This window comes from Fredinandcohnia onubensis, assembly GCF_002734215.1.
Classification (GTDB): domain Bacteria; phylum Bacillota; class Bacilli; order Bacillales; family Bacillaceae_L; genus Ferdinandcohnia; species Ferdinandcohnia onubensis.
The window spans coordinates 88,256-136,394 of the sequence record NZ_NSEB01000018.1 but is presented as its reverse complement, the minus strand read 5'-3'; the positions used below and the strand labels follow the sequence as shown (position 1 = coordinate 136,394).

Here is a 48,139-nt window from a genome sequence, read left to right as displayed (position 1 = left end):
CCTGTGAGAGTAGGACGTCGCTAGGCAAGACAAAAAAGATCAACCATTTTGGTTGGTCTTTTTTTATTTTTAAAAAATGAAGGTTATGTCGAAGTTTACTGGATCTTTTTCATATCTTATTAAAATTGTTTCTACAAAAATTAGCTTTTAAATCAAGATATTGAGGGTGAGTGATACGTTCATTCACCTAAGATGGGACCTGTCCCTTTGGCCCTATTTCGTTTCAGGTTTATTTTTTGTTTGCTTTTTAGAATCTTGTTTGTTTTTTATATGCCCCTTTGCATCCACTTTTGAATCCCTTAACATGATTTTTCACCCCCAAATTTGAAGTTCACCTTTAGATGTTGTTATGTTTCCACTTCAGAAAACCTTTATACTCAGCTTCTTTATTGAATAACTGTATAAAAACAGTTCCTCTTCAAAAAATAAGGGAACAAAATTTATAAGGTGGTGTTCATATTGGCTGAAGAGAAAAGTAATAAGAAAAAGAAAGGTTGTCTTGGCTGTCTCGGGTTACTAATTCTTATTATCATTATTGGCTCTTGTGCTGCCATTTTAGGTGGGGATGAGGAAGATCAAGCTCCTCCTGCACCACAAGAGGAGCAAAATCAAACGGATGATATGGCAGCGGAGAAAGAAGAACAAGTAGAGGAAAATAAAAAAGATGTTGCAGAAAAAGGGGATCAACCTAAAGAAGAACAGCCAGTTAAAGAAGAAAAAGCACCTGAAGATTTAAGTGGCTTTGTTGAATACGCAGTTAAGAAGGAAGCAGGCGAAACTTCGAATCACGATGATAAAGAGCTAAAAAATCGAGTGTATAAGGTCTCTGTTAATGGAGATGTCGTGTGGGCACAGGTTGTTGCTGACGATAACTTTACAAAAAATACAATTCGCAAAAGTATTCAACGAGATAGTACCGATATCTTAGAAGAGATTTATACAAACAGGGATGACGTTTCTGAAGTTACACTCGAATGGGTGTTTCCATTACAAGATGCTTATGGAAATGCTAAGATTGGACCGATTGTAACAATTATCTTATCGAAGTCCACCTCAGATAAAATAAATTGGGAAAACTTTTCTTCCTCCAACCTTCCAAAAGTTGCTGATACCTATATCGAATACCCGGCGATAAAAGATTAATATAGAGTTATTTGAGGATTGCTTAGTTAGAGAGGGATAAAGTTCGTTAGTAATACAAACACGGGACACTGGCAGTTCAGTGTCCCGTTTTCCAAAAAAATGGTGGGACAATGTCCCTCTGACCCACTTAGACTCCTGGGAACCAGCCAGGGGTGTTGGTGATTGCATTCCATAGTGGATCTGGAATGACTAGTTCTTTTTGTTTGGTTTTGTCTATTTTTGTGACGATCTCGTTTTCTTTATCTTCTGCTACTTTTTGTACCCAGTCAGGGTCAATGATTAGTTCTCTACCTAATGCAAGTAAAGGGACACCTGTTTTAAAGGCTTTGCGAGCATCATCAGCTGTATAAATGGATCCAACTCCTATTAATGGAATACGATTATTAATTCTTTCTAGCAAGTATTCGATACGAGTTTTGTATGTGTCTTCAACACCTCTTCTTGCTGTTGAAAAGAATTCTCCCAATGAAACATGTAAATAAGTTAAGCCTTTATTCGCTAATTTATCAACTAGTTTTAGTGTATCACCCATTGTAATTCCAGGTGTTTCAGGTTCTTCTGGTGAAAAACGATAGCCAACAATAAATTCAGGAGTCGCATGTTCTTTAACAACTTTTTGCACTTCATCCACAATCGCTAGTGGGAAGGTCATACGTTTTTCTAGATTGCCTCCATATTGGTCCTCACGACGATTTGAATGAGGAGAGAAGAACTGTTGAATTAGATAGCCGTTAGCTCCATGTATTTCAACCCCATCATAGCCAGCTTCAATGGCACGACGAGTTGTTTCTCCGAATGCTTTTATGATTTCTTCAACTTCATTTTCAGTTAATGGTCTTGGTTTTACATCAGGTTCCTCGGTTGATGCTCCTCCTCTTACGGCAGGAACATCACTTGCGCTTACAATATCTCCATTTGGAACTAATTCAGGAGGACACATTCTTCCGCCATGAAAGATTTGTAAGATAGCTTTCGCACCTTGTTCTTTAATGGCTTTGGCTAATTGAGATAAGCTCGGAATCATCTCATCTTTGTCACCAGCAAATTCACCATGGAATCCTTTTCCATTTGGTGTAACATATGTACAAGCCGTAATCACCATGCTCACTCCACTAGAACGGCGTGCATAGTAACTCACTTCTGCGTCTGAAACAGTTCCATCTGGATTAGATGAGAAGTTAGTCATTGGTGCCATGACCAGTCTGTTTTTTAATTCAACCCCATTAGGGAGAGTGAAAGTTGATAGCATAAATTGATTGTCTGCATTCATTGTTTGTAACCTCCTTAACAGTTGATTGTTATGTGAAAAGCAGTACCATTATATACTTAGCTAATCAGTGGTACTTTATTAGCGTGCAAAATAATGATACATTCTATAGGAAACAATTTAAAGCATTCTGCTTATATGAGATAGGGAGAGGTAATCAATGGCTGGAATTGGTGCCACTTTTTAAGATGCGTATATAAAAAACAAGCTGGACATATAGATGCCAGCTCGTTTTTTGAAATGCCCCTGCCAAGGAATTTTATTTTACCATATACAGGGGGCATATTTGAAAGAAAATACTACTTAAAAATCTGGTCAATTGTGTGTATTTCTTCTGGTGTTAAGACGACTTCTAATGTTTTTAGGTTTTCTAACACTTGCTCGGAACGTTTAGCACCAGGGATGACAGCACCAATCTCGTCATTTGTTAGATACCAAGCTAACACGAGATGGGCCTAGTGACGATAAACCTGTCTTTCTGCCCATTATTGCCAAAGGCAATTCTTTATGATGTCCTATTTCGAAGGCGTATACAGCACATTTACTTGTTTGACCTCAAGCTTAGCGCCTTGACCAAAAATTCGACTACTTTCTCGACTTTTGCTGTCTACAAATTCTAAAGGAACAGGTTCTCCTTGTATTGGATCAAAATAGAAATCCTCTTCGGTTGACAGCTTTACTAAGCCTTTCCCGTTCTCGAATGCGTCCATTAACGTAAACAATCCTAATCCAGCTACCAATTGGTTAGGTTTTACAAGTTCTTCTTTCCCTCCATGGTCTAATATCATATATTTCCGATCAATGTGATGGCCGATTTTATCAACTTGGAAGACCTTACTATTGTCTACATACCAACTGATCGTTCCTTTGTCTTTATCATAGGAAATTCTAAGACGATGAACATCTTCTGGATTACGTTTCATAACTGGAATCTTATAAGAAAATGCTGCATAATTCCCCAATGTGCCTCTACCTAGTGGAAGACGCTCATAAAAGGCATAAATTTGATTATTTGTAATGAAAAAATCAAAGACCATAAATGACTCCATATCCATAGTATTAAATGCAAAGCTTGCTAAACGAATATCATTAGGAGCTTCAATTGCATCTCCAAAAGGTTGATATTGAGTACCGAATGTTCTTCCGGAAATCCAAGTTTCAAATGAAAGTACCTTCCCGGAAATAGCGTCGAAGCCAGGAAATCCCGTTGAGGATGTATGGTTCATATAGGCTAACCATTTCACATGATCGATTGCCCCAGGAAGACCACCGTTTTTGTGTTCTTGAGCTAAGGTGTTTGTAAATGCGGGTTCGCCAGAAGTAGGATTAATACCACTTGAAACAACTTTTAGTCCCTTATTGGAGGTAGTTACAATTCCATCATTCCCAACATAATCACCTGCCGAGAAATAAAACCAATTTTCTGGGGCAAAACCTTTAGAGAAATCGTCCCATTTGATCATTGTGGTCCCGGGTGCTAACGGTTCTACCGTAGATGAAGAAGCACTAACAACTGAAACTGCACTGAATGTTAAAAGAAGAGATAATACAACAATCTTAACCTTTTTCAATCCCATCCTAAAACCTCCTCAAAATTCATTAGTAGTACTGCAACAGCGAACATCCCATTCTCTAAAAGAAACATTCAATAAAAGTATATTAAAGGAAATAAAAATACTGTTAGTAAATAAAACGACAAATTCTTTTTACTTAGTGAATATCCCAGTTGGGACAAGGGACCTGTCCCTCTGTCCCAAGTTATGGTAAGATGGACAAGCTAATTTGTACGTAATAAAGGGAGATGATGATTGGATGAAGCAGGAGTTTATTGAAGTTATTAATGGGCGGGAGAACAATTTGAAAAATATTCATGTTCAGATTCCGAAGGGGAAAATTACGATTTTTACAGGGGTGTCTGGTTCTGGGAAGTCATCGATTGTTTTTGATACGATTGCACAGGAAGCAGGTCGTCAGCTAAATGAGACGTTTAGTAGTTTCGCCCGTCAGTTTCTGCCGAAATACGGCCGACCTGAGGCTGATGAAATTAATAATCTTTCCACTGCGATTATAGTGGATCAGAAACGACTTGGTGGTAATGCAAGATCAACACTTGGGACGGTTACTGACATTCAGCCTCTGTTAAGACTTCTTTTTTCACGTTTTGCACAACCAAGCATTGGTTGGAGTAATGCATATTCCTTTAATGATCCACTTGGAATGTGCCCACATTGTGAGGGGATTGGTAGAACAATTACATTAAACCTCGATGCTGCGTTAGATATGGAGAAATCCTTAAATGAAGGTGCCATTTTACTTCCGGGGTTTGGTCCAGGCACATGGCAATGGAAAGCATATGCTGAATCCGGTTTCTTCGACAATGATAAAAAAATAAAAGATTATACAAAAGAAGAATATGAAAAGCTAGTTTATGCCGGTGAAGAAAAAATCGTCGTTAATTATATGAATGGCGAAATCAACACAACGTATGAAGGCCTGGTCGTTAAATTTATGAGACAAAATGTGAATAGAGATAAAGATACATCGAAAGCTGCAGAAAAAAAGCTCAAAGAATTTACCACAACGGGCACATGTCCTAACTGCCAAGGGACACGGTACAATGAGAAGGTCTTAGCTTCAACATTCAAAGGCTATTCGATTTATGACCTGACATCGATGCAACTTGATGAATTAATGAATGTTCTTCAACGTTTTGATGAAACAAGTGCGAAACCAATTGTGGATGGGATACTAGAACGAGTTAAAAATCTTTGTGACATTGGATTAAGTTATTTGACCTTAACAAGGGAAACGCCAACTTTATCTGGTGGTGAGTCGCAGCGGGTTAAAATGGTGAAATATTTATCTAGTAACTTAACTGGATTAATGTACATATTTGATGAGCCAAGCACTGGACTTCATCCTCGCGATGTCTACCGATTAAATGAATTACTTGTTAGATTACGTGATAAGGGCAATACGGTATTAGTGGTAGAGCATGACCCTGATGTTATCCAAATTGCAGACCATGTCATCGATGTTGGTCCGAATGCGGGTACTGGTGGAGGAAATATTATGTATAGTGGAAGTTACCAGGGTCTAATGTCTTCTGATACATTAACGGCTCAGTTTCTAAACAAGAAACTGGAAATTAAAAAGAACCCAAGACCTGTTAATGAATTCTTGGAAAGTAGAAAAAGTAGCCTCCACAATTTGAAAAATGTGAGTATTCGCGTCCCAATCGGTGTTTTTACTGTTGTTACGGGCGTAGCAGGTTCTGGTAAAAGTACGCTTGTAAACGAGGTTTTTGCAAAGGATTTTCCAGATTCCATTCGAATAGACCAAAGCCAAGTTCATGGTAATATTCGATCCAATCCGGCAACCTTCTCCGGTATCATGAATTCGATTCGGAAAGCTTTTTCGGAAGCGAATAATGTGGAAAGTGGACTTTTTAGCTATAATTCAAAAGGAGCCTGTGAAACATGTGGGGGCACTGGTACGGTAGAGCTTAACTTATCTTTCATGGATAAAATGGAAATGGAATGCAGCGAATGTCACGGAGACCGTTACAAACAGGAAGTCCTCCAATACCTGTACAAAGGAAAAAATATTGTAGAGGTTATGGATATGTCTGTCGCAGAAGCTGTGGAGTTTTTTGAAGCAAAAGATATTAAGAGACAACTGACAAGCATGGCGACAGTTGGGCTTGGATATTTGTCTTTAGGTCAACCACTAAACACATTATCAGGTGGGGAAAGTCAAAGACTAAAACTCGCAAAAGAGATAAATAAGAAGGGGAATATCTATATTCTAGATGAACCGACAACTGGATTGCATCTATCCGATGTATCCAATATTCTAGTGATTATTGAAAAATTAGTTGAAAAGGGTAATACAGTCATTGTCATAGAACATAACCTAGACGTCATCCGAAACAGTGATTGGATTATTGATTTAGGTCCAGACGGAGGTACTGGTGGTGGAGAAATTTTATTTGAAGGCCCACCAGCAGGACTAATGAATTGTGAACAATCTATAACAGCAAAGTATATTTAAAGGAAGAAAAAGTGTCTAAACCCTAATGTATATTTCATTATTAGGAGTTCAGGCGCTTTTTTTCAGTTAAGGGCGAAGGGACATACCGTTGTCTAACTGACTTTGTTTAGAACATGCTTCTTGTAAAATCATTTATGGGTATTTAATGGAAATTTGTAGAATTAGTTTGAATAAATGTGCAGTCTACTCATACTCATAAATTGAGGTGATCAAATGGATTATAATAATTTTAAATCAATTAAAGATTATGGCTTTGAAGGTTATATTCCGGTTACTGAATTGATGCAAAATCATTCGATTGTTCCACATAATAAAGGGGTTTATATGGTGCTCTATACCCCTGATCATTCACCAGAGTTTTTGAGAAAAGGTACAGGTGGTTATTTTAAAGGGAAAGACCCTAATGTCCCAGTAGGAAAGTTAAATGAAAGTTGGGTAAAGGATACGAAAGTAATCTATATCGGGAAAGCCGGTGGCGAAAAAAGCTCTGCTACTCTGAATTCAAGAATAAAGCAATTATTAAAATTCGGTAGTGGAAGAAATGCGAGCCACTACGGCGGAAGGAGTATTTGGCAAATTGAGGATATCAATCATTTGATTGTTTGTTGGAAGGAACTACCTGTCGAGGATCCTAATGATGTAAAAAATCAATTGATTAAGGGTTTTAAAAAGATACATAGAAAGAGACCATTCGCAAATATGGTAGATTGATTTAAATTTGTGTGTAAAGTTCAATTTTATATGGATTAGTAAAGTGAGTGAACAGGGAGGATTGTTGTTAATCCTCTCTTTTATTTTGTACAGACGAGGTATTCAGTGGATGTAATAAATGAAACTAAATCATGTTTCATTCGTAAATAAGGTATAAGAAAAAATGAACTTTGGCCAATTAAAATCCCATTAGGCGGTGGTATGGTGGAAAATCATGTAGATGACATTAAAACAAATATAGAGAAACTAAGGAGTACCATAAGTAAAGAACTTTCAAAAAAGCTTGATTTAAATAAATGTGAACGAGTGGTTGATAAACTGGGGTCTTTTTCGGAAGGTTGCGTAGAATGCCAGCAACATCTACTGGATTTAAAGAATCATTTTAATAAAATGGTTGCGAAAATTAATGAAATTGATAAGGACAGTAATCATCATAAACAAATGATCAAAGGAATTGTTTCACATCTCCAGAAGGAGCATAAATTGGTGCCAGAAGGATTTTACCTATCATTATATATGTCTATTGGTATGAGTATAGGTGTAGTGTTTGGATTAACAATAATTGATAATTTTGCGTTAGGTATATCGTTTGGTATGAGTATGGGAATTGCGCTTGGTGCTGGTTTGGATGCAGATGCTAAGAAAAAAGGTAACTCAATATAGCCTTTAGGACACTCACAAATGTGAGTGTTTTTTGGTTTGTTTCGGCGTTAATTAATAAAAAATTTGAACTTCCTTAAAAGTTATTGGAAAATTTTATGATATACTAGCTTAGTAGAGGAGGCAGTGTCATGAAAAAACAGCGATTACGCATTGTGATGACAATCATAGTATTTTTCTCGTTGGTTGCTTGTAGTAACTCAACGGATGAGGCAAATGCAAAACCAGAAAATAAATCATCAGAAACTAGCACAAATCAAAAAACAGAGGAAAAACCAGCTACCGATGAGGAGTCAGGTGAAACAGATAAATCTGAAAGTCCTGAAAATACTCAGATTAAAAACAAAGAAGAGACATCAAAAGAACCATCTACGACTGAAAATGATGAGACATCAAAGTCTAGTAACAACAATGAAATAACAAAAGGTATGAAGAATGCATATCTCAAAGAATTAAATAAAATGGAAGAAACAGATAGAAACGCCGAAGATACAGCAACAATGGCAGAATTGGAAGAACAAGAGGCGGCACGGTATAAAAAGTGGGATGAGAAATTGAACGAGATATATGGAATGTTAAATGAACAGCTTGACTCTGAACAGATGAATCAATTACGAGAAGAACAGCGGAATTGGATTATACACAGAGATGAAACCGCAAAAGAATCATCACTGAAATATAAAGGTGGCTCGACGGAAACCTTAGAATATGTAGCTACCCAAGCAACTATGACACGGGAAAGATGCTATGCATTGGTTGCTAAGTATATGAATTGATAGTTTAACATTTAAGATAAAAACGAGTTGGCGATGAATGCCAACTCGTTTTTTTATATGGAATGCTCAGAACATGTCCCTTGACTCAAGCGGGATAAATGGACCTGTCTTACTTGCCTTTTCATAGCCGCTATGTTTAACTAGTATCTAGTTACTTAATAATCTAACAATTCGACTAGGGGAGCATGTTTGTGCTGAGAGATAGAGATATCGACCCTTTGAACCTGATCTAGGTAACACTAGCGTAGGGAAGTGGAGTTGGCACGTTTATGTGTAAACTAAACGATATATATTGCCGAACCCATTTCTAGTCACTAGTAATGGGTTTTTTTATCTCCCCCGAAGTCAGATAGGAGAAAGGGGAAAATGGATATGAGTAGTCTTTTTACTGATCGTTTATGGAATCGAGTGGAGCCTATTTGGAATTCGTATTTGGAGCATCCTTTCGTGAAAGGGATTGGCGAGGGTTGGTTGGAAAAGGATAAGTTTAAGCATTATATGAAGCAGGATTATGTGTACCTGATTGAGTATTGCCGACTATTTGCGCTAGGGAGTGCAAAGGCTCCGGATTTAGAAACGATGTCCATATTTGCAAACCTTTTACATGGCACGTTGGAGATGGAGATGGATCTACACCGTCAATATGCCGCAAAGTTTGAGATATCTCCAGAAGAGCTTGAGGCGACTAGACCTGCATCAACTACAACATCTTACACAAGCTACATGTTGAATGTAGCGCAACTTGGTGGTGTAGAAAATGTTGTCGCTGCAGTCCTAGCCTGTGCATGGAGCTATAACTTTATTGGAAAAGAGCTCGTCAAATGGCCAGGAGCAGTTGCTCATGAATTCTATGGGGAATGGGTGAAAATGTATTCATCCGATGAATTTTCAGCGTTGGCCGAAGATTGTAAAACGCTAATCAATGAAATCGCAAGCGGAAAACCTGAGCGAGATTTAGCAGTACTTGAAGAAATCGTCGTCAAAACGAGTATGTTTGAATATATGTTCTGGGATATGGCCGAAAATCTTGAGGAGTGGCCGATTAATCTATAGGACAAGTGGATAGGTTCCGTGCACAAGTTCAGTCACGGAACCTTTTTTCGTAATAAAATTTCCACTACTAATCGTAGTTTTCTATTTTCCAATGGAATAATCTTGGAAAGTCCCCCAATTTTCATGTCTAGCAAACTGAGGATAGGCAGAAGTGAAGGTAACTATGATGGGAGCGTGGTCAAGAGTAGGGTAAGCATTGAATAAAAATCGATCACCGTATCGAATAGCTGTTAAGGCAAGTGGCAATTCACGTCTGAAGATTTCATTTCGCTTCGCTGCTACTTGTTGGTTATATTCTCCTTGATCAATATATAAATAAACCTGGTAATGGAAGTGACTTCCATCTGTTCTCCATTCACCTAATACTTCATCTCTCATCGAATTGATTTTATCCCAGGCATAATGGTAGCCTATTGTTAAAAATAATTCGGCAGTTTTATCAGAGTGTGTTAGTGTGTAATATCTTGGAATAATGGGTGCCGCAGCAGTAACGCCATCTCTGTATTCGACCGATAGTTTGTCGGGATTGAATGTGCTCAAACAATCATCTCCTGTCGTTTTTAATAAAGGTTAGAAAATGAAACTCCTTATCACTATAAAATGTATGTATATACATAAATTAGGCATTCATGAACAATATTTCTCCTTCTTTAAAAACAAAAAGACCTCCAATGTTTGAAGGTCTTCAAATGCTAAATCGGTCTTCTATTACTGCCCTTTACTGTTAGAGGTATAATCAGTTTTTAACCAGGCGATAGGGCTCATATTTACTTTGTTCACACCTGCATATTTTGTAAGTGTTGTAACAACGCTGTCTAATGGGACCACGTTATACGTATAAGGGAGTTTCTCGTCATAGTTATACTCAAAGATAAATGGATCAGTTGGTGGGTTCATTTTACTCATATTTTCACTTCCAACAATATGAGAAGACCATGCCCAATTTCCAATCGTAGATTTATCATGCCATGTAAATCCTTTTGTAAAAAGATTTTCCCCATTATTGTCCCAACTGCTTCCTGTATACGTTCCATATTGATTGGAAATTTTTGAGTGTACAATTAAGTTTCTATTATAAGCTGCTTGGAATAACTCAGCCCATTGGGCATCCATATTTTTAGTATCTAATCCCTGAATTTCCGCACCTGTGATTGGCTCGTTAATATCATTGAATACAGATGTATCTGCTGCAATTGAGGCACCATTTCTAGCATTTAATGCTCGTGAAAGTGTATCTGTACCGAATTCAGCAATTGCGGTAACATTCTCTAAAATCGCTTGATGAGAGGAATTATCCAAATACAAGTTGTACGCATGACCAGAACCTTGGCGAATCATAGGGATTCTCTGTCCAACATTGGTATACGTATTATAAGCGAGTGTTAAACGTATTCTTTGATTGCCGTCCTTTATCTCATTACCACTACTAGACACATAATTCACATAGTCTTTATCACCTGAACCCGATAAATGTACCTTACTGTGATACGCAGCATAGGCCATGATTTGTTCTTTAGTGGCACCTTCATTACGCATGTTGTAATACACGCTATCGGAATTCAATTCATTTGAAGCATATTTCTCTTCCATAAACTGAATCGTTTGGTAAATATCACTATCTGTTGAAGGATTTTCATCCGCAGGTAATCCGAATTCAGACCAGGAAATCGTGATGTTGGAGCCACCGTTCTCTGTATCAATTAATCCATCCGCTGCAATCGGAAATTTACAATGGTCAATCCATACATTATTGGCGCCATTAATTTTAATATAAGTCCAGCCTACTTCCTTGTGTTTTCCTGTATCATCCCATTGCCACATGCCATCAAAGTTCAGATTACGAATGACGATATCGTTCGTTGACCGTTGTAATTTAAACTCGACAGATCGAATCGTTTTTCCTTTTTTTGAAAAAATCGTGAGTCCGTCAACATTATCAATATTAAGTTGTGAAACACCAGAAGCTGCTATTTTTGGATTGGTAAATCCGTTCATAGGATCCCGGTATTTCGTAATGAAACGATACTTCTTTGTTTCTTCAGAACTCAAATTTAAATGTTTCCAGCCAAAATTTAAATCCTTGACAATTTCAATGACTTTCACACTTCCAGCTTGTGCATCCAAAATGGCCTGTAAGAACTCTCTTTCTGTTTTAACCTGTCGATAATAGGGGGTATCAATGTATTCACTTCGGTCATTCACCCCTAATGAAGCATAACCAGATACAGATAGAAAACTATTGTCATACTCTTTTATAGACCTAGTAGTGTTGGGGATTGAATCGATTTCTGCCGCATGAGCCGTTCCGTTTCCAGTTAAGAAAAATGGTGCAAATAAGGATAAAACCAGGACCCAAACTATTGCTTTTCTAAATTTCATACTATACCACCTTTGCATTTTTTTATTTTGTGATGCAAACCAAATGCTAACAAATTTTTATAGTTCACCTCCAAGCGTACATCTAACGGTAATCATCAGATTAGTTTGTAAACCTTTTCATTAGAATGAAATCAAAAACTTCTCTATTAGTTTAGCAAGCTTCTTATTACATATTTTGTGAGAAGAAGGCATTAAAGTTTACATTTTCGTAGATGTTTAAGGCCTGTACGGAGGAGAGGGGTGCCTTTTTCCTAGTTTCTCTTTTATTTCCTAGGTGTAAAGTTGTGATTCCTCAAAAAATGAAGGATATGGGCAGATGAACATGTAATAAAAAGAACATAACTGGAGTACAAGTTTAAGCGGGTGAAAAATGGGAAAACGAATAGAGAATGTTGTTGGCTCATTTGGAGAGGAGTGGAATAGTGGTACAAAAAATAAGTGTTTCTCTTCGTGAACAGCCTTTTTATATCAATCGTTTTAGTGGTTACTATCCGTCGATGGCAACACATCATCTGCACCAAGATTACGAAATTTATTATTTATCCAAAGGGGAACGGATTTACATCATTAATGGGGAAGAGTACCTAGTAAAGAATCAGCATCTCGTTTTTATTGATAAAAATGTGATTCATAAAACGGTAAAAAAAAGCAATCAGGTGTATGAGCGAATGGTGATAAATTTTAGGGAGTGCTTTTTGAGTTCAAGCGAGCAACAGATTGTAAAGCAGCTTTTTGAAAATGGACCTAACATTATTTCAATTCCCCCCAAAAAGAGAGAATTAATCAATAACATTATAATGAACCTATTCGAGGAATATCAGAAGAATTTAAAGGAAAGGGACTTGTACCTTAAATCTTTGTTATCACAGTTATTAATTGAAAGTAATAGATTGTTAGAGAGGGCAAGTCCTATAAAAACGAAAGTTTCGGGCCCACAAGATAAGACTGGTAAAAATGAAATTGAAAAGATTATTTCATTTATTAATAACAATTATACAAATGACATTTCCCTTGGTGTACTATCTTACCAGTTTCATGTGAATGAGCAGTATATAAGTAGGCTCTTTAAAAAATACACAGGATGCAGTTTTATTGAATACTTAAATGCGATCCGAATAAATGAAGCAAAAAGGTATTTAATACATACAACCATGAAAGTGAATCAAATTGCAGGAAAAGTGGGCTATTCTAATCATGTCCATTTTTGGCGGGTATTTAAGAGGAATACAAGTCTGTCCCCGAATCAATTTAGGATACTAAATCAGAACAATCATCTATAATTTCTTCAGTTGGTTGAAGTACTGACTATAAAAGTTGCAAAATGTAGCATAATAAAAATTAAAACTAACGATAATATAAATTTGATGGTATTATACGTTAAGAGAGAAAATACATAGTAGAGGTAGTTTAATGTTACATTTTATTAATCAATTTGAACAAGCTTTTCATTATTCACCTATAGGTATGGCTTTAGTTTCATTAGAAGGGCAGTATATCAAGGTAAATCCAGCATTATCAAAGATTACGGGCTATTTGGAAGAAGAACTGCTATCACTTACTTTTCAAGAGTTCACACACCCGGATGATCTAGAAGAAGACCTCAGACATGTGCAGGATTTAATTGAGGGAAAAAAAGTGTCTTATGAAATGGAAAAGAGATATATTCATAAAGATGGAAACACGGTATGGGTTTTTCTTTCAGTTTCCATTTTTCAACAAGATGATAAAACACATTATTTAATTGCCCAGATTCTAGATATAACTGAGAAAAAGAAATTAGCACTTAGTATACTCGAAAGTGAAGAAAGGTTTCGAAACCTCTTAACCTACTCACCAGACCCAATCTTGGTATTTGACGGAGAGATTATTTTATACGCGAATGAGTCGGCAGCCAAACTAGTTGACACGTCTCCTGAAGATATGGTCGGGGAATTTATTATAAAATTCATTGATCCTACCATGCATGATTTGGTTCAAACCCGTAGCCAAGAAATTATAAATCAAAATAAGGATCTTCTGAATTTTGATTTGAAAATACGTAGTAAAAATGGCCGCACTGTTGATACCGTTTTTTCTGCAGTTCCAATCTCTTATATGGAAAAAAGGGCGATTTTAGTTAGTTATCGTGATATTACGATACGAAAAAAGATGGAACAAGAATTAACGGAGAGTGAAGATCGGTATCGACAATTAGTCGAGTATTCTCCATTGGGGATTTTAGTTCATCAAAAAGGTGTTATCAAATATGCCAACCCTACAGCGTTGCAGTTATTAGCGATCACAAATGCAAAATTGATGGATGGTATTCAAATTAATGATATTATTCACCCGGATTTTCGTCTAATCGTTTCAAGAAGGATTAGGAATATCGAAGACAATGGCAGATATGAGCCAACCTTATATGAAAAATTCATTCGATTAGATGGTGTGGAGATTGATGTTGAAGTAAGTGGAATCCCGATTCAATTAAACGGGGAATCTGCTGTCCAAGTCGTGTTCTGGGATGTGACCGAAAAAAAGAAGGAAGAGGACTTAATTAGGTATCGTGCTTACCATGATACATTAACAGATTTACCAAACCGACTTAAATTCCAGCTAGATTTAGCGGAAGAGATGGAAAAGGATTCAATGTTTACCATTATGTATTTAGATTTGCATGGCCTCAAATCGGTTAACGATTCGAATGGTCATCAAGCTGGTGATATGGCTCTCATTAAAGTAACATCTCGTTTAACGGGGGTCCTAGGGTCTATTGGTCTCACCTACCGTTTAGGTGGGGATGAATTTGCGATTGTTCTTCCAGGTCGGAAAAGTGAAGAAGAAATCAGAGAGACCGCAAACAGTATAGAGAAAGTTATAAAGCAGCCAATTTATATTGCAAATTCGATTGCTGAAATTTCAACAAGTATTGGAGTTGTCTTCTATCCAGATCATGGGGTAGACATGGAGTTACTTCTGCGTCATGCTGATTTGGCCATGTATCATGCAAAGAAAACGAAGACCTTATATAAAATCTATGATAGATAAGAAGGAAAATTATTGTTGTACTATAAGTTTGTCATCATAGACTTTATCGTAAACGACATGTATATGTCGTTTTTTTTGGCCTTTCTTCTATAAATTCCCTTTCGGATTTATTTTCGAAATAATTTGATATTTCGGTTGACAACCTCTTGTGACTTCATGTACGCTAATATTGTAAAATATTACAAAAAAAATACGACATCTCTTATCGAGAGTCGGGGGAGGAACCTGGTCCGTTGATCCCGCAGCAACCGTTACAAGAATGTAACTAGGTGCTAATTCCAGCAAGCATTTGCTTGAAAGATGAGTGTGGGATACATATTGCCTCTTCCTCATCGGAAGGGGCTTTTGAATTTCATCATTCTGAAATGAAGAACTTTCCTATTTGTAAGGTGAGTAAACTTATGGGAAATGTCGTATTTTATTTGGTAAAAATAGCTAAGGGAGAGATTTACGATGAGTTTGTACAAAAAGGAATATTTCGGAAGACTACCAGAATTGAAAAAATATGCACCTGAAGCATTTCAATCATTTATAAAGTTTGATAGCCAAGCATTAGCTGCAGGTAAACTTTCCGTGAAGCAAAAGGAACTGATTGCAGTGGCAGTAGCTCATATTACCGGTTGTCCGTACTGCATTGATTTACATGTTGGGAATGCAAAGAAGAATGACTCTACTAGAGAAGAAGTGGCAGAGGCTATTTTTGTTGCAACAGCATTAAAGGCAGGTTCCGCTCTAGCACATGGTGTGAATGCACTCAATGCCTATGATGGAAATGGTGATGAAGATCTATATAAAGAGGCTTATTTTGCAAGACTAAAAGAATTTGCTGATTTAAATGGTGAGGCTTTTAAAGCGTTTATTGATTTTGACACGAAATCTCTTAAGGCGAAAAACTTAACAGAAAAAGAGAAAGAGTTAATTGCTGTTGCATGTGCACACACAACAGGTTGCGCATATTGCATTAACTTACATACAAAAAATGCCAAAAAAGCGGGTGCTGATTTGGAAGAAATATCAGAAGCTATTTTCGTTGCAGTTGCGTTAAAAGCAGGTTCTGCTTTGGCACACAGTGTAAATGCGCTTAATGCGTATGATGAGAAGTAATTGACCATATAAAGTAGCTTATTTTAAAAATTTTATTGAAGGGGAACACAAACCTATCCAAAGGTCTGTGTTCTCTTTTTATTTGAGCCATAATTTCACATAACTAGATCGAATAGGAACAGTAACCTTAAATCATAAGAAAATCTTAAGAATTGCATGCAGTGTTTGTTAAGATTTGATTGATATCCTTTCCTTATAGTACATTCTAAGGAGTTGATAGAAATGGTGAACACCACAAGTAGGAGTGAACGTTATGAATATATTGGTTTGCGATGATGATCAAGCCATTGTCGATGCGATCGGAATTTACTTAGAGAATGAAGGCTATACCGTATGTAAAGCTTCCAATGGAATAGAAGCAATTGAGGTCATCAAGAATCAGGAAATCCATCTTATTATCATGGATCTTATGATGCCGAAGATGGACGGAATGAGAGCGACTATGGAAATTCGGAAAGAGAATAATATTCCTTTAATCATGCTTTCTGCAAAATCAGAGGATCATGACAAAATATTAGGCTTAAATATTGGCGCAGATGATTATATGACGAAGCCTTTTAATCCGTTGGAATTGATAGCAAGGGTTAAATCCCAGTTAAGAAGATATACAACTTTCGGTGGACTTGATATGAGAGCTAATGTATTTCAGACTGGGGGATTGATTATCGATGATGAAAGTAAAACGGTCACTGTTGATGGCGAGGAAGTCCATCTTACTCCGGTTCAATATAAGATCGTAAGGCTTCTGATAGAAAACGCGGGAAGAGTGTTCTCAATCGAAGAGATATATGAGAAGGTATGGAATGAACCCTCCTTTAACCCGGAAAATACCGTTACCGTTCATATTCGCAAAATTAGAGAGAAAATCGAAATTAATCCGAAAGAACCAAAATATTTGAAGGTGGTGTGGGGAGTTGGATATAAAGTGGAAAAAATATAGCCACTCGATTATTACGAAAATGATTGTTTTTATCATTGCAATCTTGTGCTTTACAGGAATGGCTCGAGCGGTTGTGGAAGTGGAGATTGTGAATGATGGGAATTTTAGTAGCGTGACCGAAGAGCATTACATAGAGAGCATGGCCTATGTAAAGGAAAGTGAAAGGTTGATAGGAGACCTCACTAGTCTCTTAGGGGAGTATAAAAGTGAGAAATATATTTTAAGTGGAAAAACCATTGGTCAAGATGAATGGAAGCAAGTAGAAGAAGATTTATATTACACAGAGTTTCAACATTCAAGGTCTTATAATCCTGAGTTAGGTGAAGAGAAAAACTTTGATAAGTTCAAAGAAGAATATGCTGATAAACTCACTAAAGCGAAAGATCAGATGATCAAAGATGATTTGAAAGATTTTCATATGCTCGTGCAAAATCTTGAAGATTATGAGCCAACCTTTTATGCAAGTGATGGTACCAATGTGTTCGCAAATAGTTCGAAAACGAAAAAAGAACAGTTTGAAACGTCACCAGCATACATGATTTTTGAGGGATACAAACAAGAGTTTTATCCAAACGAAACAGAGAAAAATGAACATTTATATCGAATTACAGAACAAATCGATGAAATCGATATGGAAAACACCGTTATTTTTGTAGGGTTTCCAAATCAATTTTTAAATGAAAAAGCGGAAGCGTGGGAAGAAGGAAAAGCCGTTGCTACTACAAGCTTATATCAATTATTAGGATACTTAGCAGGATTCATTCTTTCATTTATTTATTTAGTACTTGTAGTTGGTAGAAAGTCATTTCGTGATCAAGAGTTATCCTTCCGTCCTGTTGAAAGACTATATAATGATATAAATATTGTTATGTGTATTCTTCTTTTTCCACTATGGATAATGTTAGTGGATGATGTGTTTGAAAATATGACGAATATGTTCACCATCATCACAATTCCGATTGCGGCTTTAGAATTATTGTTGATACTGCTACTTATGAAGCATGTAAAAAATAAGACGCTTCTTAAGCACACATTGATCTATACATTAATCTATAAACTAGTGAAATTTATTGGAGATGTCTATAAAAGCGGAAGCATTGCTGTAAAGACCGTATTACTTGTAATTGGCTACCCTCTATTGATCGCTATCACATTTTTCATGTTTCCAATTACGATTGGGCTCGCCGCCTGGTTCGCCTATAAAAAGGTCAAGTCCTTCCAGAACATTCAAAAAGGAATCGAGATTGTTAAGGATGGCAATCTTCACCATCGAATAGAGGTTGAAGGAAATGGCGAATTCGCAAAACTTTCTTCGAATGTCAACAGCATTACAGATGGATTGAAAAAAGCAGTAGATAGTGAGTTGAAAAGTGAGCGGTTAAAAACGGAGCTTATCACCAATGTCTCACATGATATCAGAAATCCGTTAACTTCTATTATCACTTATGTTGATTTATTGAAACATGAAAAGGATCAAACAAAAGCAAGTGAATATATTGAAGTACTTGATCAGAAAGCACAGAGGCTCAAATTGTTAACAGATGATTTATTTGAAGCATCGAAAGCTTCTAGCGGAAATATTCCAGTACAAGTAGATAAAATTGATATCGTGTCATTAATTTCCCAGGGTCTAGGGGAAGTGAATGATAAGATAGAAGCAATGGGCTTGGATATGAAGCTGAATCATCCGGACAATAAAGTCTATGTTACAGCCGATGGAAAATTATTATGGAGGTCCATCGAGAACGTCTTATCGAATATCTTTAAATATGCACTTGAACATTCAAGGGTCTATATAGATATAGAGGATTTAGACAACGAAATACGAATCTCTTTTAAAAACATCTCAGCCTATGAGTTAAATATCTCAGCAGATGAACTAATGGAGCGTTTTAAAAGAGGCGATGAATCTAGAAACAGTCAGGGCAGTGGCTTAGGACTTTCAATTGCGAGAAACCTGATTGAACTTCAAAAAGGCAAATTTAATATTCACGTTGATGGAGATTTATTTAAGGCGATTATCTATTTACCAAAACATCTATCTGAAGACGAGTGATTGGCAAATTTGTAACTAAAAAAAGAGTAGGATTTCATGTGAGTCCTATTCTTTTTTGTGAGATAAACTTTTATTTTAGATTATTGTCTTACTAAATGAAGTTCAACAAACTAAAACCATATACTGATCCCACAGCAAAAATAATGGTCCACATGGCTAAACTAATAGTCATCCATCCTACCACGCGAACCTTAGAACTCCCAAATGTGAGTGCAATTATAGCTGCAATGTCAGTACCAATAAAAATGGGTGCTAATAAGGCTAGCCCTGGGATTCCATACTTCTCCCAAATTTCCCGAGAACGTTTCTCTTTTTTTGTTGGATTCTTTTGGCCATTCTTTTGTTTTCTATTATGCCTCCATTTATCAATTTGCTTAAAAAAGACACCAAGTAAAAGAATTAGAAAAAAATTACCACTGAATGCTACAATACTAACACCTATGGGCGCTAATCCCCAAAGGATTCCAAGCGGTACTATTATAGAAACATCCATCCACGGAGCTGCAGCAAATAAAAATAGAACGATATATTGGATAAATATATGTGCGTCCTGTGCCCATTCAATCAACAGTATCACCCACCTAATTTACGTATTCAGACTAATATTTTTATTATAAAAAAATAAGTTGGTGGGTGACCATCGATTCCTCTTACATAAAACCCTTTTATCTTACATTTTTGTCACATTAGAAAATATACCTAAAGGTGGCTGGTGCTAAAGTGGTCCAGTACAGTTTGCTATCCTGTCACTCATGAGTTCCCCAATAGTAAAATAACCCCATATATCTAAGAAAAAATAACTAAATTAATAAAAATATTCTAAATATTTATTGATTTTAGACTTGACTGAAATTATAATGGTAAAAATGAAGTTTATACTTCGTATATTAAAAAGATATGAAGTGTGGACTTTATTAAAAAGGAGGATGCTTATGGATAGTAAAGAATCAATTATTGTTGAGGACAGAAGATTTAAACAGTGCACGAAAGAGATGTGGTTGGTATTAGGGCTATTTGTTATTAACCTCATTGTAGTGGGGATTCCTGCTATTGCTTTGGGGTTAAATAAACCATCATCCAACATTACCTTTATTTTAGGATTTCCTGCTTGGTTCTTTTGGGGTGGAATTGTTGGTAGCCTCATCATTTGTATCCTACCTCTATTCATGGTGAAGTTCTTTTTTAAGGACATGTCTATTGAAGCTGAAGAAGAAGATGGGGAGGTAGATTACTAATGCAATGGGATGTATTGATTCCGATTATTATTTATTTAGTTATAACCTTTCTTATTGGTGGCGCACTCCATAAGCACATCAAAAACCGAAAGACAAGTTTCCAAGAAGAATACTTCATTGGCGGACGTTCACTTGGACCAATCGTATTAACATTTACCATCTTAGCATCTGCGGCCAGTGCCGGAACGTTTATTGGGTCACCGGGGGTAGCTTATAATCAAGGGTTTAGCTGGGTATTAATTCTGTTAACTCAAGTAGGTATGGGAATTTATATTCTTGGTATCTTAGGGAAAAAATTCGCTATTGTAGCGAGAAAAATTGGTGCTGTTACGTTAACAGACTTTTTTAAGGAAAGATATCAAAGTACGGCAGTTGTACTTGGAAGTTCCATAGGTATCATCATCTTTATTAGCGCTTACATGGTTGCTCAATTTGTTGGTGGAGCTAGAATACTAGAAGCCATTACGGGACTTCCATATGAGGCAGGGCTTATCTTCTTTGGAGTAGCCGTTGTTGCTTATACAGCCTACGGTGGCTTCAGAGCTGTGGCGTTAACCGATGCTATACAAGGTATAATTATGATTCTAGGTGGAGTTATACTTTGGATTGTCTTTATGGTTAAAACAGATGGTTTTTCTGTTTTAATTGGAGAGTTAGTTGCGAAACACCCAGAAATGGTAGAGTTACCTGGACCAGCGAATGCAACGCCGTTAAATTTATTCTCCTATTTTATTCTTTTCGGAATTGCAGCAATCGGTTTACCACATGCTTCTGTTCGAGGAATGACGTTCAAAAATACCGATGCTATGCATAAATCACTTATCTATAGTGGTATCATCATGTTCTTATTCTCCATCGGATTTGCTACACTTGGACCATTTGTAAAAGTTTTATATCCAGATCTTGCCGTGGCGGATTTAGCTTTGCCGACCATGATATTAGATCTTATGCCTGGCTGGCTTGCAGGTTTAGTTCTTGCAGCTCCACTAGCGGCAATTATGTCTACGGTTGATTCGATGTTACTAGTTACAAGTGCATCCGTGGTTAAAGATATCTACTTGAACTACATAAATCCAAAAGCTAGTGATACTAAGATTGCGAAGCTTTCCTATATGACGACACTTCTAATTGGGGTGGGGGTTGTTCTATTCGCTCTAACACCTCCTGACTATCTACAGTTTATCGTTATATATGCAATCGGTGGTCTAGAAGCAACATTTTTTGCACCAATCGTATTCGGGCTATATTGGAAGAGAGCAAGTAAATGGGGAGCAATTGTTTCTATGTACACTGGTTTAGTTAGCTATATCGTTATCGGTCAATTCTTCCCTAACCCATTTGGAATGCAAACGATTGTTACAGCAACAGCTTTATCTATCTTTGCTATGGTAGTGGTGAGTTACTTATCACCTGCACCAACTTCACAAGTCATTAGAAAGTTTTGGGGTACAGACAAGATTGCAGGGTAAGCCCTTTATAATATTTCTTAATAGAAAGAGAATGAATGATGATGGAAGCCATAAATACTTTAATACGTACACATTATAAGACATTATCAAATGGCCAGAAACTTGTAGCAGAGTATATCATTAATAACCCACGTCATGTCGCTTTGTCTACTGCCAAAGAAGTGGGCGAACTTACAAATACTAGCGAAACTACTGTAATACGATTTTGCTATAAGGTCGGTTATAAAGGGTATAGTCAGCTTCAAAAAGAGGTTCAAAAATCTCTTCTAGAGGATGAAGTTAAGGATCCAATTGTAAAATATCGAGAGGATACAGATGCTTTAAGCAGAGAGGGAAATCTCTTAGCCATTGTTATGGAACAAGATATAAAACATATTGAGGAAACTCTGGGGAGTATAAATAAAGACAAATATCAGAATGCGGTGAATACTCTAGTAAAAGCCAAAAAAAGATTTGTTATTGGTTTAAGAAGCTCCCATGCGCCGGCCAGTTGGCTGTCCTTTAGCTTAAATATTGTAAGAGGAGAGACGTATCTCTATAGAGGTAATATGGATGATTCAAATTATCTTCTATCGGAATTAAATGAGGAAAGTATAGTAGTCGCTATCACTTTTCCTCGTTATGTTCAAGAAACTATTTCTTTTGTTCGTGCTGCAAAGAAAAGAGGAGCAACAATTCTTGTAATAACAGACCATGAATTAGCACCTATAAGTGAATATGCTGATTTGTTGTTTACGGTGAAAGCTCCTAAACCAATTGGATTATCTGGGATGCCAACTATATTTTCATTGTTAAACGTATTAGTTACGGGCGTGGCATCTTCTGGTGAAAAGGAAGTTCAGGAACATTTTTTAAAGTATGAAAATGCTCGTCAAGACTTCTCTCAAGATGTATGACATTACTATTAAAATGTATTGGGGGAGATTCTATGAAAATTGAAAAAGTTGATTTAAAAAGGCTAAATATGCCTCTAAAAGCTCCGTTCGAAACAAGCTTTGGACGTCTTACTTTTAAAGACTTTGTGGTTGTTAGTGTTCATGGTGATGGGTTTACTGGTTATGGAGAAAGTGTTTCACTGCCATTTCCAGTTTATAACGAGGAAACGACTGGTACGGTGTTATATATGCTTGAGGAATTCTTGATTCCACAATTGTTAGACAATGAGATCAATACGCCAGAGGATGTATCTACTTTATTTCATACTATTCGTCGTAACAACATGGCAAAAGCAGCAATTGAGGGAGCAGTTTGGGATCTTTTTGCAAAGCAAAAGGGCATCACACTTGCCGAAGCCTTAGGTGGCAATAAGCAAGAAATTGATGTAGGTGTCAGTATTGGAATTGAGCCCTCTATTAAAGAAGTATTAAGCAAGGTTGAAAGATTTATATCAGATGGATATAAGAAAATTAAAATTAAAATTAAACCCGGATTTGATGTTGAGGTCATCAAATCTATTCGGGAAATATTTGGGGACGATGTTCCATTAATGGCAGATGCAAACTCTGCTTATACATTAGATGATATTGAAATTTTTAAAGCCTTAGACGAGTTTAATTTGATGATGATTGAGCAGCCACTAGCTCATGATGATATCATTGATCATTCTTTGTTACAAAGGGAAATTAGTACTCCAATATGTCTTGATGAAAGCATTCACTCAGTTGAAGATGCAAGAAAAGCAATTGAACTAGGAAGCTGTAAAATAATTAATATTAAGACAGGTAGAGTCGGAGGATTAACTGAAGCAAAGAAAGTGCATGACTTATGCGCAGATAAGGGGATACCTGTATGGTGTGGTGGAATGTTAGAAGCAGGTATTGGCCGTGCTCACAATATTGCTTTAACCTCTCTTTCTAACTTCACAATTCCTGGTGACACATCTGCATCAGACCGATATTGGGAGGTAGATATCGTAGAACCGGAAGTAAAATTGTCTGCTCCTGGAAAGCTAGTTGTACCATCCACGCCTGGTATTGGTTACAACATTAATGAGGAAATGTTAGAAAGATTTGTTATTGAAAGCAAAAGCTATTATTCAAAGCTCACACATAAATAATCATTCATATGCTCATGAAAATTGTATATCTAAAAAATCTAAGGAGGAATTTACATGTTTGATATTATAATCCGTAACGGTCAAATTTTTGATGGAACTGAAAACCCTTGGACAAAAATGGATCTTGGAATTGTAGAAGGAAAGATTACTAGAATTGGTGATTTGAGTCAAGAAAAGGCAGAAACTGAAATTGACGCTAAAGGACTAGCGGTTTCCCCTGGTTTTATTGATACACATGTACATTCTGATTTGCTTTGTACAAAACCAGAGATTCATAAAATTAAAGTTTTACAAGGTGTGACAACGGAACTGTTTGGTCAAGATGGAATTTCGGTAGCACCAGTATCAGAGGAGACCAAACCTTTATGGCAGAAGCAATTAAAGGGACTAAACGGGGATATTGGTGATTGGCCATGGAATACAATTGAAGAATACCTTGAGTTTTTAGATAACTCAACCATTGCAGGTAATGCTACATATTTAGTTCCGCATGGTGCAGTAAGAACGCTTGTAATGGGATTTGACGGAAGAGAATCTACAAAAGAAGAAATGGAGAAAATGAGATTACTAGTCGAAGAGGGGATGCGCCAAGGGGCTGTGGGTCTTTCTTCTGGCTTAGTATACCCTCCTAACGTATTCTCCAATAAAGAGGAACTTATAGAACTTTGCAAAGGTGCTGCCAAATATGATGGTTGCTTTGTCGTTCATATTCGTAACGAGAGCAATCAATCCTTAGAAGCTCTGGACGAAGTGATTGATGTAGCAAGGCAGTCTGGAGTTCGTCTACATGTATCCCATTTTAAGGTTGCGGGGAAAATTAATCGTGATAAATTTGTCAAAGCCTTAGAGAAAATGGATGAGGGACGTAAAGAGGGAATTGAAATTACGTTTGACCAATATCCGTATACAGCTGGTTCGACCGTATTCCATGCGGTACTTCCTCCATGGATGCACTCTGGGGGTACAGCTGAAATGCTTGAAAGATTAATAGACCCTAGTGTTCGAGAAAAAGTCAAAAAGGATCTAGCTACTAGAGATGATTTTGAGAATTGGTCATTAACGTGTGGTTGGGAAAACATAACAATAACCTCTGTAACGACCGATAATAACCGTCATTTAGAAGGAAAGAATATGGTTGAGATTGCGGAAATTCGAGGAGTTCACCCTACCGATGCTGCGATGGACATTTTAATAGAAGAAAATGCAGGGGTTACCATGGTTATTCACTGGGGTGACGAAGAGGATGTTATTTTCGGTATGCAGCATCCCCTACAAATTGTAGGATCAGACGGTATCTTTGGAGGAAAGCCACATCCAAGATTATATGGTACATATCCAAGAGTTCTTGGAAAATTCGTACGTGAAAAGGGAGCACTTTCATTAGAGCAAGCGATTCGTAAAATGACAGGAGCTCCAGCTCAATTATTAAGATTGAGAGATCGAGGCTTATTACGAGAAGGATATGCAGCTGATGTCGTTGTATTTGATCCCAAAACGGTCATTGATAAAGCAACGTATTCAAGCCCTCTAGAGGAACCAGAAGGCATTTTGCACGTTATCGTAAATGGAAAACTAACTGTAAGTAATGGTCAATATATTGGAACAACTGCTGGTCAAGTTATTCGTCGGGAGCAAACCAATGAGAGCAAAGTTCAAGTGTGAAGTAACGGAAGATATTAGGGAATTACAAGAAACCATTCATCTGCAAAAAATGGTTTGGGGTGACGATACAGTCACCTCTTTGCCACAGATGGTTGCTGCCATTCACAATGGGGGAGTTGTAGTGGTAGCCAAAAGTATCGATAACCAGAATATAGTTGGCTTCTGTTATGGTTTTGCAGGCTATGACAACAATACGAAACAAACACATCTTTGCTCGCATATGATGGCGATTGATCGAAAACATCGGAATCATGGAATTGGGAAAGAATTAAAGCTTGTTCAACGTCAATGGGCGATTGAGAATGGCTATAAGAAAATGACCTGGACCTTTGATCCCCTTGAAATTCGTAATGGTTATTTAAATCTTTGTAAGCTTGGTGGATATGTAAGTACCTATATTCCTGACTATTATGGAAATCTTGAAGATAAATTGAATAGAGGATTACCATCAGACCGTTTCCTTATTGAGTGGGAACTAGCTTCTGAACGTGCAGAGGTTGCAGCAAATGGAGATTCTATTTTTGATGACGGTTGGGAGAACTATTCTTCACTACTACAATGGAGGTTAAAGGATAATCATCCAATCCCAGAAAATGTGCAGCCTCTTAGTTACCACAAAGGATTCTTAGTAGCAATTCCAAAAGAAATACAAACAATTAAGAATGAGAACTTTGAGATTGTAAAAAAGTGGAGAGTAAAAACTCGAAATTTATTTACAATTGCTTTTTTAAATGGATATAAGGTAGTCGGAGTTTTACGAAGTGAGGACCCAGTACACTATTATGTCCTTGAAAAATGATATTTTAGAAGTATTAGAAAGACTTTTAATCAAATTCATAGCTAGTGAGAGTAGGAGAAGGATTTCATTTATGTCTACAATCAAGGATTGGATAGTTGAAAACAAGGAACTAATCGTAAAAACATACAACGATTTACATCAGCTTGCAGAAATAAGTTGGAAGGAATTTAAGACTAAAGAATATTTAATAAATCAACTTGAACAAATGGGATTTTCTTATCAAACGTTTCCCAAACACACAGCCATTGTAGTGGAATGGGGTAATGATGAAGATGAAGGACCAACTGTTGCTTTACGAGCCGACATGGATGCATTATGGCAGAATGTGAACGGTGAATGGAAAGCTAATCACTCATGTGGTCACGATGCCCATATGACCATGGTGTTAAATGCTTTGCGATGCTTAAAGGAAATAGGTTTTTCTCCCAAAGGGAAACTAAAGGTCATTTTTCAACCTGCAGAAGAGTCTGGTAAAGGAGCAGTTGCCTTAGTAGAGGATGGTGCAGTAGACGATGTCACCTATTTGCTAGGCATCCATGTCCGTCCAAAGATTGAAATGTCCTATGGACAGGTTTCAGCTGCGATTTATCATGGAGCGACAACTCTATTAAGAGGTATTGTTAAAGGGGTTCAAGCTCATGGTTCAAGGCCGAATATGGGCATAAATGTAGTGGACTCTATTGCAGCGATTGTGAATGCAGTAAACGCTGTTAAAGTAGACCCAACGATAGCAAGTTCTGTTAAGGTTACACAAATTAACGCGGGAGGGGATAATGTAAATATTATTCCTGACGAAGCTACTTTTGGAATCGATGTAAGAGCACAGACAAATGAAGCAATGAAAGAATTGGTACCAATAGTTATAAAAGCTGTAACATCGGCTGGGTCTGCAAACGGTTCAGAGGTAGACGTTCAAATTGCTGCGAGCATGGTCGCGGCTAATCCTAATTCCTATATGGAGCAGGTTGTAAAAGAGGCAGTTGTCGAACAACTAGGGGAATCTGCTTTTGTTTCTCCTCCTATTACTCCTGGTGGAGAGGACTTTCATTTTTACACAAAAGAGAAAAATGAGCTGCAAGCTACGTTGGTTGGACTGGGGACAGACTTAGAACCAGGATTACATCATCCGAATATGACATTTAATCTAAACGCTTTAGAAAACGGTATTGCCGTATTAGCGGGAGCGGCGGTGAAACTCTTTAAGTAACGTACGAAAGAAAATTGTCTATATGGGGGTGTAAACTTGTATAAATGGAATGAAATGACGAGAGATGATTTTAAAGAAATAGCGGAAGAAGCGATTGTCATTCTGCCTATTGGAGCGGTTGAACAGCATGGACCTCATCTTCCAGTCATGACGGACGAAGCGATAGTAAATGAGATTGCAAGAAAAAGTGGAGAAAAAACAGCAATTCAAATACCAGTTGTACTTGGACCAACGATTCCTTTTGGTTTTTCCCATCATCATCTTATATACCCTGGTACTCTCTCTTTAAGTTCTAATACGTTGTTACTTCTATTAAAAGAACTTCTTGAAAGCGTAGTGAAAAGTGGTTTTAAGAAGATATTTATCATTAACAGTCATGGTGGTAATGATGAAATTATTCAACTAGCCGCCCGAAATGCTGCAATGGATTATAATGTAACGGTGGGGGCATCATCTTACTGGTCAATCGCCTCGGATACTATTAAAAACTATTGTGAGAAACATCAATTATCACCTGCACCAGGTCATGCTGGACAATTTGAAACATCGCTAATGTTAGTTATTTATCCCGAAATGGTTAAATTAGCGAACCTAGTAAACGCAAATCCAAGGCGTAACCCTTTGGAAATCGATTTACTCTCTTCTAATGTGAGGATCGAAAAACCTTCTATTTGGAAGGACATCGATGGTTTTACCGATGATCCTAATTCTGCATTTGCGGAGCGAGGTAAAGAACTAATCGAAATTATTACAGATGAAGTGGCTAGATGTCTTATTGAGTTTGGTAAGTAGTAGAAACCGCATTTCAATATGATGCCTTCTATTTTGAGTTAGGCCTGATTCCCATGGAGTAAGATTACACCTCAGGGGCAGGCCTATTTATATATGATTTACTAAAAATAGATAAGTAAAGTATAAGTATTCTGTTACTCTATACATATATAGATACCATTATCAAAGGGGTGCTGGGATGGATACGATTTTAGGCAAAGCAAAGGATGAATGGATACAGAACTATCCATTACTAGAAGAACTCATGTTAACTGAGGAGGTTTTTTGGAACAATCCGAAGTACATAGATTTTGAAAGAGCGATTCAACATGTTTCTTTAGGAATCGAGGATGTCCGTGATGCGAAAGAAAGGCTAATGAGGTTTTCACCTTATCTTGCAAGTGCTTTTCCAGAAACAAGGGAAATGAGTGGAATAATCGAATCGCCTTTAAAAGAAATCCCTGAGATGCAGCGCTCCCTTGAGAGTTTATTTATTGAAAAGATAGAGGGGAAATTGCTCCTAAAATGTGATAGTCATTTGCCGATTTCTGGGTCGATTAAAGCAAGAGGCGGTATTTATGAAGTTTTAAAGCATGCTGAAGATTTAGCCATTCAAAATAAGCTATTATCAACGGAAGATGATTATAGCAAACTCGACAGTGATGCATTCAGACATTTTTTCTCCAAATATTCAATCGTTGTGGGTTCTACCGGAAATTTAGGGTTAAGTATTGGAATTATGAGTGCAAAGCTAGGATTTAACGTAACGGTTCATATGTCAGTCGATGCAAAGCAATGGAAAAAAGACCTGCTCCGGAGTAAGGGAGTAACAGTAGTCGAACATGAATTAGACTATAGTGTTGCAGTTGAACAGGGTAGAAAACAATCTCAGGAAGATCCTAATAGCTATTTTATTGATGATGAAAATTCGACAGACTTATTCTTAGGGTATGCCGTCGCAGCATCAAGATTGCAAAAACAACTTGAAGAGATGAATATCACCATCGATGAAAAACATCCATTGTTTGTGTACCTTCCTTGTGGAGTTGGTGGCGGGCCAGGAGGTGTGGCATTTGGTCTAAAGCTACTCTTCAAAAATCATGTCCACTGTTTCTTTGCCGAACAGACGCATTCCCCTTGTATGTTACTTGGCTTATTAACCGAGCAGCATGATAAGATTTCAGTACAAGATTTTGGGATTGATAACAAAACGGCAGCGGATGGTTTAGCTGTTGGTAGGCCATCGGGCTTTGTTGGCAAAACATTGGAGCAGCTAATTAGTGGGGTCTATACAGTGGAAGACGACCAGTTATTTGCTTATCTCAGTATGTTGGCTCAAACAGAAAATATCTACTTAGAACCGTCTGCACTTGCAGGAATTGCTGGCCCAGCTCGATTATTTGCTGAACCACAAGGCAGACTTTATATCAATCAAAATAACTTAACAGAAAAAATGAAGAATGCCGTTCATATATCATGGGGAACAGGAGGCAACATGGTTCCTAAAGAAATCATGGATTCCTATGTAGAAAAAGGGGGAAAGATACTAAAATAGAACACACATATCTATATAGATACGAGAATTTTTTCATCTTCTTTAATAAATGGCGTACAGAGAGTTCGGCCCAACGAGTGTTTTATTTGAAATTAATTCTATTGTATAATAAATTTTAATAAATCTATTATATAATGAGGTGGTTATGAATGACTGCTGATGAAATAATGAAAGCAATTCAAGAAATGGATAATGGTGAACGGATAAAATTACTTAATATGTTATTTGATAATTTTTTTGACAGCAGACCCCCAAAAGATCAAATTATAAAAGAGAAAGAGGAAATTTTTTGGGGTAAAGAAGATGAGTAAGGCAGGCAAACGTGGAGAGGTTTGGATAATTGAATTAAATGGAAAAAGAAGACCGGTAGTGATTGTAAGTAATGATAATGTAATTGTAGAATTAGACCAGTTAATTGCTACAATTACAAGCCAAATGGCAAGAAATGAGTTTGATGTTGTGATTGAATACTGGGAAGAAGCGGGCTTGGCTAAACCTTCCATTGTCAGATGTTCTAAACTAAACACAGTACATTTTAAAGAATTACTATTTAAAATTGGAAAATTACATGAACATGATTTAGACAGAGTATTGACGGCGATACGAAAATACTTTTAAATTTTTATACTGTATAGATGATGTTAAAAGGACCAGCCCCGAGTATGCAAAAGCTTTACCGCACTCGTGGGCTGGTTCTTTTTCCAAAAGAGAAACTGGACATTAATGAACTTTTAATACTCGCACGATTAAACCTTAAAAAAATGAAATATTTCTTTCAAACCATTTTAACAGTCCCTTAATATCCACTTATTACAATGAGGTAGATAAGTGAATATTAAGGGGCTTTTATTGTGAAATAAAAATACCCTAAAACGACAAGGAGGCTAAGGAAATGCCTAAATTAGTAATCCTAAATACGAATTTTAGTAATGAATATATACAGGTTGCTGAAGCAATCAATGAACAAATTCAACTCGAAAGCCACCCCAATGCTGTCATAAGAGACGTCTATCAAGAGACAAAAAGCCACATTCATGAATATAAGAAAAAATTATATGTAAAATGCTACACAACAGGAGGCAGGCAGTACTATAAATATTTTCACTATCAGCAACAATGAAAAAAGGGAGGAGACTGTTTTGGATACTGCGACACATATTATGACTGGAGTGGGATTAGCGGGTTTATCCTTTCTTGATCCAACCGTTGCTCATCATCCAGAAATACTCTCATCTATTGTTTTTTGTACGATTGTAGGCTCAAATGCTCCTGACATAGATGTCATTCATAAATTTAAAGGGAATGACATCTATGTTCAAAAGCATCGGGGCTTTAGTCATTCGATCCCAGCCCAAGGTTTTCTGGTCCTTTGTATTGCAGGTGTTGCTACGATTGCTAATGGGGGATTCTACTTTTCCACCTTCTTGTTTTGGTCCTTTTTAGCCGTCCTTCTACATGTGTTATCCGATATCTGCAATATTTATGGAACACAAGCCTTAAGACCGTGGAATAACAAATGGATTGCGTTAAATATTCTGCCTATCTTTGATCCTTTTATTATGCTCCTTCATATACTTGGTACGGTTTTATGGATCATTGGATTACCACCTGGAATTATTTTTTTAAATGTTTATATTCTTGTGTTGGTCTATATTTTGCTCCGTTACGTCATACAACAAAAGTTGAAAAAACTACTGCTATCCCATAGTAGTTCCGGCGTTTCCTATACGCTAATCCCAATGTTTCGCATCAATCACTGGGGGATTATTGCCAGTTTTAATGATCACTATAAGCTTGGAAAATATGAAAATAAACGTATTACTTGGTCAAAAGATATAGTGAAGGCAGATGAAAAAAACAAAATTATCTCTGCAACACATAAAGATACCTTTGTTCATTTTTTAAGAAAACATTCCGAGTACGTACATGCCAACATTATCGAAAAAATGGATGGGTATGAGGTACATTGGTATGATCTTCGCTATCAGTCTAGATTGGATGAACCTTATGTGGTTATTATCAAATTAGATAGAAAGCTTAATTTTGTTAAAAGTGAAGTAAAACGAGGATTTATTACAGTTATAGAAAAAGCATGATATAGTCCCTCTATATATGTTAGTGGTAGAGGTAGTCAAATACTTAAAGGGCATTACTGGAACAGCGGTAATGCTATTCTTTTTTACATAAATTAGGAGTAAGGACCCACATATTTCCTTTTTATATGAATATAGTAAAAAAGTTATATTTTATATAGTAATTTTGTCTAATTTCTATAGACAAGTACTAAAAGTATAGCTAATATAAATCTTGGAATATAAAGAAGATTAAGATTATTTGAGTGAAAACACCTAGTATACGCGCACCTTTAATGATCTTGCTCTGGAAAAGGGTGAGGTATACATGTTAGAAATAACTATTCTTTTATCTTCATGGATAATAGGAATCTTATTATTTTATTTTTTAGTGCCAGTTTCAAAATTTCGCTTAGCAATTATGGGCTTCCTTATTATGCAGTTTATCACATGGCCATTAGGGTTTCTTGTATCCGAGTTTAATTTGATCAGTTATCCAGTTCGACTTTTTGATGATGCGGCTCGAACTAGTTTTACATTTGAATACTTTGCGTTCCCAATCGTTAGTGCTATGTATAATTTATATTATCCACGAAAATCAAAGTTAGTAGGATTTTTATTTACAAGTGTATTAGTATCTTTATTAACAGGTATCGAAGTGATGCTTGAAAGATACACAGATAACATTGAATATATAAATTGGAGATGGTACTGGAGTTGGATTTCAATGTTTATTACTTTATATATATCGTTGGGGATATGGAAATGGTTTATCGGAAAAGGGCCAGACAATTAGGTTTAAATAGCATAAGTCCCAAAGGACTTATGCTATTTTTGATTAATGTAAAGCTTTTTTCAATGTTTCAAGATTTTGTCTCATAATGCTAAAATAATCAGCACTGTTTTTAATATCCTCTTCTGTAGCTGATTCCAGGTTATGAAGAGTTAGAGCTTCTGCGTTGATTTCTTTTTTTACCATTTCAGATACTTTTGAAGTAAGATTTTGCTCAAACAATACAAACTTGATGTTATGTTCTTTTGCTAGGTTTATAATGTGTGTTAAATCCTTTTGGGTAGGCTCATTTGTTGGTGATAATCCAGAAACACTTATTTGTTTAATACCATACCTAGATTCCCAATATCCGTAAGCTGCATGGGATACTAGTATTTCTTTCCTAGAAGACTCGTTCACAACATCCATGAATTCTTGGTCTAATGCATGCAAGTTTTTAACTAGTTCATCGAAGTTTTTCTCAAAGTCTTTTTTAGTCTCTGGTTTTAATTCCTCAAGAGTATGAAGAATATTTTCAGCCAACTCTACAGCTAAAAGAGGATCTAACCAAACATGTGGATCAACGTCCCCATGATGATGGTGGTCTTCCGTACCTGATCCACTATCAACTTGCCCCTCGTGTTCATCATGTTCATCATGGCTGTGGCTTTCCTCGTTATTCGAATCAGATTGATGGTGGTCGTGTTCGGTTTCATCATCATGTACTTCGTGTTCTTCTTGTGCTTTCAAAAGTTCCATATCTCCTGTAGCCTTCACCAGTTGAACCTTTTCATTTTCCAATGTTTTAATGGCTGCATCAATGAATCCTTCTACTCCTGCACCAACATAAATAAGAGCATCTGCTTCCGCAATCCCTACCATTGTTTTGGTAGTAGGTTCGAATGTGTGAGCGTCAGCGCCTGTAGGGAACACACTTAAAACTTCTACATGTTCACCACCAATTTTTTCTGTGAAATCCTGTAATGGAAAAACTGTAGTATAGATTTTAAGTCGTTCAGATGGTGTAGGGGTGTTCTTAACTTCGGTTGTACTCGTTTTGTTTTCTGAAACACATCCAAACAAAAATGTGGTTGCTAATAAAACGAAAAATGCAATAACGTGCCTAATTTTCATCAATTTCCCTCTCAATCATAATCATTTCGATTTACTCGGTATATGTAAAGTTATATCGTAAACATTACGATTATGAGACCAAAAAAATTTAATGTTCAAGCACTTGGTGCATTTTTTTAGTCGCTTTAATTCAAACAAATCGTAATGATTTCGTTTTACTTAAACAATATTACGATAGAACATATAAACTTTCAAGTAAAATTTTGGAGTGGAAATGATTTATTATTTATTTTCTTCAAGAATAGGAGAGTCATTACCTTTTCTCCAATTTGGTAGAGGCTGGTACACGTGACCTATCCCAGAGGTTTCCAATTTTGGAGTATTTAGTACCTTTTATGATTTTAAAGGAGCATGTTTACATAATCACCTAGTCAACGGGCCATAACATGTATAATCCCAATATATCCCGAATTATCCAAAAATATGGCATTTGAGCAATTATTCGAAAAAGATATACAATTTTATATGACATCATTGTTCGTGGTACTTTCGTTTCAAAAATCTTTTTGGAAAAAAGTATTACCAAATACAATCTTTTCTAGAATAAAAAACTCAGGGGGTATTTAGGTACATGAAAAAACGACTATTAATATTATTTTTAGTACTCGTGATGGGAATCATGACAGCTTGTGGATCAGGTCAGGAAGCAGGTGGGTCAACTGACGGAGGAAAGTCTAGTAGTGATTCTACAAGTTTACTAGAAGAGCTAAAAGAAAAAGGAACCGTTAGAATTGGTTTTTCAAATGAACCACCATATGCCTATCAGGATGCAAAAACGGGTGAATTAAAAGGAGCAGCCGTTGAGATTGCTACAAAGGTCTTTCACAATATGGGAATTGAAAATGTAGAAGGTCAAATAGCAGAGTGGAATCAACTCATTCCAGGAGTAAAAGCTGGTAAGTTTGATGTAATCACAGCAGGAATGGCAATTTTACCAGAACGTGCTGAACAAGTGCAATTTGGAGAACCAGAAATTCAATATGGTGAAGGTTTAATTGTTGAAAAAGGAAATCCATTAAATCTACATAGTTACACGGATATTGCTAATAATCCTGATGTGATTGTAGCTGTCATGTCTGGGACAACTGAAATAGAGTTTTTAACTGAAATGGGTGTTAGTGAAGATCAGATTCTTGAGGTTGCTGACATTCCAGCTACATTCTCTGCCGTCCAATCAGGTCGAGCACAAGCGACAACAGGGACCGAAATGACAGTGAAAATGGCCCTGCAATCTTCTGACCAATCTGCGTTAGAATTTGTTGAGGATTTTGAACAACCTGATATAAAAGGTGTACCAAGTTTTGGTGCAGCAGCTTTTGCTCAAGGTAGCGACGAACTCAGGGAAGCTTACAATGCAGAGCTAAAGAAACTTAAAGAAAACGGAGAGATTCTTGATCTCATTACCCCATCTGGTTTTGGAGAAGGGAACCTTGTTCCAAACGATTTAACAACGGAGCAAGTGATCGAAAGTTTAAAATAACACGGGGAAAAGATAGACAGATCTCCCAAATGGGAGATCTGTTTTTTAGCGGAATTTTGTGTTCAAGACGAGATTCGGATAGTTAAAGGGGATTGTGAGAAATGATATGCAACTCTGCGGTTAAAGCGCAATTATGCAAAATAAAAACGCAATTCCACCGGTTTAATCAAAAAAGAGGTGAGTCCAATTAGTCAAATAGGTGAGATCTTCTCAATTTTACTTCAAGGTCTAAATATTACGATTACAATTTTAGTTACATCTGCATTTTTCTCCTTTCTAGTTGCGTTTTTAGCGGGGTTTGGCCGTTTATCGAGGAATATATTTATCCGAAAATTTTCGGGTTTTTTCGTTGAAATCTTCCGAGGAACTTCTTTAATCATTCAATTATTTTGGTTTTTCTATGCACTGCCAATTTTGTTTGGGATTGAATTAGGTTCTGAATTTTGGGCTTGTGTGATAGCCATTTCAATGAACTATGGTGCCTATATGTCGGAGACCGTTCGTGGTTCGATTCTCTCCGTTTCACACGGACAAACAGAGGCCGCGGTTGCTCTCAATATGTCACGCTTTCAGCGGATGAGAATTGTGATTTTGCCACAAGCGGTACGGATGATGCTTCCGGAATTCGGTAATTATTTGATACAAATGTTAAAGGCAACTTCTCTAATATCACTAGTAGGCTTGGCTGATATTGTGTATAAAGGCCAACTTTATACAAATACCAATCTTTCTTCTACGCCTACCGTCTACTTACTAATTCTTGTATTCTACTTTATTATCGCCTTACCTTTAATTGGTTTAACTAAGTGGGCGGAAAAACAATCATCGAAGGGAGTGGCAAGTGAATAATGTGGGATTGGAATATGTTTTTTGGATCACTTCCGATGATTTTTAAAGGGCTGTGGGTGACCGTTGGGGTAACAATTGCTTGTTATCTTTTTGCGATGGTGTTTGGATTTGTTTGGGTTTTTCTAAAACGAATCCCACTTAAACCCTTTCAGTGGATTGTGTCATTTGTGCTTGAGTTTATTCGCTCGACACCGCCACTTGTGCAATTGTTTTTTTTGTTTTTTGGGTTACCAATGGTTCCATATGTTGGCGTGAGCTTAAGTCCATTCACGGTTGCGGTGCTAGGTCTTGGTGTTCACTATAGTACATATATATCTGAAATCTATCGTTCTGGTATTCAATCTGTGGATAAAGGGCAATGGGAAGCCTCAATCGCTTTAAATATGTCTGTGAAAGATAGATGGACAAAAGTCATCCTTCCACAGGCGATTCCTCCAACGATCCCGATGCTAGGGAATTATTTAATCATCATGTTCAAGGAGGTCCCTTTGACATCGACCGTTGGGGTTGCTGGTATGTTGCTTATGGCGGATAAATTCGGTGCGAGAAATTGGGCTTATTTAGAACCATATACATTAGTGGCTATTTTCTTCCTGCTATTAAGTTATCCATCAGCAATCTTAATCAAAAAATTAGAAAACAAGATGAACCGACGATTTGATAAGAAAGATCCAACAGGAGCTAAGAATTTAAAAAAGGGAGTGGCAATCGATGGCTGAGCCGATTGTAACATATAAAAATGTGACAAAATCTTTCGATGAGGTAGATGTCTTAAAAGGAATTAACTTAGATATCGCACCAGCTGAAAAGATCGCACTAATCGGACCGAGTGGGTCTGGTAAAACGACGATTATTCGGTTATTAATGACATTGGAGGAACCAACTTCAGGGGTCATCGAGGTGAATGGCCAAAACCTCTGGCAAATGGAGAAAAAAGGTGAATTAGTCAGAGCTAATGAAAAGCACTTAAGGCAGATTAGAGGGGATATCGGGATGGTATTTCAGCACTTTAATTTGTTTCCGCATATGACTATCTTAGAAAATTGTATGACAGGTCCCATTAATGTGAAGGGCCAATCAAAGGAAGAAGCTAAGAAGAATTCAATCGAAATGTTAGAAAAAGTTGGTTTAGGTGATAAATTAGAAAACTATCCAAATCAGCTTTCAGGTGGTCAAAAACAACGGGTAGCGATGGCACGCGCGCTCGTCATGCGTCCGAAAGTGATGCTTTTTGATGAAGTAACCTCAGCCCTTGACCCAGAGCTAGTAGGTGAAGTACTAGAAGTGATCCGTGAAATCGCCAAAGAAGGCGAAATGGCAATGGTCCTGGTCACACATGAAATGGATTTTGCACGAGACGTCGCCGACCGAATTATTTTTTTAGAAAACGGCGTAATCGCCGAACAAGGAACACCCGAAGAAGTACTAGAAAACACCGAAAGCGAACGCCTTCAACAATTCCTAAGTCGTTTCCGGTCTTAAAAATCGAACGTGTCATGATTGGGTCATGGGGACAGTTCCCTTGACCCACGCCCAACAACTAAATGCTAGAAAAAAGTAGAGTTGATGATCAAACAGGATCGGCAACTCTTTTTCTTGTTGGAGTAACAAAGAAAAGTAAAGTGAAAATAGAGAGTTCTATATGAAATCTAATTGTTTAGTTATTTATAAAGGATTAAGAAAAAGCTACAATATCATTTACAAGATGGTTGGAAGCAATCATTTTAGAAGATATTATCTGTGGTGAAGAAGTGGTGTCACAATTGAATAACATTTGTTAGCAGAAGTAGGACACCTTCGTGGATATTAATTTTTATAATTATTAAAAGCATTTAATAGTTTATCGAGTTCTTGACTACATTTGATTGTTTCTCTATTTAACAGGCCATTCGAGCTAGCAAGACGAATCATTTCATCCCTTTTCCGAACGATTGATATAATAATAGATTCCCGATTAAACTGTGTATTTTCCTGTAACAATTTTTACACCTCTTTATTCATTTAACGCTTCAAAAAAACAAATACAAACACTATTATGCAAATTTTTTTACATAAAGAAAAGACCTTCGACAAAATAAGTCAAAAGAAGATAAAAAAGTATGTGACAAAAATGTGAAAAATATAACTTCCACTTTACATAATGAGATATTTTTAATTGGTTGATAGAATAGTGGAGGGGGTACATTTCAATCCAATAACTAACGTGACAAAAATGTTAGATTAGTCCGCCAAAATGTAAGATTAGTCGATGGTTTTTCTCGTTTAAGTATACTATATTTAAGAATAGGTCCAATTGCGTCGACCTATTAATCGTTTTATAAGGAGGTAACAATGGGGGAACTGGATTTCATATTAATAATCAAAATGATTATTGTTGGGCTCGTACAAGGTTTTACAGAACCAATTCCGGTGTCATCTAGTGGGCACGTCATGATTGCGAGTGAAATCTTGGGGTTAGGTGAACAAGGATTTACTTTTGCTATCTTAACAAATACAGCTTCACTCTTTGCGATACTTTTTATTTATCGAAAAGATATCACAAGACTTGCAGTAAATTCATTTCATTATTTGAAGACGAAAGAACTTCGTTATAAGAGTGACTTTCGGTTTGTTTTCTTTATCGTTATAGGTACTATTCCAGCAGGTGTTCTCGGGATATTATTAAGTGACTTTATTGCAGAAAATGTTAGCATGACGACGATTGCGTTGATGCTTTTCGTCACAGGAATTGCCTTGTGGTTAATTCGCAATATGAAGGGTAATAGAGGAGAAAGTGATCTTACAATCAAGGATGCTTTCATTGTTGGACTGGGGCAGGCTGTGGCATTAACACCAGGTATCAGTCGTTCAGGCGCTACCATTATTTCAGCCGTTGCTGTTGGAATGAAACCAGATACGGCTCTTCGATTTTCATTTATGTTGTATATTCCCGTGAGCCTCGGAGGAGTTATTCTAGGTCTTTCTGATTTTCTAAGCGAACCCAATAAAGCAGACTTAGCGATACCGTATTTAGCTGCATTTATAGCAACACTTTTCATGACCTATATTGCCTTGAAGTGGTTTATGGGAATTATGAAAAGTGGGAAGCTATCTTATTTTACATATTATTGTTTCTTAGTGGGAGCATTACTTCTCATTTTCTTCTAACACTCATAATATTTAAACGAACGGTGCGATAATCCATGAAAGGTTATCGCTTTTTTTGTTGCTCTAATTCAAAAGTACTAAAAAAGTACTATTTATCCAAAATTATACATTTTTAAGTATCTTTGATACAAAATACCGTATTAAAGGAGGGAGAAAGATGCCATCATTTTTTAAAAAGAAAGAAAAACACCCACAAGAAGTCTCCTTACCTGAGAGTCAAGTTTTGGAGTCAAAGCAAGAGAGTATTAGTGGTCACGTAGATCATACAGTAGAAGAGGTTAAACAAATTTTCGAAAAGGATATCGACTTTTCAACTAGAAGGTTTCATTTATTTGGTGAAACCTTATCTGTCGTCCTGTATATGAGTAGCTTAGTTGATCAAGAAAAAATTGATCGAGATATTATCAAGCCTCTCCAAGAGAAAAGACTTGGTGAGACCTACCTTCAATCCAAACTCAACACAAATGGTCTTATATCCACCCTCCTTGAAGATGTGCTCTATCATTGTTCAGGAACATCTGAGTCAATATTATCATCTTTATTGTCTGGTTTATTAAGAGGGAAATGTGTTGTTCTTATAGATGGTTCCGAGCGTGCTCTTCTTCTTGATGCCTTCAAGTCTGAAAAGCGGGGTCTTACACAACCTGAGACTGAGAGAGTGGTTCGAGGTCCTCGTGATGGGTTTATTGAACAAATCATGACGAATGTATCCCTATTACGTTATCGATTACCTGTACCTGAGTTCAGAATCGAGCAAATGGAAGTTGGAAGTCGTACAAAAACAAGAGTCGGGATTAGTTATATAGAGGGAATTGTTAATAAAGAGTTATTGAATGAGGTGAAAAAGCGTTTAGATCGAATTGATATTGACCGTATACTGGATGCTGGATATATTGAGCAGTTTATTGAAGATAATCCCAGGTCTCCGTTTCCACAGGTTCAAAATACGGAACGGCCAGATAAAGCGGTAGGAAATTTACTAGAAGGTAGAGTCGTACTCCTAGTAGATGGTTCGCCGTTTGTATTAATTGTACCTGCAGTTTTTAATCAATTTTATCAAACGAGTGAGGATTATAATGAGAGATTTATGATTACGAGTGCAGTCCGCTTGATTCGATTTATGTCTCTCATCTTTTCATTAACGTTTTCCTCCTTTTATGTAACGGTTCTTTCATATCATCCAGAAATGATTCCAGCGAAATTTGTTGTCGCTGCTTCAAGCGGTCGTGCTGGGGTTCCCTTTCCCGTGTTTATTGAGGTGCTACTGATGGAGGTGGCGATGGAAATATTACGTGAAGCAACTGTCCGAATGCCTCAGCAGGTGGGTGGGGCACTCTCAATTGTTGGGGTCCTTGTTATTGGACAAGCAGCTGTTTTGGCTGGGTTTGTTAGTCCAATTACAGTTGTTATTATTGCATTATCAACGATTGGTTCGTTCGCAACACCTTCGTATAATGCAGCAACAGCTTTTCGAATGTTGCGTTTCCCCTTAATCCTTCTCGCTGGAAACTTTGGATTACTTGGATTAGCGTTTGGGGTTATTTTCGTTATCAATCATATGCTATCATTGCGTTCCTTTGGCCTTCCATATATGACTCCTGTTGCCCCTGGAAACTTTACAGGCATTAAAGATTCATTCTTTCGTGCTCCGCTCAGATGGTTAAAGAATCGCCCAGCAGAGTTAAAGCCACAGGATATAAAACGGATGGACCTTAAAAGTGAAAGGATTCCGAAGTCGTCATTGAATGGTCAAAAGGATGGTGATACCAATGGATAAGCAGCGCGAAAAAATTACAGCGGTACAAGTTGCATTTATAGTCATAAGCTCTATCCTTGGTGTTGCAATGCTCGCCTTTCCGAGATTTGTTGTCAAGGGGGCAGGAATTGGCGCCCCATTTGCGAGCATAATTGGAGTTGGAATTACTTTCATTGGTCTTTTAGCAGTTGTGTATTTGGGAAAAAGATTTCCGAAGCATACCTTCATTACATACAACGAAATCATCTTAGGTAAATTTATTGGTCGCTTTTTTAGTGTAGCGATCATTCTATTATTCACGATGAACATGGGCCTTGAAACCCGACAATTCGCAGAAGTTGTCGCAGGTGTACTTCTACCGACTACACCCATTCAGATAGCCATCTTTATGATGATATTTTTATGTGCAACAACGGGGTTTCAAAATGTTTCAACCTTTGCCTATATTCATTTTTTCTATATGCCTTTGATCATTTTTCCATTTGCACTTGTCTTACTTCCAGCCTTTGGAAATGTTGAGGTGTATCACATTACTCCAATTCTGGGAAATGACCCAACATGGAGTGAATTTTTAAAAGGGAGTATTGTGGTCACGCAGTCGATGTTAAGTTTTTTCATTATCACAATGGTCATCCCTTATATGAAGCAACCGGAAAAATGTGTGAAGGGTGGAATCTGGGGGCTTCTGATCGCGAGCATTATTGTCATCTTTATTGTATTCATGACTGTTGGTGTATTTGGAGATGAGGAAATTCTTCAAACGATATGGCCAACATTAATCCTAGGTAGAATGATAACCGTTCCAGGCGAAGTTTTAGCTAGGGTGGATGCAATTTTGGTGATTTCTTGGATATACGGTGTTTTTACAACACTTTTATCCTATTATTTTCTAATTGTTCGAGGTATAGGGGAACTTTTTCGATACTACAATTACCGAGTGATTGCATTAGCAGGTTTTCCGATTGTCTTTTGTATAGCCATGTTTCCAAGAAATATTTATCATATGTATGAATTATTAATGCTCGTTACATTTTCTGGCCTTCCTTTTACGATTGTATTTCCTGTGATTCTTTTAGGAATTGCAAAGATTCGTAAAAAAGGAGGGATTTCAGCATGAAAATGATACGAGTTGTTATGCCGCTTCTTGTATTAACTCTTTTTTTATCTGGGTGCTGGGACAGGTATGAGCTAGAGGATCGAGCAAATATACTGGCACTTGCGATTGATCTTGCTGAGGGGGATGATGAAACTGAAGTAACACATCGCGAAGGAGACTTTCCAGGAGGACAAAAGGATATTTTATATAAGGTTACTGCTCAAATCGCATTACCTGGAAAAATCAAGCTTGGCCCTGAAGGCGGTGGTGGGGAAGGCTCTGAAAAAACTGCGTGGTTATTAGAAACATATGGGCATACGATAAAAGATGCCATGTCCAATCTTCAGCAACAGCTCGCTGAAAAATTATATTTAGGTCATTTACAGATTATTGTCGTATCTGATGAAATCGCTAAGAAAGGGATATCGGATATAAGTGAATTTTTAAAACGTGATTATGAGGTCCGAAGAACAGCCTGGATGGTAATAAATAAAAAGAATGCAGCAAAAGTGTTAAGAACGGCACCACCACTTGAAACAGTACCTGCACTTTATTTGGGCGATACACTTGATAATGCGGTCCGCTTTGGAAAGCTACCAAGTGAATATCTCGGAAACTTTTGGATAGATGTTTCAGATAAAGGGATTGACCCAGTTCTCCCAGGGATAAAAGTCATTAACAAGGATCGAATTATGGTTGATGGAATCGTCTATTTTAGAGGTGAAAAAATGGTTGGACTAACGTCTCCAATGGAAATTGGTGCGTTTATGGATATGAAAGAGAAGGCTTCCGGCGGTTACCCTGTTACTGTTTCGTTAGATAATAAGAGTGTTTATATGATTCAAGCTCAAGAACGAAACTCAAGAATAAAAGTTGATGTGAAAAAAGGAGCACCGAGTGCAAAAATTAATGTAGAGATAGATGCAATTCTTGAGGAAGCCATTGGCGTAACCGTGAATGGCGAAAAAATCAACCAAATTGAAAAAGCAGCCAATAAAAAGATGGAAGAAGTTAGCAGTAAATTAATAAAGCAGCTACAGGAGAATGGGTCTGATGTTCTAGGTCTAGGCGCCAGAATCAGAGCCAAATTCGGTACATATTGGGACAAGGAAGTGAAAACCGATGAAAAATGGTCTGAAATATACAAAGATATGGAGATAAAGGTTACATTCAATTATAAAATCCGGCGGACTGGGTTGGATTGGGAGTAGGAAACAACGTTGGATATCGGTGTTTGTGATGGGATTAATAATTTCAGTTGTTTCACAGAATTGAGATTGTGAGATATTACATAAGAAGAATGCGATAGTTCTAGAAGGATTATCGCTTTTTTTGTTGAAGATATCTATCTAAAGCTGTGCCTTTTTGAGTTGAAACGGCTAGACAAATTACAGGAGAAGTGGGGCTTGTAAGAAGGAGTGTCACATAAGATGGATTATACAAGTTTGATTATGATGGCTATTGTATGGGGAGGTTTATTATTTTACTTTTTAGCTCCTACACAAAGAAAATCGGAAACAGTATCTCATGGAAAAATAAATTTTGTTGATGCGTTAAAGTACAGTTTTGTTAACGTAACCTTTCATAAAAAAGGAATTTTAGCATTAACTTTAATTGTGGTTACCATATTTGTAACTTCGTGGTCGCAACAACAAGCGGAATTATATAACGAAATGCATGGAATTAATTCGCAAACAGAATCCATAAATTACACGCTCGGGGTAGTTATTTATTCATTAATGATCTATTTGTTACATATTATTGGAAGATCCTTAAAGATCTTAACAAATGATCCATAAAAAATAAGATGTCCCAGCATAGAGACATCTTTACTTATTTTTAGCAATATCTTTTCTATTTGGAGCAAGTGGCGGTTGTTCCAACCATTTATTTTTCGTCATTATATTAAACCATTCTTTAGTAATCATTAGATTTCTTAATATGATTTTCTCATAAGTTGCTACGAGGTCAAATCTCATGGCAGAAGCTAGTCCTGCACCGTGATAAGATTGTGCTGATTGTAATAAGAAACCTATATGAAACATCATCAACTTATCGGAAAATGGTGAATCTTGAGAGTTAGTTACCTCTGTTTCCCAGGACATGGGAACAGGCAAATTATCCGCTTTAAGTAATTTACTCAGTGCTTGAATTTGTAGATCTGATGCTTTTTCTGCTTTCTCTAAAAATTTTCTAACTTCCTGTGATTGAGTTACTTGGCTAAATCCTATAGAAAGTGACTTTTCTAATATTTTCTTTTTTATATTAAGTGATAAGGCGATAATTTCTGTAGCAGCTAACGGCCGTTGTTCTCCGAAAAAATCACCTAAAAATTGTTGGCCTGATACATATTCTGGACCTTTTGCCGGATAAAAGTAGGGATCTCTTTGAAAATGTCCCTTTTCCAATAGTAATTCAATTGTTCTATTGTACATATTCATTCCGTCATTACAACATGATTGATAAAAGTGTCTCAGGTCCTTTCTTACGGAAGAACTAAGGGCTGTAGAATGTCCTAATATACCATGAAGGGTCATTATATGTAGATAGTGCAAACAGAAGATGTCAGTGAACAACCTTTTTGTCGTCTTGTTTAGATCAGACTCGCTAAATCCGATTGGAATTGGGAATTCCTGACTTTCTATGAATGTTTTTAACTGCTTTTTTTGTTGCGCAAATATCTTAACGGCATCTTCGAATAGCTCTTTTATTTTCTCATCTTCTATAATGGAAAACATATATTTATTTACTGTATCAACTGCAGTTCCGTTTACATATTCTCCCCATAGCGTTCCTATTTCAGCCGACGTGAGTTTTAATGCTTCTTTATCCATCCCAATCACCTCTTGCTAATCTTTCCCTGAGTATGGTGTTTTTATAATTTACATGATTAAAGCGGAACTACTGTTATGGATTAAAGTCCAATACTTCCAAGAGTTTTTCTGTGTTGCCTACGATGGTCAAGAAAAATGGTTTGTTTTCGTCGTCAAACAGCATTAGATATGGGTCCTCTTGACTAGGAAGAATAATGGTTACTTCATCTACAAGGTCATCAAACCATTTATTTCTTACCATAATATTAGGTTCTAGTGGAATTCTTACCATAAATCCTTTAGTGGGAATAGGGTTATATTTTGCATATACACCGGTTATTCCCTTAAGAAACTTCTCTACTTCATGTTGTACATCCGTGTTTAGTTGTACATTTTTTATAACTTTGTCTTGATCTATATCGAATATTTGTATTTGCTGATTCGTTTGAGCAATAGCATTTGTTGATAGTAATTGAAAAATAAAGAGAAATACGAATACCTTTTTTACCATTTGAACCACCTCAGGTGTATTGTTCCCCAAAAAGAAGGTAAACAACTAAATATACGAGAACAGTTAAAAGAGGAGATTAGTATTCACTGTAATCCTTAAAATTGGATTGACCGTGGTAGCTTTAAGGGGATACTTCAAGACTAAGCTTTTGTGGCATGTGACAGTAGGTATGGTAAGCCTTACGATATGTAGTTAATCATGAAAATTGTATATTTGAAATGAAAGGATTGAGAGCGATGACAAATTACATTAAACAGAGAAGAGTCATTTTAGATTTAGCAGTGACGTTAGATGGTTTTATTGAAGGGAAAAACGGAGAAGTGGATTGGTGCATTATGGACCCTGATATGGAATTCACTGATTTCTTAAAACAAATTGATACTATTTTATATGGTAGAAAAAGCTACGATTTATGGGGGCAATATACTCCAAATAAGGGAGAGTCTGATTCTGAAAAGGAAATTTGGAAATTGGTACATAGTAAAGAGAAATACGTGTTTTCCCGAACAAAAAAGACGGACCATCAAGCGATATTTATCAATGAAAAGATTGTTGAAGAAATAAATAAATTGAAGAAAAAACCTGGTAAAGACATCTGGCTATATGGCGGCGCAAGTCTCATTACAACGTTTATACATTTAGGACTTGTTGATGAATTTAGATTATCTATTCACCCTGTTGTTTTGGGGGAAGGAAAACCATTGTTTATTGATTTGAAAAAGAGGATAAATTTAAAAATGGTTCAAACAAGAACGTTTTCGTCTGGAGTTGTGCAAATCATTTATCATTGGAATGGACATTCAAACTATCAATCATGAGGAAGCGAAAAATAGAAATTATTACGAGAAAAATTTAGGAAAAAGAGTATGAACAGAGACAAATAGACACACAGCTACAATGGAGGATCATCGAACGGGTGATCTTTTTATTTTAGGTGTTATGGAATATTATGTAATAATGATAACTGAGTGTAACTCGGACCATTCCAACCATGACGAATTCAATAGTTTGGAGGATGATTATGTGTAAAAAAATAGGTCTGATTCTTGTATCCATGATGTTTCTTTTCGTACCTTTATTAGCTCAGGGTGCACCATCATTTGATACGGAAGATGTTGATGAATACGTTACAAATTATATTAAAAAAAATGGACTGCCCGGTGCAGCCATTGTAATCGTTAAGGATGGAACAGTGCTATACGAAAAAGGATATGGGCATGATTCTGAAGGTGAACCACTTACAGCGAAGTCTAAAATTGGCCTTGCTTCTGGTACTAAGCCATTTACTGCATTTGCTGTTTTACAATTGGTCGATGAAGGGAAAATAAGGCTGGACGACCCGATTGTAGATTATCTCCCGGAACTTACAATTAAGGATAATAGGTGGAAACAGGTGACTGTACGACAATTGTTAAGTCATACCTCAGGACTGACGAACCCGACTATTGTGGCCCCAGCGAATACATTAAAAGAGGGAGTAGAACGTTTCTATGATTGGCAGTTACAATCGGATCCTGGCCAAAAATATTTTTATAGTAATGCAAACTACTGGACTCTAGCATACTTAGTTGAACAGATGAGCGAAATGACGTTTCATGATTATTTGACACAAAAGGTATTTGTACCACTCGGAATGAATGATTCTATTTCAGTCGTTAATTCAGGTGACATTGAAGAATATGGAATACCTCGTGGATTTGTCACATTATTCGGCACTGCAATACCATGGAGAGAGCTTGAAAGTATGTTTAGTGGTTCGGGAAGTATCTTTACGACAGTTAGTGATATGGGGAAATGGCTCTCTATGCATACGAACGAAGGGAAAAACGATAAAGGGGAATCTTTATTATCGCAAGAGCTATTAAAAGAATCATATTCACCACAGCCTGGTAGTGAAAAATATGGACTTGGCTGGTCGATTAGCTCTCCAAATATTAAACCAGCCCGTATCTCTCATAGTGGATCGATATCTACTTTTCAATCTCAACAAGATATCGTTCCAAGTAGTGGTTATGCAGTTGCCGTATTACTCAATAGCTTTACTGCTACTTTCGAACATTCGTATGAGATAAGTTCTGGAATCATACAATTGACGGAAGGAAATGTCCCAGAATTAAAAGCCCCAACACCAAAAATCATTGATTATTCACTGGGTGTGTTGACACTCGTTTATTTAATCTTAGGAATCAGAGGAATACGAAGAAGTAAAAAATGGACGGAAAAACGTAAGAAACATACAGCGTGGAGGTTCTACTTCCGATTGATTCCTCAATTGATACCTGTTGTGGGAATTGGCTGGTTATTATTTATTGTTCCGACCCTAGAGAATAACAGTTCGACGATTCTGGATGCGTTCGGTTTGTTTCCTTCTGCGATGATCTTTTTGACAATCACTTTTATGATTGGATTGGTACTTACTATTTTGAGAATTTACTACCGATTAAGGGAACTTGATTGATGAAAGGTATATTGAGAAGCTGTAAAACTATAAATGCTATCCCGCAAATGGCCTAAACGGTATATCACAAGCTCGAGAAACGATAAAAGGTATACCGCAAATGGTCTAAACGGTATATCACAAGCTCG

The 48,139-nt window shown here is 36.9% G+C and carries 45 protein-coding genes, 1 pseudogene and 2 riboswitches; of the genes and pseudogenes, 36 read left to right on the top strand and 10 right to left on the bottom strand.

The window, feature by feature from the left end; translation table 11 throughout:
• The first annotated feature begins 459 nt into the window (after positions 1 to 459).
• On the top strand, positions 460 to 1,143 hold the full coding sequence (locus CKK03_RS20120) for a hypothetical protein (RefSeq protein WP_142354045.1): 684 nt from the start codon (positions 460 to 462) through the stop codon (positions 1,141 to 1,143).
• 127 nt (positions 1,144 to 1,270) lie between these two features.
• On the opposite strand, the gene CKK03_RS20115 is transcribed toward CKK03_RS20120, so the two are convergent.
• The 3 genes and pseudogenes from CKK03_RS20115 to CKK03_RS20105 form a co-directional block, all read right to left on the bottom strand.
• Positions 1,271 to 2,413 (bottom strand): NADH-dependent flavin oxidoreductase, encoded by a 1,143-nt coding sequence (locus CKK03_RS20115; protein ID WP_099364289.1) that lies wholly within the window; start codon positions 2,411 to 2,413, stop codon positions 1,271 to 1,273.
• A gap of 296 nt (positions 2,414 to 2,709) precedes the next feature.
• Positions 2,710 to 2,865, bottom strand: a pseudogene (locus tag CKK03_RS20110) (aldo/keto reductase); the annotation flags it as partial.
• A gap of 60 nt (positions 2,866 to 2,925) precedes the next feature.
• The gene (locus CKK03_RS20105; protein ID WP_099364288.1) at positions 2,926 to 3,987 is read right to left on the bottom strand and encodes a DUF6081 family protein; all 1,062 of its coding nucleotides are present in this window, start codon (positions 3,985 to 3,987) and stop codon (positions 2,926 to 2,928) included.
• Positions 3,988 to 4,222: 235 nt separating this feature from the next.
• On the opposite strand from CKK03_RS20105, the gene CKK03_RS20100 reads away from it, so the two are divergent.
• The 5 genes from CKK03_RS20100 (at position 4,223) to tenA (ending at position 9,663) form a co-directional block, all read left to right on the top strand.
• Positions 4,223 to 6,463, top strand: a complete 2,241-nt coding sequence (locus CKK03_RS20100; protein WP_099364287.1) for an ATP-binding cassette domain-containing protein — start codon at positions 4,223 to 4,225, stop codon at positions 6,461 to 6,463.
• 213 nt (positions 6,464 to 6,676) lie between these two features.
• Complete coding sequence (locus CKK03_RS20095; RefSeq protein WP_099364286.1) at positions 6,677 to 7,174, top strand: hypothetical protein; 498 nt, start codon at positions 6,677 to 6,679, stop codon at positions 7,172 to 7,174.
• A gap of 204 nt (positions 7,175 to 7,378) precedes the next feature.
• Entirely contained in the window at positions 7,379 to 7,837 is a 459-nt protein-coding gene (locus CKK03_RS24050; protein WP_245864224.1) for a glycine zipper domain-containing protein, read from the top strand.
• Between the two features lie 128 nt (positions 7,838 to 7,965).
• Entirely contained in the window at positions 7,966 to 8,610 is a 645-nt protein-coding gene (locus CKK03_RS20085; protein ID WP_099364285.1) for a lysozyme inhibitor LprI family protein, read from the top strand.
• A 167-nt stretch (positions 8,611 to 8,777) separates the two neighbouring features.
• Positions 8,778 to 8,878: riboswitch (TPP riboswitch) on the top strand.
• A gap of 104 nt (positions 8,879 to 8,982) precedes the next feature.
• Complete coding sequence (gene tenA, locus CKK03_RS20080; RefSeq protein ID WP_099364305.1) at positions 8,983 to 9,663, top strand: thiaminase II; 681 nt, start codon at positions 8,983 to 8,985, stop codon at positions 9,661 to 9,663.
• Between the two features lie 81 nt (positions 9,664 to 9,744).
• Here the strand turns inward: tenA and CKK03_RS20075 are convergent, their stop codons facing one another.
• Positions 9,745 to 10,203, bottom strand: a complete 459-nt coding sequence (locus CKK03_RS20075; RefSeq protein WP_099364284.1) for a staygreen family protein — start codon at positions 10,201 to 10,203, stop codon at positions 9,745 to 9,747.
• Between the two features lie 168 nt (positions 10,204 to 10,371).
• Positions 10,372 to 12,042, bottom strand: coding sequence for a pectate lyase family protein (locus tag CKK03_RS20070; RefSeq protein WP_099364283.1), 1,671 nt, complete (start codon positions 12,040 to 12,042; stop codon positions 10,372 to 10,374).
• A 422-nt stretch (positions 12,043 to 12,464) separates the two neighbouring features.
• On the opposite strand from CKK03_RS20070, the gene CKK03_RS20065 reads away from it, so the two are divergent.
• The 5 genes from CKK03_RS20065 (at position 12,465) to CKK03_RS20045 (ending at position 19,169) form a co-directional block, all read left to right on the top strand.
• Positions 12,465 to 13,322 (top strand): AraC family transcriptional regulator, encoded by an 858-nt coding sequence (locus CKK03_RS20065; RefSeq protein ID WP_180271327.1) that lies wholly within the window; start codon positions 12,465 to 12,467, stop codon positions 13,320 to 13,322.
• Positions 13,323 to 13,452: 130 nt separating this feature from the next.
• Positions 13,453 to 15,069 carry a PAS domain S-box protein gene (locus tag CKK03_RS20060; protein WP_099364281.1) on the top strand — a complete coding sequence of 539 codons (1,617 nt, stop codon included), beginning with the start codon at positions 13,453 to 13,455 and terminating at the stop codon, positions 15,067 to 15,069.
• A gap of 199 nt (positions 15,070 to 15,268) precedes the next feature.
• A riboswitch (SAM riboswitch) is annotated at positions 15,269 to 15,376 on the top strand.
• Between the two features lie 146 nt (positions 15,377 to 15,522).
• Complete coding sequence (locus tag CKK03_RS20055) at positions 15,523 to 16,173, top strand: carboxymuconolactone decarboxylase family protein (RefSeq protein ID WP_099364280.1); 651 nt, start codon at positions 15,523 to 15,525, stop codon at positions 16,171 to 16,173.
• Between the two features lie 253 nt (positions 16,174 to 16,426).
• Positions 16,427 to 17,113, top strand: coding sequence for a response regulator transcription factor (locus CKK03_RS20050; RefSeq protein ID WP_099364279.1), 687 nt, complete (start codon positions 16,427 to 16,429; stop codon positions 17,111 to 17,113).
• On the top strand, positions 17,088 to 19,169 hold the full coding sequence (locus CKK03_RS20045) for a HAMP domain-containing sensor histidine kinase (RefSeq protein WP_099364278.1): 2,082 nt from the start codon (positions 17,088 to 17,090) through the stop codon (positions 19,167 to 19,169). The genes CKK03_RS20050 and CKK03_RS20045 overlap by 26 nt, the downstream gene beginning before the upstream one ends.
• Positions 19,170 to 19,260: 91 nt before the next feature.
• On the opposite strand, the gene CKK03_RS20040 is transcribed toward CKK03_RS20045, so the two are convergent.
• Positions 19,261 to 19,737 carry a small multi-drug export protein gene (locus CKK03_RS20040; RefSeq protein ID WP_099364277.1) on the bottom strand — a complete coding sequence of 159 codons (477 nt, stop codon included), beginning with the start codon at positions 19,735 to 19,737 and terminating at the stop codon, positions 19,261 to 19,263.
• 364 nt (positions 19,738 to 20,101) lie between these two features.
• On the opposite strand from CKK03_RS20040, the gene CKK03_RS20035 reads away from it, so the two are divergent.
• The 14 genes from CKK03_RS20035 to CKK03_RS19975 all read left to right on the top strand — a co-directional run bounded on the left by CKK03_RS20035 (position 20,102) and on the right by CKK03_RS19975 (position 32,791).
• Positions 20,102 to 20,404 carry a DUF997 family protein gene (locus tag CKK03_RS20035; protein WP_099364276.1) on the top strand — a complete coding sequence of 101 codons (303 nt, stop codon included), beginning with the start codon at positions 20,102 to 20,104 and terminating at the stop codon, positions 20,402 to 20,404.
• A complete protein-coding gene (gene panF / locus CKK03_RS20030) occupies positions 20,404 to 21,873 on the top strand; it encodes a sodium/pantothenate symporter (protein ID WP_099364275.1) in 1,470 nt (489 codons plus the stop codon). Before CKK03_RS20035 ends, panF begins: the two co-directional genes overlap by 1 nt.
• A 38-nt stretch (positions 21,874 to 21,911) precedes the next feature.
• Entirely contained in the window at positions 21,912 to 22,769 is an 858-nt protein-coding gene (locus tag CKK03_RS20025; RefSeq protein WP_245864222.1) for a MurR/RpiR family transcriptional regulator, read from the top strand.
• Positions 22,770 to 22,801: 32 nt separating this feature from the next.
• Positions 22,802 to 23,929, top strand: coding sequence for an o-succinylbenzoate synthase (gene menC, locus CKK03_RS20020; protein ID WP_099364274.1), 1,128 nt, complete (start codon positions 22,802 to 22,804; stop codon positions 23,927 to 23,929).
• A gap of 54 nt (positions 23,930 to 23,983) precedes the next feature.
• Positions 23,984 to 25,591, top strand: coding sequence for an N-acyl-D-amino-acid deacylase family protein (locus tag CKK03_RS20015; RefSeq protein WP_099364273.1), 1,608 nt, complete (start codon positions 23,984 to 23,986; stop codon positions 25,589 to 25,591).
• Positions 25,569 to 26,390, top strand: coding sequence for a GNAT family N-acetyltransferase (locus tag CKK03_RS20010; RefSeq protein WP_180271326.1), 822 nt, complete (start codon positions 25,569 to 25,571; stop codon positions 26,388 to 26,390). The genes CKK03_RS20015 and CKK03_RS20010 overlap by 23 nt, the downstream gene beginning before the upstream one ends.
• A 70-nt stretch (positions 26,391 to 26,460) precedes the next feature.
• Positions 26,461 to 27,597 carry a M20 peptidase aminoacylase family protein gene (locus CKK03_RS20005; protein WP_099364271.1) on the top strand — a complete coding sequence of 379 codons (1,137 nt, stop codon included), beginning with the start codon at positions 26,461 to 26,463 and terminating at the stop codon, positions 27,595 to 27,597.
• 36 nt (positions 27,598 to 27,633) lie between these two features.
• Positions 27,634 to 28,389 carry a creatininase family protein gene (locus CKK03_RS20000; RefSeq protein ID WP_099364270.1) on the top strand — a complete coding sequence of 252 codons (756 nt, stop codon included), beginning with the start codon at positions 27,634 to 27,636 and terminating at the stop codon, positions 28,387 to 28,389.
• Between the two features lie 178 nt (positions 28,390 to 28,567).
• Complete coding sequence (dsdA, locus tag CKK03_RS19995) at positions 28,568 to 29,923, top strand: D-serine ammonia-lyase (protein ID WP_099364269.1); 1,356 nt, start codon at positions 28,568 to 28,570, stop codon at positions 29,921 to 29,923.
• A gap of 149 nt (positions 29,924 to 30,072) precedes the next feature.
• On the top strand, positions 30,073 to 30,234 hold the full coding sequence (locus tag CKK03_RS23845; protein ID WP_180271325.1) for a hypothetical protein: 162 nt from the start codon (positions 30,073 to 30,075) through the stop codon (positions 30,232 to 30,234).
• Positions 30,227 to 30,541, top strand: a complete 315-nt coding sequence (locus tag CKK03_RS19990) for a type II toxin-antitoxin system PemK/MazF family toxin (protein WP_099355035.1) — start codon at positions 30,227 to 30,229, stop codon at positions 30,539 to 30,541. Before CKK03_RS23845 ends, CKK03_RS19990 begins: the two co-directional genes overlap by 8 nt.
• Positions 30,542 to 30,815: 274 nt before the next feature.
• The gene (locus CKK03_RS19985; RefSeq protein ID WP_099364268.1) at positions 30,816 to 31,043 is read left to right on the top strand and encodes a hypothetical protein; all 228 of its coding nucleotides are present in this window, start codon (positions 30,816 to 30,818) and stop codon (positions 31,041 to 31,043) included.
• Between the two features lie 19 nt (positions 31,044 to 31,062).
• Entirely contained in the window at positions 31,063 to 32,019 is a 957-nt protein-coding gene (locus CKK03_RS19980) for a metal-dependent hydrolase (protein ID WP_099364267.1), read from the top strand.
• A 304-nt stretch (positions 32,020 to 32,323) separates the two neighbouring features.
• The gene (locus CKK03_RS19975) at positions 32,324 to 32,791 is read left to right on the top strand and encodes a CBO0543 family protein (protein ID WP_099364266.1); all 468 of its coding nucleotides are present in this window, start codon (positions 32,324 to 32,326) and stop codon (positions 32,789 to 32,791) included.
• A gap of 42 nt (positions 32,792 to 32,833) precedes the next feature.
• On the opposite strand, the gene CKK03_RS19970 is transcribed toward CKK03_RS19975, so the two are convergent.
• Positions 32,834 to 33,901: a metal ABC transporter solute-binding protein, Zn/Mn family gene (locus tag CKK03_RS19970; protein WP_099364265.1), complete on the bottom strand. Its 1,068-nt coding sequence runs from the start codon at positions 33,899 to 33,901 to the stop codon at positions 32,834 to 32,836.
• A gap of 571 nt (positions 33,902 to 34,472) precedes the next feature.
• Here CKK03_RS19970 and ehuB point away from each other — a divergent pair.
• The 4 genes from ehuB (at position 34,473) to ehuA (ending at position 37,712) form a co-directional block, all read left to right on the top strand.
• Positions 34,473 to 35,381 (top strand): ectoine/hydroxyectoine ABC transporter substrate-binding protein EhuB, encoded by a 909-nt coding sequence (gene ehuB, locus CKK03_RS19965; RefSeq protein WP_099364264.1) that lies wholly within the window; start codon positions 34,473 to 34,475, stop codon positions 35,379 to 35,381.
• Positions 35,382 to 35,567: 186 nt separating this feature from the next.
• Positions 35,568 to 36,230: an amino acid ABC transporter permease gene (locus CKK03_RS19960; protein WP_099364303.1), complete on the top strand. Its 663-nt coding sequence runs from the start codon at positions 35,568 to 35,570 to the stop codon at positions 36,228 to 36,230.
• Positions 36,230 to 36,949, top strand: coding sequence for an ectoine/hydroxyectoine ABC transporter permease subunit EhuD (gene ehuD, locus CKK03_RS19955; protein WP_180271324.1), 720 nt, complete (start codon positions 36,230 to 36,232; stop codon positions 36,947 to 36,949). The genes CKK03_RS19960 and ehuD overlap by 1 nt, the downstream gene beginning before the upstream one ends.
• On the top strand, positions 36,942 to 37,712 hold the full coding sequence (ehuA, locus tag CKK03_RS19950; protein WP_099364262.1) for an ectoine/hydroxyectoine ABC transporter ATP-binding protein EhuA: 771 nt from the start codon (positions 36,942 to 36,944) through the stop codon (positions 37,710 to 37,712). The genes ehuD and ehuA overlap by 8 nt, the downstream gene beginning before the upstream one ends.
• Positions 37,713 to 38,036: 324 nt before the next feature.
• Here the strand turns inward: ehuA and CKK03_RS23510 are convergent, their stop codons facing one another.
• Positions 38,037 to 38,210 carry an aspartyl-phosphate phosphatase Spo0E family protein gene (locus CKK03_RS23510; protein ID WP_142354043.1) on the bottom strand — a complete coding sequence of 58 codons (174 nt, stop codon included), beginning with the start codon at positions 38,208 to 38,210 and terminating at the stop codon, positions 38,037 to 38,039.
• Between the two features lie 351 nt (positions 38,211 to 38,561).
• On the opposite strand from CKK03_RS23510, the gene CKK03_RS19940 reads away from it, so the two are divergent.
• The 5 genes from CKK03_RS19940 (at position 38,562) to CKK03_RS19920 (ending at position 44,028) form a co-directional block, all read left to right on the top strand.
• Positions 38,562 to 39,377 (top strand): undecaprenyl-diphosphate phosphatase, encoded by an 816-nt coding sequence (locus CKK03_RS19940; RefSeq protein WP_099364261.1) that lies wholly within the window; start codon positions 38,562 to 38,564, stop codon positions 39,375 to 39,377.
• Positions 39,378 to 39,534: 157 nt separating this feature from the next.
• Positions 39,535 to 41,154: a spore germination protein gene (locus CKK03_RS19935; protein WP_099364260.1), complete on the top strand. Its 1,620-nt coding sequence runs from the start codon at positions 39,535 to 39,537 to the stop codon at positions 41,152 to 41,154.
• On the top strand, positions 41,147 to 42,250 hold the full coding sequence (locus CKK03_RS19930; protein ID WP_099364259.1) for a GerAB/ArcD/ProY family transporter: 1,104 nt from the start codon (positions 41,147 to 41,149) through the stop codon (positions 42,248 to 42,250). The genes CKK03_RS19935 and CKK03_RS19930 overlap by 8 nt, the downstream gene beginning before the upstream one ends.
• Positions 42,247 to 43,440, top strand: coding sequence for a Ger(x)C family spore germination protein (locus tag CKK03_RS19925; RefSeq protein ID WP_099364258.1), 1,194 nt, complete (start codon positions 42,247 to 42,249; stop codon positions 43,438 to 43,440). Before CKK03_RS19930 ends, CKK03_RS19925 begins: the two co-directional genes overlap by 4 nt.
• Positions 43,441 to 43,659: 219 nt before the next feature.
• Entirely contained in the window at positions 43,660 to 44,028 is a 369-nt protein-coding gene (locus CKK03_RS19920) for a hypothetical protein (RefSeq protein ID WP_099364257.1), read from the top strand.
• A gap of 30 nt (positions 44,029 to 44,058) precedes the next feature.
• On the opposite strand, the gene CKK03_RS19915 is transcribed toward CKK03_RS19920, so the two are convergent.
• Both CKK03_RS19915 and CKK03_RS19910 read right to left on the bottom strand, forming a co-directional pair.
• Positions 44,059 to 45,063 (bottom strand): DUF3231 family protein, encoded by a 1,005-nt coding sequence (locus tag CKK03_RS19915; protein ID WP_099364256.1) that lies wholly within the window; start codon positions 45,061 to 45,063, stop codon positions 44,059 to 44,061.
• Positions 45,064 to 45,136: 73 nt separating this feature from the next.
• On the bottom strand, positions 45,137 to 45,553 hold the full coding sequence (locus tag CKK03_RS19910) for a hypothetical protein (protein WP_099364255.1): 417 nt from the start codon (positions 45,551 to 45,553) through the stop codon (positions 45,137 to 45,139).
• 236 nt (positions 45,554 to 45,789) lie between these two features.
• Here CKK03_RS19910 and CKK03_RS19905 point away from each other — a divergent pair, with 236 nt between their 5' ends.
• Positions 45,790 to 46,371 (top strand): dihydrofolate reductase family protein, encoded by a 582-nt coding sequence (locus CKK03_RS19905; RefSeq protein WP_099364254.1) that lies wholly within the window; start codon positions 45,790 to 45,792, stop codon positions 46,369 to 46,371.
• Between the two features lie 203 nt (positions 46,372 to 46,574).
• Positions 46,575 to 48,011, top strand: a complete 1,437-nt coding sequence (locus CKK03_RS19900) for a serine hydrolase domain-containing protein (protein WP_099364253.1) — start codon at positions 46,575 to 46,577, stop codon at positions 48,009 to 48,011.
• Positions 48,012 to 48,139 lie beyond the last annotated feature (128 nt).

Coding starts and splice junctions, on each gene's coding strand:
- CKK03_RS20115 (WP_099364289.1), bottom strand. CDS start 2,413: ATGAATGCAGACAATCAATTTATGCTATCAACTTTCACTCTCCCTAAT.
- CKK03_RS20105 (WP_099364288.1), bottom strand. CDS start 3,987: ATGGGATTGAAAAAGGTTAAGATTGTTGTATTATCTCTTCTTTTAACA.
- CKK03_RS20100 (WP_099364287.1), top strand. CDS start 4,223: ATGAAGCAGGAGTTTATTGAAGTTATTAATGGGCGGGAGAACAATTTG.
- CKK03_RS20095 (WP_099364286.1), top strand. CDS start 6,677: ATGGATTATAATAATTTTAAATCAATTAAAGATTATGGCTTTGAAGGT.
- CKK03_RS20085 (WP_099364285.1), top strand. CDS start 7,966: ATGAAAAAACAGCGATTACGCATTGTGATGACAATCATAGTATTTTTC.
- tenA (WP_099364305.1), top strand. CDS start 8,983: ATGAGTAGTCTTTTTACTGATCGTTTATGGAATCGAGTGGAGCCTATT.
- CKK03_RS20070 (WP_099364283.1), bottom strand. CDS start 12,042: ATGAAATTTAGAAAAGCAATAGTTTGGGTCCTGGTTTTATCCTTATTT.
- CKK03_RS20060 (WP_099364281.1), top strand. CDS start 13,453: ATGTTACATTTTATTAATCAATTTGAACAAGCTTTTCATTATTCACCT.
- CKK03_RS20055 (WP_099364280.1), top strand. CDS start 15,523: ATGAGTTTGTACAAAAAGGAATATTTCGGAAGACTACCAGAATTGAAA.
- CKK03_RS20050 (WP_099364279.1), top strand. CDS start 16,427: ATGAATATATTGGTTTGCGATGATGATCAAGCCATTGTCGATGCGATC.
- CKK03_RS20035 (WP_099364276.1), top strand. CDS start 20,102: ATGGATAGTAAAGAATCAATTATTGTTGAGGACAGAAGATTTAAACAG.
- panF (WP_099364275.1), top strand. CDS start 20,404: ATGCAATGGGATGTATTGATTCCGATTATTATTTATTTAGTTATAACC.
- CKK03_RS20025 (WP_245864222.1), top strand. CDS start 21,912: ATGATGGAAGCCATAAATACTTTAATACGTACACATTATAAGACATTA.
- menC (WP_099364274.1), top strand. CDS start 22,802: ATGAAAATTGAAAAAGTTGATTTAAAAAGGCTAAATATGCCTCTAAAA.
- CKK03_RS20015 (WP_099364273.1), top strand. CDS start 23,984: ATGTTTGATATTATAATCCGTAACGGTCAAATTTTTGATGGAACTGAA.
- CKK03_RS20010 (WP_180271326.1), top strand. CDS start 25,569: ATGAGAGCAAAGTTCAAGTGTGAAGTAACGGAAGATATTAGGGAATTA.
- CKK03_RS20005 (WP_099364271.1), top strand. CDS start 26,461: ATGTCTACAATCAAGGATTGGATAGTTGAAAACAAGGAACTAATCGTA.
- dsdA (WP_099364269.1), top strand. CDS start 28,568: ATGGATACGATTTTAGGCAAAGCAAAGGATGAATGGATACAGAACTAT.
- CKK03_RS23845 (WP_180271325.1), top strand. CDS start 30,073: ATGACTGCTGATGAAATAATGAAAGCAATTCAAGAAATGGATAATGGT.
- CKK03_RS19990 (WP_099355035.1), top strand. CDS start 30,227: ATGAGTAAGGCAGGCAAACGTGGAGAGGTTTGGATAATTGAATTAAAT.
- CKK03_RS19985 (WP_099364268.1), top strand. CDS start 30,816: ATGCCTAAATTAGTAATCCTAAATACGAATTTTAGTAATGAATATATA.
- CKK03_RS19975 (WP_099364266.1), top strand. CDS start 32,324: ATGTTAGAAATAACTATTCTTTTATCTTCATGGATAATAGGAATCTTA.
- CKK03_RS19970 (WP_099364265.1), bottom strand. CDS start 33,901: ATGAAAATTAGGCACGTTATTGCATTTTTCGTTTTATTAGCAACCACA.
- ehuB (WP_099364264.1), top strand. CDS start 34,473: ATGAAAAAACGACTATTAATATTATTTTTAGTACTCGTGATGGGAATC.
- ehuD (WP_180271324.1), top strand. CDS start 36,230: ATGTGGGATTGGAATATGTTTTTTGGATCACTTCCGATGATTTTTAAA.
- ehuA (WP_099364262.1), top strand. CDS start 36,942: ATGGCTGAGCCGATTGTAACATATAAAAATGTGACAAAATCTTTCGAT.
- CKK03_RS19940 (WP_099364261.1), top strand. CDS start 38,562: ATGGGGGAACTGGATTTCATATTAATAATCAAAATGATTATTGTTGGG.
- CKK03_RS19935 (WP_099364260.1), top strand. CDS start 39,535: ATGCCATCATTTTTTAAAAAGAAAGAAAAACACCCACAAGAAGTCTCC.
- CKK03_RS19930 (WP_099364259.1), top strand. CDS start 41,147: ATGGATAAGCAGCGCGAAAAAATTACAGCGGTACAAGTTGCATTTATA.
- CKK03_RS19925 (WP_099364258.1), top strand. CDS start 42,247: ATGAAAATGATACGAGTTGTTATGCCGCTTCTTGTATTAACTCTTTTT.
- CKK03_RS19920 (WP_099364257.1), top strand. CDS start 43,660: ATGGATTATACAAGTTTGATTATGATGGCTATTGTATGGGGAGGTTTA.
- CKK03_RS19915 (WP_099364256.1), bottom strand. CDS start 45,063: ATGGATAAAGAAGCATTAAAACTCACGTCGGCTGAAATAGGAACGCTA.
- CKK03_RS19910 (WP_099364255.1), bottom strand. CDS start 45,553: ATGGTAAAAAAGGTATTCGTATTTCTCTTTATTTTTCAATTACTATCA.
- CKK03_RS19905 (WP_099364254.1), top strand. CDS start 45,790: ATGACAAATTACATTAAACAGAGAAGAGTCATTTTAGATTTAGCAGTG.
- CKK03_RS19900 (WP_099364253.1), top strand. CDS start 46,575: ATGTGTAAAAAAATAGGTCTGATTCTTGTATCCATGATGTTTCTTTTC.